A 57671-nucleotide genomic window follows, 5' to 3' on the forward strand; every position below is an offset into this window, starting at 1 on the left:
TCTGCCGCGGCCTTGACGAACGCCCGCAGGACGACCTTTCCTGAGACGAGGTCTCCCGCCTTGTCCACCACCTTCTCGCACATGTAAAAGATCCCCGCGGTCAGACTCGCGATTCCCGAAGCAAGTGTCCAGGTGACCGGCACGAGGGCGCCATACTCCATGCTTACTTCGATCAGCCGGCACCCTTTGGTTGTCAGCTCGAGCAGGACGTGCGCCTTTCCCCCGTAGAAAGGAGGAACGTAGATCGTCAAAGGCTTTTCTCGCGAGCACACGGAGAAGCCCACGCTGAGCACGTCACGGCCCTGGAGGGGAACCATCACAAACCAGCCGAGAGCAAGGTTGATCACCTGGGCCGGCCCGATGAAAAGAGGCTGGCCCTCCGTCGCCGGGAACCTGAGTGTCTGGGACACGCGCACACGCTGCGGCGAGAGGTCCAGTTTGATCCCCTGGTCCCCCCCGATCCCGCCGAGAACGTCCGATAGCTGGCTGATGAACGCGAGGGGCCCCACCAGATCTACGGTTTCAATCTCTGTCTGGAAGTCTTTGCCGCCATCGGGACGCATGACAAACGCAACTTGGCGGAACGTCACCTTGATCGCGTCGAACAATGTGATGCTGAAGCGCTCCAGGCGCGCCGAAGCGGCGACGACAGCCATTCCCGGCGAGAACTCCAACTTGCGGAGATCCTGGCTCACCCGCACCGATCCGAGGTCGACTCTGGAACGCGCGTCGATCAGCATCCGGGTTTCGCCCCGGAACGGCTCGAACTTGAGCGGGCCAATCGTCTCTGGTTTGAAGACATCGTTTGTCCACTGAAGCGATGCTTCCATGCCGATGGAATACGGCTCGGCATCCGGTGTCGTCTTCGCCTCCGCCATCATGGCCGCAAGCACCTGCGGAAGTGACTGCTGACCCGCCCCTTCCCCTACCATCTCCAGTATCGGCTCCAGGCCGATCAGCCTCACATCCCAGACCAGGGGTGGCGCTGAACGGCTGTCGCCATCGGAGGCGACCCGCATCTGGCCGGGCGGCGAGCCCCCGAAGAGAACGTTCCTGAACACGTCCGCGAAGGTCAACCCCGGCAATATCTGCGCGTCCAGCCCGAAGAGGTCACCGAAGTTCAGGTTTGGGCTCGGCAGCCCCGCAGCGCGTGTACCCGCCGCCGCGATATGAGGAGCCGGCGCCGTCGCGAATCCCATGACCGTTCGCGCCTCGCGCTCGAGCGCAGCGAGATCACTCGCCACCCGCACAGGATCGAAAGGTTGCACGTCGAGGTGCTTACGGCGCTCCCTTCGGAATGCCGCGAAATCTACCCGCCCGATTGACTCCAGGAAAGCCTTCTTCGCCGCATACCCACGCCAGCGGCGTTCGTTAAACGTGGCGTCGCCGACCGCACCACAATTCCTCGTCAGAATGCTCGCGTGGGTGTCGGGGACCGATAGCCCCCCGACGGATTCCGAGTTCGCGCTTTCCCCAAACTTGATCTCGTTCGTGATGCCGAAGAAGAGGGCGTCAGGTATGGTTCCGGAGGTGGCGTTGAAATAGTTCTCTCGGATCTGCAGGGCGCGTTGTGTGTCGGTGAGCGACAAGGGCGTCTGTGTCTCGCCGATAAGTGCGCGCGTCTCGAGCAGATAGAGGTATGGATCGGCGGACATGCTCTCTCCAGGCTGTACATTCAGCTTGTAAAGATCCGGCGGCGCAGTGGGGTCAGGGTCAAGAAGCGTGCAAGACACGGACCGCACATCGCGGTATGTGGCGATCACCGACGAATCCTGGCCCGACATCTGGCCGATGCCCTCAAGCCTGAGGCGCAGCGTTCGCGATCGAGCGCCGAATGGCCTTGCTACGGCGACTGTGGGACTCATGTCCGGAATGCCGGCCCGGACCCATTCGACCCAGTCGACTCGTTGCGAGGTATCGCCCTTGCTGATGGGTTTCGCGAGTGCAGCAAGCGACGCGCGGTACTTGGCGAACCGCCAGTCGGCACCATGCCAGATCTTGTCCACGACCTTCAGGCCGTCTCCTGATTTCGGGATGGTGTGGGTCGCGTCGGGGTCGCCCGAACCGTCCATTCCACACATGGCGTCACGTTGGCTGTGCTGGTAGGGATATCCGCTCTCCCATATCAGCCCGTTGGCCATCGTTGCCTTGTTGCTGATATAGATCAGCGGCATCGCGCTGCGGTGCTTGTCGCCTCCCCAATCGGTCCCCTCATGATCGAACGCGAAAGGCGCGCCGTTCACGGTCGGAACGAAGAAATCGTATTCCCGGTATTTGGACGCGTTCCCTCCTGGGGGCAAATCCAGCGGGGGCGTCTGGGCCGTCTTGATGGCGACGGAAACGAAGGGCGTCTCCGCGTGCGCGATAGGTACGAGATTGCTCTCGGCGATCTGCAGGAACACTTGCTTGATGACTGGTGCCACGTAGTGTCCCGCGACATCCAGGACGAACACTCGTTCGGACTGCACGAGCAATTGGCAAGGCGTGCCGAAGGGATACAGGAAGCCTGCATCCAGGACTTCCACGTGCTCGTCCCTGCCAAGACTGGTTCTTTGCACCCAGCCTGCTTGGGCGCAGCTGGGTGCGGGCACCCAGTGCGCATCGAATTTCAACCAGCCGCCTAACGCGCCGAGGCGGAATTGTTCGACCGGTATCGCGCGCCCATCTACATAGCAGGCGCTCGCGCACGTATTCGCATACTGGACAAGCGCGGTCTGTAGCGGCGGCGGGCCGACCCTTCCTGTATATGGGAATCGCCCCGACAAGCTGGTGGCAATCGTCAGCCGGTCATAGTTGGACAGCGGAGCCTGCGTCGGGCTTTGAGTTCCCGGCTTGTCGCGATAGCGCACCACTAGGTTTCCAGCACCCTCTGACCCTGTGGTCTGTCCGCGCTCAAAACCGCGAACGCTCAGCACCTCCATCTGTGGCAGCTTGCTTCCCGCCCCTACCAGCGCCGTGGTCCACATGGGAGTCCATGAGCCGGCCGCCTTGGGCTTGATTGCATGGCGCCAGGCGACACCTTCGCCCCGTTGGCTCCTGCTGGGCGTGAGCTCTATACCCCACGGCAGTTCGACTCGGGTCGAGAGCGGCGACTTTGCCGGATCCACTTCGAGGTCGTACCGAGGTTGCAACAACACATCTTCGTCCGCATTGTTGTGGTCCGGAAGAACCGTTTCGAGGCTGGACCAGTCCAGAAGGTCCTCCAGGGAGAGCTTGATGCGTTTCCGACGCAGATCCCTCAGCACGATGTGACTTGGCGCACTGGGCTGGAGTTCGACAGAGGAGAGAAGGCTCTCCGGCATCACGGGAGGTATTCCAGCAGTCCCTATCGCCGTCTCCGCGAAGTGTTGGGGTGGGAAAGAAAAGACAAGCCGCGCGCCCGGTTCGTCGTCGAGTGGGACAAGCCATCTCGCACTTAGGAAACGGCGCTCGGCGTATCCCACCGCAGTGAGACGAAGATAAAGACTGTCCGAAGGGCGGCGCAGGACATACTGCGGCCATTTCGAAGCATCTGTGCCCGGTACATCGAACGGGACACCAGCCGCTGAGAGATCGTCCGTGAAAGCGCCTGACGCACCTGCTGCGCCGAGCAGGGCGGTTCTTATGAATGACCTGCGGTCATCCGAAAATTGGCGGGCTGCCAGGTGCGCAGGCCGCGAGCCTTCCCCTCTCTTGTGAGGCATGCCGCTCCTCCTCCAAGTGGTCGACCTATGTCGGTGACTAGTTTTGCGCCAGCGTAACAGAGCATTGCTGAAATGTCATGCGTCTGCAATCTGCGGGAGACGAACGGTTGCCGGCTTGTCAAATCGAACTACCGAGTGTTGGCGCCGACTGAAAGTTGGCCCACCTATGGCCCAAAGTTCGGCCGGCACGGACACTCAAACTTCTGACCGAGCCCGCGCGCAGTTAACAACGAGAAGACTCGCTTCGATCTCAGCCGATTGAGCGGCACTTCCGATATCGTCAGTCCTTCTTCCCGGGATAAAACGACCTGCACTCCAGCCCAACTGGCCCATCCGCAAAGAGGTTCCCTGAACAGCAGTCAAGTCCATCGCGTCCAACAAATGTGCCTGCGCGGCAGGCGCCAGGTAGCAACTTGCGCCAAGACGTGCCCTTTGAGTTCGGTCCACCTGTCCCATGCAACTCGTACGCGCACCGGTTGGAGCGATGTTCCTCGTTCGCACGACCATTGTTATAGGTCGTCTCTCCCACTGCGATGCACTCCTTGTACCTAGGCATATCGTCGCTCTTCGCTTTTCGCGCTGTCGCGATGAGTTCCTTGCATGCTTCAGCATTGGGTTCGGCAATGCAGTTCAGGCGTCCTTCGAGCGCCTTGGCGGCCTTGCGCAGCTCTGCGCACTTGGCAGCGAGTCTTCCCTGGAGCGGCGTACCTTCGCACGCCGCCGCATAGAAGGCAGGCGTGAAGTCGAAGGTCATCGGTGCGGGCCCGCCGCCGCGGTAGACGGCCTCTAAACATTGTTTGCCTCCAGACTCGATGCAGAGGCGGCAGGTTCCGCCCTTGGTGCACTTGGAGAAGGGCTTGTGGGGCGTGGCAGGATTGTGTGCGAACTCAGTTCCATTGAGCGGACTCGAGAAAACGACATGCGCATCGCAGTTGTTCGGACACGAGAGGCCATCGTCATAGATCGTCAGCCTCACGAACTCGGCCCTTGCAGGCGCAGCAAGTAGCGACACAAGAAAGACAAGGAAGCAGGGCAACGATCGCACGTAGGGCCTCTCCTAGTGTCTTGGCCGGACTCCACCTCTGAGCGTCGGATTGTTGAAGCAACCTAGAACAACGTCAATGACTGCAACGCGGTCCAGGCCGCGCGTCGAACGCGAGGCCTCCATGGACTGCTACCGCGGCAGCGCTGCCCATTCCCACGATCGCTTTGGCTGGTCCACCAGGTCGGCGCCTCAAACTTGACGCTCGCGTAGAGGCATGGCTTGCTGTGATCATCTCCTCAGTATTGAGGAGTTTGTGGATTTCGGGACTTCGAGCACGCGTCGAAAGGCGTTGCCTATGGGCGTGTGATCCTAGGCACTTTTAGTCTTCTGGGGCCCCCATGTGTACTCGCTGGGGATCGACATCGAGTGCGATACGCTAGAGCGAGCCCTATTCGAAATCGTGAGCTGACTGCGTGGCAGGACGACAGGAATAGCCGCAGAGTCGCAGCTTGCAGTCTTCCGGGCCCGCTGAGCCGGAAGACCGCTTTCGCTGGCGGATTCGACTGGTCGATGCAACACACTAACCACTGCTGAGGCAGAAGGAGTGTTGCAGATGAAGTATCGGACGCGAACCTACTACACAGACGCCCAGAAGGCATTGACGTGGGCGCGCTGGAAGGAAGGCTGGACTCTTCATCAGATTGGCCATCTGTTTGATCGACCTCACACTTCGATCCACAACATCTTGTCGAAGACCGGTGGCATTCGGCCGTCGCAGCGCAGGCGCAGCGCCACTGCGTTGACCCTGGCAGAGCGAGAAGAGATCTCTCGTGCGCTGATCGTTGGTGAATCGATGCGCTCGGTGGCCGCCCGACTTGGCAGGGCGCCGTCGACCATCAGCCGCGAGATTGGGCGTAACGCCGGGCAAGACGGCTATCGGGCAAGCGTCGCCGACGAAGCGGCCTGGAACCGTGCCCTACGGCCGAAGCTATGCAAGCTGGTCAAGAATCGGGCGCTGGCCGGTGTCGTGGCGAACCTGCTTCGAATGCTGTGGTCGCCCGAGCAGATCGCGGGCTGGCTCACGCATACTTATCCGAACGACCCGAACCTTCATGTGTCACACGAGACCATCTACCGCAGCCTGTTCATTCAAGCGCGTGGCGCGTTGAAGAAGGAGCTGCTGGAGCACCTCAGGCGCACGCGCGGCATGCGACGCTCTCGTTCCTACACGCAGAAGACGGCGATTCATGGGCAGATCGCGGATGCCGTGTCGATCAGCGAGCGCCCCGCATCTGTCGAGGATCGGGCGGTGCCTGGTCATTGGGAAGGAGACTTGGTGTTCGGCAGCGGCAACAGCCAGATCGCCACATTGGTCGAGCGACAGACGCGATACGTCATGCTGGTCAAGCTCGAAGGCAAGGACTCGCAGTCGGTCGTCAACGCGCTGATCAAGAACGCGCGCAAGCTGCCGCAGGAGCTCTACAAGTCATTGACCTGGGATCGAGGCACGGAGATGCACGGTCACAAGCGATTCACGATGGCCACCGACATCCAGGTCTACTTCTGTGATCCCCAGAGCCCCTGGCAACGCGGAAGCAACGAGAACACCAATGGGCTGCTCAGGCAATACCTGCCGAAGGGCATTGACATCTCGGGCTACTCACAGCTCCAACTCAACGCGATCGCGCGACAATTAAACGAGAGGCCGCGCAAGACGCTCGGCTTCCATACACCCGCTGAGATGTTCAACGAATGTGTTGCGTCGACCAGTTGAATCCGCCGCCAAGAGCGGACCTTCGCGCAGAGGAATTGGCTCGACGGGCATGATGCCGGGTTTCGTGGACGATTTATAACTGTATAAAATCTACGAGAACCTATGCAAGTCTATGATTGCAAGTTATTTTTTGAAATTTCAGCGCCCAGAATATCCGGCGCCCCCAGCTTATCCCGCAGGTTCTGCGGGATGCATTACGTTGAGCCCTCAAACAGGAGCAAGCATTGCCGTCCATCCGAGAAGAACTAATCGCAGAACTTGAGTACGCTCTTGCTGCTCTACGTGAAGATCGGCTGAATCCAGAAGAAATGCGGCGCCAACACCTCTATCTGAAAGGAAGGTTCGAATTTCATCGGCACCTGAGTGAGGTGGAGGAACAAATTCGCAGCCTTCGCGACGAAGTCTTGCGGGGGCGCGACATGCCCGTACGCTGTGCGTATACGGAGGACAGGGGTCAAGTCATCCACATGCTCACCGGTGTGTCCGGTGAGGTCGAACGTGATCACAAGTACCTCAAGAAGAAGTCGCATTCGAATGAATGGTTGATTATTACCGACCCCTATTTCCTGCAATGGGACGGCCCAAACAAGGCATTTACGTCCGAGAAGCAATACACCGAGTACATCGTTGACTACATCCCGCGTGACCTCAAAAAGCTTGAGCTATTCATCCTCCCCGGCCCAAATAAGCGGATATTCAAGAAATTCAACGATCGAATTCGAGGTAGGGGTACGCAGGTCTCATACTGGGAAACAAATGAAATACATGATCGAACCATCATTCGAGACAATTTGTCCGGCACAATGATGGGAACCTCATTCGGAGGTCTGGGCAATAAGCTGGCCTTTGTGCTTGACATTCCTGGAGAGGACCTCAGGCTGTTTATGCAGCAACTCAATCGCATTCGCGGAGGGGCTTAACCACTCATTCCAGCGGACTGTCTATGGCAGCCGCTGAGTTCAACCGTTAGCTCCAAAACCGGCGCCGTCTGCGCCCCACATCATGACCCCAGAACAATATAAAGCCAAGTTCGCAGAGCCAGTAGCGACACCCTGGAATCTGGCGCCGCAGAGTGACCAATCTGTAGCCAAGCCAGCGAGCGACAAGGGGACCAAGGAAGCGGACACTCGCGCTGGCCGGGCGCTTGCCTACGCGCTCGACATTCGAAAATTTGAGATAGAGCTGTACTGGAAGCGCGCAACCTACTTTTGGGCATTCATAGCTGCAGCTTTTGCTGGGTACGCATTAACCTTCAAGACCGCCGCGGATCATGAACCGTGGCTGTCGCTGTTGTTCTCTGCGCTTGGGCTACTCTTTGCAGTAGCCTGGTATTTAGTAAATCGTGGCAGCAAGTTTTGGCAGAATAACTGGGAACGGCACGTTGATCTCTTAGAAGATATGACTCTCGGCCCCCTCTACAAAGTTATTGCGACGAATGACGAAAGCAACAAGTTTACCGCCGCAGGCCAATACTCCGTAACGAAGATCAACCAACTATTGAGCCTGTTCACGGTTTTGATCTGGGTAATTCTCTTTGCAAAGTCGGTCGGCCCAGTCTGGATTGATCGCGAAATAGACGGGCCGAAGCTTGCTGTGTTTTTGGTGACCATACTAGGAATAGTCGCCCTCATGCGATGGGGGAAATCCAATTTGGGACACACCACGACAAAACTCACCGAGAGAACAGTCGAAGTTGAAGCGTAACCCGTTGCTCAAGCGGAGCACCAACGGCAAACCAGCATGACCGGTCTGGCGGTACGCGATACATTTTCCCCAGCCCGGCACTGGCGTCCTGTCGTCGTTGCCCACTTCGTTCGAACGTTGGCATCAGAGCCAATCTTGGTACCGCTATGTCAGACACCGTCATCGTTGCACTAATCGCTGGCATGGTCGCACTTGCAGTCGCCTTCATGAACTCGTTCCTTTCGGAGAGCTACAAGCGCTTTCGAGATGGAATAGCTCAACCTGATTCTGGCGCACGGCTGAGCGTCCGCTGTTGGCCGAATTCTGACTGTGGCATCACTTCACGTGAATGTCGACGCACTTCAAACGTACGAACGTCTTTCGAAGGTCGTCGACGAAGCCCGCCATGTCCGCGAGACCACTCATCTCGAGGTCGCTTCTGTCCGTATGGAGAACGACCCGTACCAGCTCATCGCGATTCCAGTACAGGCTTGCCCTGGCAACCTCGGGTGCCGCCAGAAGCAAGGTGCGAGATGTAGGCGTCTCATTCCATATTCCACCAGCAGTGACATCGATGCATATGCGCTCGGCGACGGCTCTGGGCGGTCGCAACCATCGTCGAATGATGACCACCATTGCAGCCACGCCCGCTGCCGCAGCTAGGTAGGCGGCGAGTACCGCAAGGTGCGGTGCCTCGAGGGGCAGGAGCTTTGAGTATCCAATGGGTGCAACGACGCATGCCACCAGCGCAGAACCCCAGAATCGCCCGGTGTGGGCAAAGGGTCTGCCAAGGTACGTCATTCGGGCCTCTGACAGTCGGTGCTTCATCGTGATTTGACGGCGTTACCGCTTAGAAGGGCTCTTTTCTGGGTTGTCCCGATCCTTCCATCATGACACCGAGCGCCTTCTCGTGACTCACACGCGACTTGCTGTGGGACCCGGACCAACGACCCGCTGCCGAGTATCAAGGGTGAATCGCCCTCAGGGTCACCTGCTCTGAGCTCCTCACGCTGACGCCATTGCAACTGCCCCTTTGACAGTTTGGCAGTGCCCAGTGCAATCGCACCATTCCGTCTACTCGTGACCGCGAGCACTGCCGTGTTCCCAACGACGATTCCCCTCACCGGGCTTCCCTCGTTGAGACGGCCGCAGCTCACCGTGGCCATCGAATGGCTGCCGTTGATGACATCTCCAGTCTGCGTCAGAACGAAATCGGCAGTTCCGCATTCGGCGCCGCTCTGGCGCTCCGACGGCGTCCGAAGGTCAATGGCCCAAATCCCGGTGAAAGGCTCTCCGGCGACTGCGCAGCTAGCGTAGCCGAGGAGGCTGAGGGCAAGTGCGACGTGCAGGGTGCCGTGAATCATAGAGTGCCTCATCGAAACGCTCGGGACATTCCGTCTTCCATTTTGGAAACTCCTACTTCGTTGTCGCAAGAGGGGTCAATCGATAAAGGCAGCGTCGCTCATCGGGCGTCGCCGTGTGGAGTTCCTTCTCGACGCATGTAGCTGCCGCCCTGAGAGTTCTGAACCTACGGTTCGTCAAGTTGGCTTCACACTCCAAGGCATATGCGGATGGCCAACTGCCGCCAGCACCGGTCAGCGCGCCGACGAGTCCACATTCGGCGTTCAGGTACTTCAGCCACGCTGTGTGCTGCGCGTCCATTGCCCGCATAAGGGCCTCGTCTGGAAACTTCGCTCCGCCTCGTACCAGGGAGACCAACCTCGCATGCTGGGATTGGAGGCGTCGCTCAATGCGGTCACGAGCCTGCTTATGCAAATTTGCCGTGTGCATCGCACTACCGATGGGCCACTCATCCATTGCTTCGTGGTCTGCGGCACCTGCACATACGGATGTCAAGGACGCTAGCAGGATGACGATGGTTGCGAACAGCTTCATATGCGGCGGAGCGTTGTTGTCTACTCCGACATGCTTAAGTAGGTTTGAGCGCTGTCGATGAAGTCTGCATGAAGTCGAAGCCCGTTCGACGGCCTTGCACTGTCGGCGCGGTGATATTGCACGCAACCGAGGAGCGCCCTGAAGTGATTTCTGTCGCGCGACCGACCATCCGCCTCTAGCCGCCTTCTGCCAGACAGGTTGGCCGACCTAGGGCTCCAGTGGATACAAGCCTCAGTCCGCCATCGCGCACTGTTCCACGATTCCCGACCGAATCTTCTGCCCCTGCCGGCAACCTGTAGCTGGCCCCTTGAGGGCAGTACAAACTCCCATTGAGCGGGCTCCCGGTACCTCGCGCTTGATGGGGACACATCGCCCTTCACATTGACTCCCATCATCTGTGCATTGACGCCCCGCGTCCGCCGCGGGAGTGGAGCAAAAGATACTTCCTCGTGCGAAGGCCGCAATAAGCCTGCCCCCGCCGGCCAAGCATGCATCACGTACTTCAACGACCTTCGACGGCGCGTCCCTGCACGGTACTGCGCCCACTAGCGGAAGCTCCGGCGGAGATTCCCAGTGGAACAGGTAGCAGCCCCATCCTCCCCGCACGTGAACGTCCTGAAAGCCAGCCGTTTTGCTCTGAAGCGGCGTCACTTCAGCAGCACATGGCCTCGCCTTTTCGGTCTCGCAGAACTCTGACAAGGCGCGGTCGAGCGCGATTCGCCGGCCATCACCAAGCAGCAGCGAATGGGGCTGCTGCTCGCAGACCAAGATGGCGTCTAGGGTGCCTGAATCAGCCATCTGGCCGAGCCATACTCCGCCTTGGCAATGCCGACTGGCGACCTCTTCGCTCGCTCGGTCGACCAACATGCGTTCGCGGCGACCAATGGGGAGCTTCAGTTCGTTAACCACTGCAGCCTCGAGCGTCGCGCGGATTTTGGCGACGGCCGCGGCCCTATCGGCGTAGCCGTCCTTCTGGGCCGCGCTTTTTTCTAGGGAGCCGAGTGGAACCAGGACACCTGACATGGCCTGCGTGGAGAACAGAGCGACAAATGCCAAGAGCCAGAAGTGCATCGTCATATCCGGTGGTCATTCGACTCTTCGAATCGCGCTCAGCATCTAAACGCGAGCAAGGGGAGGTACGCCTTCGTCGATTGTCGCTCGGGGCTCAGTTAGTGCGCACACGCGTTGGGAACGCGAGCCAAACGCTGGTTCAGCGGAACTTTGGCGGCGACCTGGCGATGTCTGCTTTTGGCCGACTGCAGCCTGTCGGCTACCAGGCGCTTCGGGCCCAATGCTGTCGGCTGTCTTCAAGGGCGACGATTTCGATGGTCCAAAGCCGACACTTACGCCAATCAGGACGCTCGAGGCTGCCTCTGGTCATGCGCATGATTGAAGGAGACCGGCTGGTACTCGGCTACTTGTCACTCGACCTCTGGCAGTCCGGCTTGTGCAAGCAAGCGAGCCGCTTGCTGCATCTGTCGGCGATGCGCCGGTGAAGTTGCGACCGGCATGCGGCGAAGAAACGCCGGTACGCTCCGGAAAACAGAACGCTCTCGAAGCAAGTGGACCCAACGCGCGGCCAAGTCCTTCTCGCCAAGCGCCTGTGCCGCCGCTGCGCCGGCGGCGTAGTTGGTCGGCAGGCCCGGATTCGCTGCCATGCCGCGCTGCGCGGCATCCAGCGCTGCGGCGTACTGCTTCCTCGCCAGCGCGCTCCAGGCGAGAGCCAGGTACCACACCGCACGAAGCGGCTCCCTCGGGCTCAGCAGCAGCGCGCGGTCGCACAGTGCGGGCGCTTCATCCGGATGTCCGAGCCGGGTGCGCACCAGCGCCAACAGCCCGTAGGCGGGCGCGAAAGATGCCGACAGTCGAAGGCATTGTCTAAGCGCTTCCTCCGCACGCACTGTTTCGCCGCGGCCATACGCGATCAATGCGAGCACGTAGTGGGCATCGGGTTCGGTCGGCGCGAGAACGACCGCTCGTTCGGCGTGATCGTGGGCTCGTCCGCGAGCCTCCTCCTCGGTCAATCCGTCCCAACCGAACTGGCCGGCGCGCCAATCGCAGGTGGCCAGGCAGATCTCCGCCAGACCGCACTGCGGATCGCGCAGCGCCGCCTCGGCGGCCCATCTGCGGGCATGCATGTTCGTCTCGGCCGTTTCGGGCCGTGCGAACAACTCTACCCAGGCCTGGGTGGCCAGCGAGCGCGCCGGCAACGCCTCGGCGTCGCTCTCGGTGCCGCGCGACAACACGCCGGCTTGGGCTTCGAAGGTGAGCGCGCGTGTCAGCCGCCCGATCACCCAGGCCGCGCTTTGCAACCAATGGGCGGCCGGCACTTCGATCGTTTCTGCCCAGGTCTGCCGCCCGCTGGGTACGTCGATCAGCTCGGCTTGAATCGATAGCAGATCGGGGCCGATACGGCGAATGCGGCCGTCGATCACCGAGCGCACGCCAAGGTGCCGGCCCAGCGAAACGGGCGACTCGCGGCGATGCGCAAACTCGATCATCGTGCCCCGTGCGACCACGGCCAACTCGGGCTGGCGCGACAGCTCGCCGATCAGGCCATCAACCAGACTTTTCGAGATGAACTGCAGCGAATTTTCCAGGTCGACTGCCTCGAACGGCAGCACGGCAACGGATTGCTCACCAAGGCCGGGCGAACCTTCCATCTCGACCGGCCATCGCAGCCGGTAGCCCTTGCGGGGTACCGATTCGAGTGCGTCGTGGCCGTGTTCATCGCGTCCCAACAGTTTGCGCAGCCGCGAGATGCTCTCGTACAACGAACTGGGGGTAACGACCACACCGGCCCAGACCGTGGCAAGCAGCGAGCCCGTCGGCACCACCGCCCCGCCGGCGCGGGCCAACGTCAGCAGCAGGCGCATCAAGCGCGGCTCGAGCTTGTGCGATTCGCCATCACGTTCGACGCGATCGTGCATCGCGTGCACGGTCCACGGCCCGATCGTGAAGGGGGGTGGCGAGACGTCGGCTGGCTCGTTGGACAAGGCGGCTCCTTGGCACATCTTAAGTAAAACCTAAAGCCGCGCCAGTGTGCTTCCCTCCCACACTGACCGCACACCGCGCAAAGAGGACATGTCATGGAAACGCTTCAAGAAACCGCCAACCCGCACGCTTGCTCATCTCCACCCAGGCACAGCGTGGTCGACCAAGTCTCCACTCAGCCGCCGGCGATCGTGCAGAGCAGATACCTGGCGGCGCTGGGCGCCCTGTTCGCGCTGTTCAGTTCAGCGCGCGTGCTGGCTTATCTGCCGACGATCTGGGCCGTCTTGGCAAGCGGAGACTCCAGCCAGCACTCGCTGCTGACCTGGTTCACTTTTTTTGGAGGCAACGCGACCATGGCGGTCTGGCTGTGGGAGCAAAACGCCCGACGCTGCAACGCGGCGATCGCGGCCAGCGGGGGCAATGCCTTGATGTGCCTGGCCATCATCGCGGTCGTCACGTGGACGCGGCTGTGAGTGCAGGCTCCTGCGACCAGCGAGCCGACCCAAACTTAAGGAAAGCCCAAGACCGCGCCGCCGCGGCGCCTTGCACACTCGTGCCACACCATGCCAACACAAACCGGAGTTGCACCATGCACCGAATCAACCGCAGGAGTGTTCTCTTGACCGCGCTCGCCACCTTACCCGGCGTCGCCGTCGCGCAGCCAGGAGGGCAGGTCATGCGCATCGTCGTTCCCTTCGGGGCAGGCTCCGCCCCAGACATCGTCGCCCGGACACTCGCCGACCCCCTGGCCGCGGACCTGGGAGCGCCGGTGGCAGTTGAGAACATGCCCGGCGCCGGTGGAATGCTCGGCGTCACGCACGTGGTGAATGCCACCCCTGATGGCCGCACGGTCGTGATGTCCGGCGATGCGGCATTGGTGATGCCTGACCCGAATCGTGTGCGGCGCTACGACCCCCAGCGCGACCTGGCGCCGATTTCACGTCTCGTCGCCACGCCCAATGTGCTGGTGGTGAGCGGCGACACCGCCACCCGAAACCTTACAGACTGGCTGGTCTGGCTGCGTCAGCAGCCCACTGGCAGGATCAGCTACGCGTCGGCCGGAGTCGGAACCTCATCGCACCGCGCCGGCGAGTTGCTGGCGAAGATGACAGGTGTCGAGATGACCCATGTGCCATCCAACCAGAGTCCTTTGCCAGACGTGATCGCAGGCCGTGTCGACTTCTTTTTTGCCAACGTCGCAACCGCGATGCCTCTGGTTCGCGAAGGCCGTCTGCGCGCGCTTGCCGTGTCGTCGCTTCATCGCACGCCCATCGCGCCGGAACTGCCGACGCTGGCCGAGTCCGGGTTGACGGGGTTCGATGCGACGGCCTGGTTCGCAATGCTCGCGCCGGCGGCCACGCCGCCCGAGATGCTGGCACGCTGGCAGCGTGCGGGGCGGATGGCACTCGCAACGCCTCTGGTCAGCGCGAAGCTGCACTCTCTGGGCATCGAGGCGATCGGCGAGTCGCCCGAGGAGCTCAGTGAAACGATCAAGCGCGAGTCTGGCAAGTGGGCCGGCCTGATCCGGTAGTAGTCCACGCCTGGAGTCGCTCTGACGAAGCCCCTAGAAGCAGCCGGCCGCGGAAGGCCGCTCCTGGCCGGAAGCAGGGTTTAGGTAGCGACAAACCCATCATCGCTAGCGGCCCATCGGATGCCTAGCACCGCCTCGCTCTTCGCAGTCTCCAAGTCCGCGTAGAAGGAAGGGCTCGGCGCGTAGGAGGCCCATCCCTCAACGCCCGCAGCTTCGTTGTTGAAGTGGTATTGCTCGACGAATCCAAAACTACCCACCTCGCGAAGAAAAAGAACGATGCGGCGTTGGTGGTCTCGTGAATAAAGGAAGCAGATGTTCTCGTTCATTGAGGTATTCAACCGAGGGGTGAGCAAATTCTGCCTTGAGTTTGAAGGTCTGCTCTTGGCCGATAGACGCCGATCGCGCGCATCGTGTAAACGCCGGCAACCGCTGCAAAGCCGCCGTCCAGCCGTGTGTCGTGACAGACCGAAGCTGGCTTACAGCGGCATTACTTTGCGCCCAAAGCAGATCAATCATGCCTTCCGGGTACCGCTTTCATCAGTAGAAACGCTCACTTATTCGCCTTCTCGTCCATGTACAATTTGTAACTATTAAACAACTCATAGGCCGCGAGGGCTCAAGAGGAAACACGAGTGCTTGGTCATGACCGGCGCCTGACGTCGGAGTCTGATAGCGCGCTCGAAGAGCCGCCGAAGGGGTCCGCGTACTGGGCGGACGGGACGGCTGCGCCTTGGTGAGCGAACCGAACGTCGCCGGCGCCCGTCCGCTGAGCCAGTTCTTTCGAATGGCGATCCTGGCCGGGGTCGAAAGCGCTGTTCAAATTCACATTGATCGCGGCGACGACCTCGACGCGCGAGACACCAGCGGCATGACGCCGCTCATGCTCACCGCCGCGCAGAACAAGCCTGCGATTTGCAGGCTGCTGCTGAGCGCGGGGGCCGATCACCGCTTGCTTGATCCGTCGGGCAAAACCGCCTTCGAAATTGCTCTCGCGGCTGACTCCCATGCCACCGCCGCAGTCCTCAGTGCGGCCCGCGCGCCAGCGCCTACCGCGCCTTTGACGGATGACGCCGCGCGCCCATTTATCGATGACGCTGAGCCTGGAGCGCGCTCCCTCGTCCCGCTTGACGGCGCTATCCAACTCGCCACCATGGCGGATGGCTGGGAAGAGGAAGTGGCCGCCCCGGTTATTCCCGACGATCCCGCCATATGGGAAGCTGCCAAGGCCACGAAGGTGGCTATGGCCAACCATGTGCCCATCGACACTTGGTCGGACTGGGGCGATCTATCCGCCTACCTACCGGACCGCGCCTCATTTCTCCCGGCCACTGACGATCCAGAGGCCCGCGCGCGATTGAGGCGCCTTTTCTTGCGCGCCTTGCGCGAGGGCAGCGCGCCGGACGACGAAGTCGTCGAGGTGTCGCGCGATCCGGAAGACGCGCAGGACCTGGTGAAGGCAAGCGTCTATCGCATGGTCATGGAGGACATGGGTTGCGAGACCGATGAGCGATTGGAGCGGCGGGAAGCATTCGAAGACCACAACGTCTATGTCGATCCCGACGAAACTCCTGAGGAAGAAGATGCCCTGACCGACGCGCTGGCGCACATCGGAACGCTGACCTCCACGCAGTTCGATCCCTTCTATCTCTATCAACGCGAGGCTCAACGACACCGCCTGCTGAGGGCGGAAGACGAGGTCGAGATCGGCCAGGCGATGGAGGCCAGCCTCGAATCGGCATTGGACGCTCTCGCAGCATGGCCTGACGGAATCTCGCGCCTGCTGGACGCCGCCAAGGCAGTGCAGGCTGGCGATCTCCCCACGCGCTGGCTTTGCGCTGGCCCACGACAAGAAGCGCCCGTGATCGACGATGAGGGAATCGATGCCGATCCAGTCGCAGCCGCCCCTGAAACCGAGACTCCGACAAGCGCGGTAGACCATGACGCCGAAGGCGATCCAAGCTCGGGCTCCAAATCCGGCATCTCCAATGCCGAATTTTTCGTCGCTGCGCAGCGCTTGTCCGCAGTTGCCATCGACACGGACCGCAATTCGCCGCATTGGAGCGAGGCGCGAAGCCTGCTTGCATCCATGCACGTCGCCAGCAACTTCCTGCTCGATTTGGCCGATGAAGCACCACGGAACTCCTCCGAGGCAGCCTGCGCCTTCAAGCGCGACATGGAAATCCATCGCAGGCATCGCGACCGGATGGCCATCAGCAATTTGAAGCTGGTTATGTTCCAGGCGAAGAGATACATGCGCTTTGACCTCCCTCTCAGCGACCTGGTTCAGGAAGGCAATATTGGTCTACTGCGCGCAGTGGACAAATTCGACTGGCGGCGCGGATTCCGGTTCTCCACCTACGCCCTTTGGTGGGTGCGCCAAGGCATCACCCGCTTCATCGCCGACAACGGCCGAACGATCCGGCTGCCTGTCCATGTATTCGACGAGGTCCAGCGCCTCAGGCAGGAATCGCGATTGTTCGAGGAGCGGATGGGCCGAGCTCCGGAGTTGAGCGAAATCGCCCCCAGGCTCGGCATAGCCGAGCGCAACGCCGCTGCGCTAATGCGTGTGGCCTTGACACCGTCGTCCTTGGACGATGCAGATATCGACGCAAGCGTGGACCCGAGTCTGTCGCATGGGTTCATTGATCCTGATCCGATGGAAAAGGTGGCAAAGCTAGAACTCGACCGCGCCGTCAACCGGGCCTTGAAAATCCTCGAACCGAAGGCAGAGCGGATCATCCGCCAGCGTTTCGGGCTCGGCGGCCTCGCCGAGCACACTCTCGATGAGATTGGTGTGTCGATTGGCGTGACGCGAGAACGTGTCCGGCAAATCGAATCGAAGGCTCTCGACAAGCTTCGGCACCCGACGTGCGCCGGGCTATTGGACCCCAGCAGAGTCCACCCGCGCAGCGAAGGCCAGCAGCCCCCAGCCGACGCGGTCGACGGCGATAGCGCCAGACCAGCGCCAACCGATCCGATGACGGATGCCTTGGCCGTCGGGCCTTTGCGGATGGTGCCAGTCGCCGTCAACAAGGCGCTAGAGTTGGCCATGAGCTTGAGGGCTCCGGTTGAGGATGACAGGCTCGGAAGCACCGGCAGGATTTGGGTCCGCACCGACGATAACGAAAACAGCCATATGCAGATCTTGATCCCCAAACTCGTCGGGTTGGGCTTCGCGCACGAGGCGGGAAAGGGCTGCTGGCGATGATGCTGAATCCACCCAAGACGAGGGAAGCTCCGCCGCGAGCTACCCCGATGCTCGAATCCCTTCGCGGGATGGGCTACTCGCCGGCCACGGCGCTGGCCGACATCATCGACAACAGCATCTCGGCCGGCGCAACCGAAGTCCGAATCGACTTGGCGTGGGACGGCCTGAAAAGCCGAATCGCCGTCCTCGACAACGGCTCCGGCATGAGTGACCCGGAGTTGGAAAGCGCAATGACGCTCGGCGACAAGAGCCCGCTCGATAAACGCTCGGCAAACGACTTGGGGCGTTTCGGCATGGGCATGAAGACGGCGTCGCTCTCGCAGTGCCGGCGCCTGACGGTGGCGACTGTGAAGGATGGCGCCTCGTGCTGCCTGCGCTGGGATTTGAACGAGCTCATCGCCCTGCCCCAGACCAAATGGCTGATGTTCGAAGGTCCCGCGCCCGGATCGGAGGCCCACATCTCGTCGCTCGAAGGCAAGGCCAATGGCACGCTCGTCCTGTGGGAATTGATGGATCGCATCGTCACCGAGGGCTACACGGCCCAGGACTTCCTAAACATGGCCGATCATGTCGAGGCCCACTTGGCGATGGTGTTCCACCGACTCGTCCAGGGGCCAAGGCCGCGGCTTCGCGTCCTCATCAACGGCAGGCCCATCGCACCGTGGGACCCCTTCATGGTGGGTCGCTCCTGGTCGTCGCCGATTGGACGAAAGTACACTCCCGAAGGCTTGGTCGAGGTCGAGTGCTTCGTGCTGCCGCACAAGGACAAGCTTACCCAGGACGAATGGAAGGCCGGCGCCGGCCCAAACGGCTGGACAGCGCAACAGGGCTTTTACATCTACCGCAATGAGCGGCTGCTGCTGGCCGGCGGCTGGCTCGGCCTCGGCCCTGGCCGCTCCTGGAACCGGGAGGAGTCGCACCGCCTCGCGCGCATCCGCCTGGACATCCCCAACACCGCAGACGCCGCCTGGAAGATCGACATCAAGAAGTCCACGGCTCGCCCGCCGGTGGCGCTGAGGCCTTGGCTCACGTCCCTGGCCGAGCATGCCCGCGAGCGAGCGCGCAAGGTGTTCGCCTATCGCGGCAGCCCGACGCCGAGCCCGACAGGAACCCCGCTCGAGCAAGCCTGGCGGGTGGACCACACCGGCAGCGGCGTCCGCTACCGCATCGACGAGAAGCATCCTGCCATCGCCGCCGTCACCGAGGCGGCCGGGCCGCTGCTACCAATGGTCAAGGCGATGTTGCGCGTCATCCAGGAGACGGTGCCGGTGCAGCGCATCTGGCTGGACACGGCGGAAAACAAGGAGACTCCGCGCACGGCATTCGATGGCGAGCCTTCTGCCGAGATCGTGGCCGTCATGCGAACGATCTATCAAGACATGGTCGGCCGGCGCGGCATGACGCCTGAGCTCGCCAAGCGAGCCTTGCTGTCTACCGACCCTTTCCAGAATTTCCCGTCGCTGGTCGACAAACTCCAGGTCGAGGGCACGTCCTCCGACGCAAGCTCTTGAAAGAACCACGAATACGTTATGCCGCAACCCGACAAATCCTTGCTGCCCGTCATCAACATGGCCCAGCTCATGCTCGAGGCCGAGCGCGAGACCGTGGGCATCACGCCGGCCGCCATCGCCGCCAAGGTCAAGCTCGCGGCGAGCATTCTCAATTCCACGCCATGCGACGAGATTGACCAAGCCGCCGCCATCGGAGTCTTGATCCAGCGGTTCAGCCACTGGATCGGCAAGGACACCACGCTGCAGGACGACGAGGGCCATATGCCCTGGCTAGTCGCCGCCAAGAAGAAGGACTGGCGCTACTGGCCCCGCTACCAGCGGTTCTTGGAGCTCAAGATGTCAGTGGAGGTGGTTGGCGCGCTCGATAAATCCACCGACCACATCCTCGGGTTGCTGGAAGACCCCAAGCGGCCTGGCCCGTGGGACCGACGTGGCTTGGTCGTGGGGCACGTCCAATCGGGCAAGACCGGCAATTACTCGGGTCTGGTGTGCAAGGCGGCCGATGCCGGCTACAAGATCATCATCGTGCTGGCCGGCCTGCACAATAACCTGCGCTCGCAGACCCAAATCCGGCTCGAGGAGACCTTCCTGGGCTACGAGACATCGGAGAACCGCGACCCCGGCAAGCCGTTGGGCGTGGGCGCTATCGACAGCGATCCCGCGATCCACCCGCACTGCGCGACCACGCGGGCCGACCGCGGCGATTTCAATTCCGCAGTTGCCAAGCACTTCGCCATCTCACCGGAGGAGAAGCCTTGGCTGTTCGTGGTCAAGAAGAACAAGACGGTCCTCACGCAACTCTTCAAATGGATTCGGGGACATGTGGCCGACACAACGGACTTGAAGACGGGTAGGCGCATCGTCACGAAGCTGCCGCTGCTCATCATCGACGACGAGGCGGACAACGCGTCGGTGGACACCGGCGAGCAGGTCATCGATACCGATGGCAAGCCCGACGACGACCACGAGCCGAAGGCCATCAACGGTCTGATCCGAAGGATCCTGCACGCCTTCGACCGGAAGGCTTATGTCGGCTACACCGCCACGCCCTTCGCCAACATCTTCATCCACCGCAGGAACGAAACCACCGACGAAGGCCCCGACCTTTTCCCGCAGTCGTTCATCGTCAACCTAGCTGCGCCTTCGAACTACGTCGGCCCCGCGCGCGTGTTCGGCCTGCTTGGCTCCGAAGGCCGCGTCGGTGGCCTGCCTCTGATGCGAGACGTCGCCGACCACGTCAACGGCGACGAGCCCGGCGGCTGGATGCCGCCCAAGCACAACAAGGATCACGCCCCGACCTTCAAGGGCCAGGACATCCTTCCGCCCTCGCTCCGAGAGGCCATCCATTCGTTCGCGCTGGCCTGCGCTGCGCGGACCTTGCGTGGCCAGGGCAAGGAGCACGCTTCCATGCTCATCCACGTGACGCGTTTCACCAAGGTCCAGAAGGAAGTGTTCCGGCAAGTTGATGAATACGTCATGGCGATGACCCAGCGGCTGGTCCGGCGCATCGACCACGAGGCGCTCGAGGCGGACTTGAAGAAGCTGTGGGAGGAGGACTTCGTCCCTACCTGCGCCAAGGTCGCCACGCTCGTCGAAGAGCCTGGCGAGAATCTCGCCGTCCCCGATTGGTCCGCCATCCTGACCGCGCTGCCCGACGCAGTAGCCGACATCAAGGTCAAGACCATCAACGGGACCGCGAAGGACGCCCTGGACTACTCGGAACAGCAGGAGCACGGGTTGAAGGTGATCGCCATCGGCGGCGACAAGCTCGCGCGGGGTCTGACGCTCGAGGGCCTCAGCACCAGCTACTTCGTGCGCACGACCAAGATGTATGACACGCTGATGCAAATGGGGCGCTGGTTCGGCTACCGCCCTGGCTACGTGGACCTCTGCCGGCTCTACACCACCAAGGACTTGGTCGAATGGTTCGGGCACATCGCCGACGCCTCCGAGGAGCTGCGAACGGAATTCGATGCGATGGCGGAAAGCGGCGCGACGCCCAAGGAATACGGGCTGAAGGTCCAGTCGCATCCGGTGCTGCTGGTGACTTCTCCCTTGAAGATGCGCGCGGCCAAGAGCCTCTACCTGTCCTTCTCCGGCGAGCTGCTGGAGACCATCGCCTTCTTCAAGGACGATGCCCGGCTCGACCAGAACCTCGCGGCGGCCAACAAACTCATCGGCTCGCTGGGCAAGCCGGCGGAGTCGAGCCCCATCGCCAGGAAACGCGGGGGCGTGGACCAGGAATTCAGCGGCTTTTTGTGGAACAAGGTCCCCGGCGACAGCGTGGCCGACTTCTTCGAGGCGTTCGTGTCGCATCCGAAGGCCCACAAGGTCGTTAGCAAGCTGCTGGCGGAGTTCGTTCGCACCACGATGGCCAAGTCCAATGAGCTCACGAGCTGGACGGTCGCGGTGATAGCGGGCGGGCGCGGCGCACCTTTCACCTTTGAAGGTGGCTGGACCATCGACGGGACACTCCAGCGCTCGGCCAATCCCTCTTTCGACGACCGCTATTCGATCGGACGGCTGCTGTCGCCGCGCGACGAGGCGATCGACCTGGACGAGCCGGCCTGGGCGGCGGCGCTGGCGGCCACCAGGAAGGCGTGGAAGCCGGACCCCGCCAAGCAGGAAAAGGGCGGGCTCCAAAAGGAGCCGGAGTTGCCCAACGGGCCGGCCATCCGTCGCTTACGCGGCAAAGGTATGGACGGGATTCCCGCAGCTCCCGAACGCGGATTGCTGCTCATCTATGCCCTGGACCCCAAGCAAGCAGGCAAGGATGTCTTCAAGACCCGGACCGACCCGATCATCGGCTTTGGCGTGAGCTTCCCGGCAAGCGACTCGGGCGTCAAGGTCGAATACAAGGTCGACCACCTGATATGGAACCAATGGGAGCAGGACTATGGCGCGTCCGAATGAGGAGATCGTCATGGCCTGGGCCTCGCTGGCCGGGTCGTCCGCGTCGGCGGGATGGAGTTCGATCCCGATCGTGTCTCCGCCAGGCTGCTCGCTTTTGGCCGCGCGACGCAGCCCCGATGACGAGGAGGCCATCCTCGCCGGATTCGCTGGCCTATCGATCCCGGTTGCCGAGAAGCTGCCCGAGGGCCAGGGCTTCGCGGTCGAGCGCGTCGATCTAGGCGACGACAAGGCTTGGCTCGCGCTGACGCGCAAGCTCAGCGGCGGCGTGGAGCTGTTCTTGTTGATGGCCAGCGATGTCGTGGCGGCGGTTGAATCCGAGGGAACCTCGGACCCCGCGCGCCTCGCGCGGGCCTTCCTTGCCCGCGTGCGGGCTTGGCAGGAGTTCATGCGCAAGGGCGCCCAGGTCTTGTCCGCCGAGAAGGAGATCGGCCTGGTCGGCGAGCTCGCGGTGCTCTCCGCCATCATCGCCGCCGGGGTCGCCCCGGATGTGGCAATGCATGCGTGGGTGGGGCCACAAGACGCCAATCAGGACTTCGAGCTGGGCACCGGCGCAATCGAGGTCAAGTCCACCATCTCGCCCATCGGCTTCCCTGCTCACATCGGTTCGCTGGCCCAGCTCGACGACTCCACGCTGCAGCCGCTCTTCCTGGCCGGCGCGCGTCTGGCCCAAAGCGCTGCAGGCCTGAGCCTGCCGCAATGGATTGAATCGGTGCGCGCGCAGGTCGCCGGCAACTCCGACGCCACGCGCATGTTCTCCGACAAGATCATCGCTGCCGGCTACTTCGACGCGCACGCTGACAAATACCCACGCAAGTTCAGCAGCGCTGGGACGCGGTTGGCCGAAGTGGTAGCGGGCTTCCCAAGGCTCACGCCTGGGACGGTGCCGCTCGGGGTGACGGAGGCGAAATACAGTGTGGAGCTGGAGCAGACGCTCGGCGAGGGCATCGGCATCGAATTGGCATTGAAGAAACTTGGGGCCTTATGAGCGAAGCGATCCTGGAATTTCTGAACGAGCTGCAAGACGACATAAAGTCGCAAGTCAGCAACGAGATGCCCATCGAAGAGTATGTCTTCTCGGACATCGTCATGAACCACCTGGCCGATGCTGGCATGACTTACAACGACCCTGTGGTCTGCCACTACAAGGGGCGGGCTGGCAACGCGATCTTGCGCCTGAGCGGTTACTCCATCTCAGAAGACGAAGACCAACTCGACTTGTTCATCAGCCTGTATGAAGGCGTCAGAGAGATCGCATTCATTTCCGAGACCGACACCAAGACGGCCGCGGAACAGTGCCTGCGTTTTTTGACCCTGTGCGCCAACGGCACCATCGCCGCCAGACTTGAGGATTCGAGCGACGAGCGCGAGCTGGCGGTCAAGCTCCAGCAAATTTACGATGGCCTCGATCAGATTCGGGTGTTCGTCCTGACCGACAAGGTCACGAGGGCCAAGAGCTTCAAGCCGCGCGAAATCAATGGGAAGACCGTGCGCCTGGAAGTCATGGACATTGAGCGGCTCTACCGGCAAGTGGCCGAGGGCAAGCCGCGCGACGAGCTGATCGTCAACTTCAACGAGATTTGCGGCGCGCCGCTGCCTTGCGTGTTCGTCCCAGGCGGCGACGGCGAGGACTACGACTACGCCTTGGCAGCCATCCCTGCCATCGCCTTGCAGGCGCTGTATGCGAAGTTCGACTCGCGCCTGCTCGAGGCCAACGTCCGCTCCTTTTTGAGCGTGAAAGGCAAGGGCGTCAACGCGGGCATCCAAAGCACGCTGCGACACGATCCTGGGCGCTTCATGGCCTACAACAACGGCATCGTGGTGGTCGCCGACCAGATCGCGCTGGCCAGATCGGCCAGCGGCAGCGACTGCATTTCGCTCCTCCAAGGCCTTCAAATTGTCAACGGCGGCCAGACCACGGCATCCATCTTCTTCACCAAGCGAAAGTTCCCCGAAACTGACCTGAGCCGGGTGTTCGTCCCGGCCAAGATCATCGTGATGAGGACCCAGGACCCGGCGCAAGAGGAGACTCTGATCTCCGACATCTCCCGATACGCCAACAGCCAGAACGCAGTCAAGCAGTCGGACTTGTCGGCCAACAAGCCCTACCACGTCGCCATCGAGAAGCTCTCGCGCACTGTTTATTGCCCGGATGGCGTGAGCCAATGGTTCTACGAGCGCGCTGCCGGCAGCTACAACACGCTGCTATCGCTCTCCGGCAACACGCCCGCCAAGCTCAAAGCCCTGAAAGAGTCGATCCCGCCCGCGCGGCGCATCACCAAAACGGACTTGGCGCGGTACCTCAACACCTGGGATGTCAGGCCGGACGTGGTCAGCCTGGGCACGCAGAAGAACTTCGACAAGTTCATGGCGGAGCTGACGGCCACCTACGGACAGGACATCCCGGAGCCAAAGGTATCGGACTTCAAGGCGATGATGGCAAAGGCCAAGATCTACCGCGATGCCCACAAGTTGATGCGGCCCATGTTCAGCGCATTCCAGGTGAACGTGGCCACCTACACTGTCTCGCTGCTGGCCCAAGAGCTGGGCGACAGAATCGACCTCGAGCGGATCTGGAACAACCAGGCCTTGTCGCCCGAGCTACTGGGCCAGTTGGCGACATGGTCCAGGGAGGTCAACGACGCGCTGCGCGAAAGCGCCCACGGCAAGATGGTGTCCGAGTGGGCCAAGAAGCCCGAGTGCAAGGCGGCGGTGCTCGGCGCCACCTATTCCGCGCCCGCCACCAACATCCCCGAAGTGAAGGCGGCCTAAGGTCGCGCGCGCCATGGTCGACGTAGTGCCCGCCAACGTGCGCAGCCAGATGATGTCTGGCATCAAAGGCAAGGACACCAAGCCTGAGCTGATCGTGCGACGGCTGCTGTTCGCATCGGGCTACCGCTTCCGGTTGCACCGCAAGGACTTGCCGGGCTCGCCCGACATCGTCATGCCGGGCCGCAAGATCGTGATCTTCGTGCACGGCTGTTTCTGGCACGCGCATCAGGGATGCAAATACGCCAAGACGCCATCGACGCGAACGGAGTTCTGGACCGCCAAGCTACGGGCCAACGTCGATCGCGATCAGCGAGCGACCGACAAGTTGACGTCGATGGGTTGGCGGGTGCTCAACGTCTGGGAATGCTCGACACGGAATCCTGCGGCTCCAGTACAACTACCGAAGGCTCTGGAGCGCTGGATCGATGGCGATGAGCTGATCGGCGAGATCAGTGCCGCCGTGTGGCAGTCATGAAATCAAGAATGATTTTTCCGATCTGCTTGGCGAGCAGTGGCGGGACGGCGTTGCCGATCTGGCCGTATTGCTCCGTCCGATTCCCTTCGAAAAAGTAGTTATCGGGGAAGGTCTGCAAGCGAGCGGCCTCGCGTGCGGTCAAGCTTCGGCATTGACCTGGATCCGGGTGGATGTAGTAATGCCCATCCTTCTTGATATGGGCCACCACCGTCGACGAGGGATGCTTGCCCAGCTGCACACGGAAGCGGTCTTTGAACGGGATCGTCTCCTCGTCCACGTTCACATGGTCGGGAAGAAGCCGCGGCGGGAAGACGCGCAGATCCGGGGCGTACTTCTGCGTCGCGGCAAAGCAGGCGGCGAACATGTAGCGATGCAAGTCCGACCGCATGTGGCTGCGAGTCTCATGGTGCAAGACGCCGCCAAGCTTCGGGTCCAGATACCACTCCCGCAGATCTTCGGGCATGTAGTTGCCCGGTTGGACGTCGGTCTCGATGAATGGGGCACCGAACGTCTTTTGCTTCTCGGCCTTTTTGATGAACTTCTCCATCGTCGTTTCGATCACCGCGCGCAGCGGCACCTTCCAGCCCACCAGGGCGCTCGGAGACTCCTTGACGACCTTGATCCAGGCCTCCTGAGAGTCAGGCTCCTTGGACAAGCGACTGCGCAGCTCTGGAAGGCCAGCCAAGGCGGCGCTCACACCGACCTTCTTGGGTTGCTTGCGAAGCAGGAAGTCTTCCGGGCGCTCCCTGAGCGCCGGGGTCGCCGCCGCCACGTCCGACCGGATCCCGAAAAGGATCACCCGATGGCGGCTCTGCGGAATGCCATGGTCGTCGGCCTCGATCACATAGTCGTTGGGGTCGAGTTCGCCTTTCGCCTTGTGGACCACCAGCGAGCGAACTTCGTAGCTCAGGCCCGCCTTGGGCGCTTTCAAATCGGCGAGGATCTGCTCGAAGATGCGCTTGCCGGAGTTCGTGGAGTTGAGCATCCCCTTCACGTTCTCCATCACGAAGACTGCCGGCGCGAACTGCTGAATGATCCGCAGGTATTCGATGTAGAGGAAATGCTTGGCGTCGGCCTCGAACTTCTTCACATCCTTGCCGCGCAAGCGTGATCGGCCAGCCAGCGAGTAGGCCTGACACGGCGGCCCACCGATGAGCACCCAATCAGTCTGGCCCCCCAGGGCCTCGCGAATCCATCCATCCACTTCCTTGGGGGAAGTCACGCCAAGCTCAGCGCATCTGGCTTCCTTGGCCGCATGCTCTGCCGCGTCCTTGATGTCAGGATGAGCCAGAAACTGCTCGCGGCTGATCTTGCCGCGGACGTAGTCGTAGTAGCAGCTTGGAGCTTTGCCCTTGCCGAACTTGCGGAAGATCGAACGCAGCAGCAGGGTTCGATGGGCGATCGGATCCTTCTCGATCGAGACCTTGACGTCGAAGCGACGCACGCCATTCCCATCGACGACGGACGAAAACCCTTCGCACAGCCCTCCCGGCCCGGCGAACAGATCGATCACCGGTATCGCTTCTCTTTTTGATTGCATCTGTCTATGTGAGTACGGGTCTAGGCGGGGCACGCGCTCAGACGGCCAGCGCCCATTCTGCCAGGTCGGGCGCCTGCGCCCTCAATGTGACTTGAGCTTCTCGTAGGCCGTGGCTTCAAGCGCAGTGCTCGGGCCTCAGCAAGGTTGTGAGAGGGCCACTTGGGGGCCGTGATTGCTAGACCCGAATATTGCGTATGACGCAATTTCTCCCAGTTTAGTCAACCGGCCTCTCGGATGCCCCGCGCCACAATGGCAAGGGCTACACCGGCCCTTCCTTGTGCTCGTAGCCGGCCTTTTCCAAGCCGCCAACAATCGCCGTCGTGCAGTTGAATCGTTGAAGGCGAAGATGACCCCGCCGATTGCTTTTGGGTCGTCGTAGCCGCCGGCCGAAGGGCTGCCATAGCTCGGCGCGACCTGACAGTAGGAATGACACTCAGCGACCTACTGGAAAATTAGTTCCTTGATGAGCCAGCCGCAAGATCCTCTAAATCCTTACCCGCTTCCAAAGCCTCTCGCAACCACCGTGGCTTGGGACCAAATCCGCTCCACGAATTTCCGGCTTCGTCGCGGTAAGTCATCTTCGCGCTGCGCTTTCTCGCAACTGATTTCGGCGTCTTCGCTTTTGCTGCCGTGCCAGACGCGGCCGTTGCCTTGGTTGCAAATTCTTCGAGCGTCCTTCCGGCAGCGATAGCGTCGCGCAACCAGCGAGGACGGGGGCCGCGGCCGCCCCAGACGTTCCCATTGCCATCACTGTAAGCCGCAGAGTTCGCGCTCCTGGATGCGCTGCCGCCCTTCTTGCTCATCTCCTTCTTTGGCTTCGCCGAGATCGGCTTGCCGCCACCGTAGCCAAGTTGCTCTGCGGTCAGACTGTAGTGCTCGATAGCGACTTTGATGCGTTCAACAACTCCGCTAATCTCGCTTGCCTTCAGCTTCTCTGCTTGCTTCTGTAGGGCTTCAATCTGCCGTTGGATTTGCGTGTACGTCTGTGCCATCTGGAAAGTCCTTTGATATCAATGCTGAAGCGACTTTAACCCGGGCAGGTGAACGCTACCTGCATTGCTGCAGTTCACAAGGATGTCCCTGCCATTGAGGACAAGCAACTTCACGAGTCGTTGCTATCTGCCATAGCTGGTACGTCAATGACCAGTTCAGGGTCGAACACCTGGTTCTCGATTCTGCCGCTCCAGTTCACGTAGCCGCGCGGGTTGCACACGATCCGACAGGAGCGCACTCGATAGTCGAACTGCTGATGCGTGTGGCCATGCACCCAGAGCACGGGCACGTCAAAGAAGGCCTCCGAAAGTTCAGTGACGAAGGCCCCTGAGGCCCAATCATCGGCATAACGTGCTGACAGCGAACCTCGATGAGGTGCATGGTGCGTCACCACCACCGTCGGTCCGGTGAACGGTTCCGAGAGCTTCTCGCGCAGCCAAGCTCGCTGCGTTTGATGAATCCGCAGCGTGTCGGCCGCTTGGAGCTTCCTCCCCTGCCTGAACCGCCAAGTACCGGGTTCAGCCGACTCGTCGACCGTGCGGATCAGCGCGTAGTCGTTCAGCAGGTTGGTCGCCACCCTCATGGCTCGTCCAACATCGCCAACCGGACCTTCTGGCGTCTCGATGGCGAGCTCGAAGTCGGTCCAGAGCGTCGCGCCGAGAAAGCGCACGCCATCGATCACCAACTCGTCGCCATCGAGCACATGGACGTTGCTGCCGTCGGCCGCGCGACGTGCCTCCGCCAACGTCGTGTCCAGCCGTCCGTCGTAGTACTCGTGGTTGCCCAGCAGATAAACGACGGACTTGCCGCGAAAAGTGTCCGTCGCCCATTGGACAGCGCGTTTGGCCGGCGAATGGATGTCGCCAGCAAGGATGACGACATCGAATTCGAGATCAGGTGCGGGCTCGAAGGGCGCGAACTCGAGGTGAAGGTCGGAGAGGATCAGCGCCTTCATCGGAGTACTCCTTCAAAGCGCCCGCGAAGATCGGCGCTTGTCTTTTCATCGAAGCCGGTGAACGAATCGCACACCACCAGGTGGTCCTTGCAGTATTCGAACTGCCAGTAGGCGTCGTCGAGTGCGACCCACGGCTCGTCGAGCGCGTCGTGGATGTGGAGCCAGGCGAGGATTTCTCCTTCGCGCTGCCTGTATGGCGGAGGAAGACCAAAACCCGAATGCGGCGTGGCCCCAAGAATCCGAGCCCGGATGTCGCTGGAGAACGGCTTCAGCAGCGTCTCATAGATAAGCTGCTCGCGCCAGGATGAACTGATCACGATCTTCACGTGCAGGAACTCGCGCAACAGTGCCTCGAGCCGTGGCAGGAAGCAAAAGTCTGTGCCGCCGTTGAGGATGTGACCTTCACCCTCGGGGTGTAGGACGCCGTCGAAGTCCAGGAACAGGATCATCCTCGCCCCCTCAATTCGTTCTCATCGGTTCTCATACGACACCGCCGTTCTGAATAGCGTTGAGCATCGATCGGACCTTGTCCGAGCCGCCCTCGAGGGCGAACGCTGCTGGCGATTGGCCACCGAGCAGTTGGTGCGGCTTGTCCAGCCAGATCTGAGCATCTCGGCCGAGCACCTGGACCGCGAGATCGAGCAAGTGTTGTGGAAGACCTCCCAACCCAGTCTTCCCCTGCTGATACCACGGCCACGCCAGGTGCGAGCCCATGTCGACACCGAAGGCACGAAATGGTGCTCCAGCGCTCAGCAGGCCCTCGCCAACGTAGTCGATGTCCCGATGGTGGTGGCCATGGACCACCACCTGGACGCCGAGCGCCTCGGCAAGCTCGTCGATCGCCTGCCAGCCGTACAGGTGTGCCGCCGGCGCCTCGTGCGTCACCAGGATGTCCGCGGGCGGGCTCCGCAGCAGGTGCAGGTAGTCCGCGGGGAAGATACTGGAACGGTGCCGGCGGGCAATGCCGCCTCTCCACCGCACCTCGGGACGCAAGGACCGGCATAAGGCGTCGGCCGAGGCGAAAGCGGCCTCTTCGATCGGCCGCCCTGCATTCCAGATCTTTCCGCGGAAGACGCCGCCCAGGCCCGCGACCTGGTACCCGGCGATCTCGACGACGCGTCCGTGGAGGTTGCGATCCGCGAGTTCCGAGCCCCACAGGTTGTCGTAGTCGGCGTCCGAGTCCGTGTCGTGGTTCCCGTGGATGAACCAGACCTCGGTCTTGTCCAAGATTGGGGCCAGCTCGACGTGCAGAGGCTGGAGCGCCTGGATATCGCCCAGCAGCACGATCGCCTCGGGCCGGAAGCGCTCGACGGCCGCGATCACGGGGACGAAATCGCCGTGCGGGTCGCCGAAGAACATGAGCGCTGGGTTGGTCATCCGATGCATCAGCGCCTCCCATCTCCAACCGGAAAAGGATCTTCACCGTCGTTTCCGCTGGCACCGTCTCCGCCGCTCGATGGTCCGGACTTCTTCTCACGCGACTTCTGAGCCTTCACGACGTCGAAATCGCTGTCCAGGAAATGGTCACGCCCGGCGTAGACCAGCGCGCCCAGCGCGCGCTCGCTGGCCATGCGGATCTGCCGCGGCGTCATCCACGCCAGGCGGCAGATCTGGAGGTCCGTCGGACGCGTCAATTTCGCCCTGAGATACTCCTCCGGAACCATGCGCTCGAGCGTCGCCTGGAAGATGCTGTGGGCCAGGACCAGGCGGCCGTCGATGTCCGGCTCCTCGATGAAGAACTCCAGAAAGCGCGAACGCACGGGCGCGCTGATCCGATCGGCATCGTTGGCCGTCGCGACATAGAGCACCCGGCTGGCGTCGAACTCGAAGTCGATGCTCAGGTCCTTCACTTTGGTGGCGGTGACCGGCTCCAGCAGCGACAGCAGCGCGTCGACTGGGCGATAGTTGTTGCCGCCCCGCTCGCCTTTGTCGAGCTCGTCGAGCAGCACGACAGGATTCGCATGCTCGCCAAGCACGATGAGCTCCCACAGTGCCCCGGCAGCCGTGTTGCCCCAGTGGCGGTCGGAGCCTCTCAGGCCGGAGTTGGTCTGCACATTGTCGAACGCCTGCCGGTGGATCGGTGTCTGGAGGACCTCCGCCAGGCGCTGCGTGAAATGCGTCTTCCCGACACCGGGCTCGCCGAGCAGCAGGATCGGCTGAAGCATCAGCGGCTGACCCGTGAAATCTGCCAGGGCCATGGCTCGCTGTACGGCCTCGACGACCGCCGCGAAGTTGGGCATTTCGGCCGCGAGCGACACAAGTGCGGCCCGCCATCCCTCCGGACGAGCGACCGAGCGCCATGGCCCATGAGCCATCGCCTTGGCGAAGTGCCGCAGATCCCTGGCCAGGAGGTCCTTGTCAGCGGTCATCGGAGAATTCTTGAGCGCATGGAAGCGCTTCTGGGCCGCGTCCCAATCGAAGACGGCGACCGTGTCCGAGGACGGCTGGGGAACATAGCCCGGGACCGTCAGCGCCCGTGCTGCTTCCAGCGGCGACAAGGGCTTCGTCGGCGGCGGCGGGGGAATCTGACTCCCGCCGGCGCGCGCTTGGTCCGACATCCGCGCGATGCGCTGTTCTTCGGCGAGGGCGATCGACCGCTTCACCTCCTCCCGCCGAACTCTATCTGCCTCGAGGCACTCGATTCCAAGCTGTTCGAGGAGGTCGCGCGGCAGGAGAATGGCGGCACGCTCGTCGCCGTTCAAGGGAGAGTGAAGACCGTATCCGGGAGGTTCGTCGTCTGAAGTTTGAAGGCTGATCATGTTCGGCTCCTGAAAGGAGCCGGTGCATCAGCTCCTCAAGATGGGGAAACGGCAGAGAACGTAGCGGGCGTGGCCGCTATGGTCTGGTTCGAGTCGATGGCCGAGCAGTTCGAGCATGTCACCAGGCACGCCATGCCCCGCAGACCCGAATCGGTCCGACGTTGTGCAGAAATGGCGGTGGGTTTCAGCATGGCAATTGGAAGGTGGAGCGCTAAGCAGTTCGCGCTCAGTAATCTTAGTCCCGCGAGGTCGGGCTTGCAATTCTCCGAAGAAGCTGCGCGGTCACAACCGCAGCGAGCACGCAACATATCGGGTGACGCACTCGCTTCGATTGGTGCCAGTACTCATGCAGGCCTAGCGGCGTCGCGCCGACTTCACGAGGCCTTGCCTCAACGCAGTCTTGAGGGTCGGCAGCGAATCCAGGCAATCCTTTACAGACGCATCTTCCAGCCCTCTGTGCAGGGCTGTCATCTCGATCGCGAGCTTGGAAGAGATCAGGCTCGCGAACAACTCGTCGCCGGCAGCGCTATCTTGGGCGCTCTTCTTGATCAGCTTCAGTCCTGCGATCGTCAGCGCGTAGAACTTGCGACCATCGCTGCGAGACGGTTGAGGCACTGTGGAGGGGAAGTCTACGAGTTCGATCAGCCCATTGCGCTTCATCGCCGCAATCTGCGTGATGACGCGTGTCTGAGGACACATCATGCGGGCTGCGAGGCCCTTAGGACTCATAGCGACGCGCTTTCCTTCGGGCGCGTTTGCCTCAAGGTGAAAAGCAATAAGCCATTGCGTCACATTGACACCGGCCGCGTCAGCTGCCTCCGAAATGAAGCGGGTCGCGAGTTCTCCCATGGCTGCCAGCCGGGGCAGGAGCAACGTCTGAGAGGAAGTTCGCACTTTGGAAACTGGCGAGTGGAAGGGCTGACCAGGAGCGACATGGCGGTACCGGATCGGATTTGGCGTTTCTGCAACAGTTCGCGAGAAAAATTTCTTTGCCTAGAACTTTACTAAACGGGCCTTCGTCGTGCCGCGAAGGCTAACTCAAAAATGAGCTGGGAAATCTGAGTGATGCAATGACGGTCCTTATTTGCTCCGCGCTGGACTACCTGACGGATCAAATCAAGACGAAGCGGTACATCTATCTGGGCTTTGCGCGCACCGCTCGAGCCTCTTTGAGCGGTGCCATGCCTGCCTCATGATGGTGAGATGACCTCGAACCAGATGGATGTTTTGGCCCCCCCCGAGCCGGCGCAGTGCGTGTGCTCACAGGCGCATGCGCACGCCGATATGCACCTGCAGACGCAGCAGCGCATCGAGTCGTATCTGATGTCGCGCTACGGGCCGGTCCTAGACACACCGGCGCTCGCCGAGGTGCTCCGCTTCAAGACGGTGACTGCGTTGGAGAAGAGCATGGAGCGGGGTCACTTGCCCATTCGCTGCATGGACACGCCGCACCGGCGAGGAACGTATGTCCTAGTCGCCGACGTCGCGGCCTACTTGGTGTCATCGACACCGGAGGTCACCATCGAACCACAGCCGAGCCCGTCTGCATGAGCGCAGAAGGTCCGGTAGGAAAGGAGCACGAGAAGAACCCGAAGCTTTGACTGGCCACTGATGGCAGAAGGCCCGCACACAGCTACCAACTGTGCACGGGCCCCATGAGGTCTGCGCTCTAAGCAGCCTTGACTTTACTGCCACCCGCGCGAGGTTTCAAGACCTTTCGCGCTGGGGAGACGTTCGTCTTCGATTTGGTCGCGATCTGTCCGTTCCGATCGGCGAAGAACGTATCAGCGACGCTACAGCGTCGCCCGGCGTGCTCGCTCGTCTGGATTGGACAGCTGCCTTGGGTCTTCCCGTGCAAATGTGCCCGCAAGGGCTTTTGCAGAGAGGAAGTCAATGAACCGTTCCGTTTTCTACTACTCGCGGCCCGCGCATCGCGGGAGTTCGAGTCGCAACCAGCGACCACAGCAGCCCCACGCCATCGCAGGAATGAACTCGGCCCTTAAAACGATCCGCCTCGCGCGCGCAAGTGAGATGCATGGCTAAACGTCGCTATGCAATGGATGAGGAAAAGATCGCCCGATTCCACAAGGAAAAACGGGGCGAAGGTGAAGGCGCTGAGTACAAACCCTTCCTGACCATTCACGACGTTCCGTCGCACGGCCTGTCATCGCGCGTCCTTGGTCGCAAGACTGGACGGCTGCATCACGTGCTCTCCAAGCTGGAGCGCGCCGCCCTGCTGATCTACGACTGGGAGGACAGTGTCGATGATCTGCGCGAGCAGTTCCCGCTGGATCGCGAAGAAACGCGGAGGATTGCCGAGAAGATGGGCGTCAAGCATCCCAGGGATACCCAGACCGGGGTCGACATCGTGATGACGACCGACCTGGTCGTAACGATCTCTCAGGATGGTCAGCGATCGTTGCTGGCTCGTGCGGTCAAACCCGCCAATGACCTCGGAAATACACGGGTGCTGGAGAAGCTCGAAATCGAGCGCCGGTACTGGACCGCACGACAAGTTGCATGGGCCGTGATCACGGAGCATGACATCTCCGCGACGCGAGTGGGCAATCTCGAGTGGCTCCTGGAGATGCGAAGCCTGGATCGAATGGTTGCTCCGCACCCCCACTACTGGCACGACAGATGCCATCAGTTCCTCCATGCGCTGACGCACGCACAAGGCGGCAGCATGCAGTGGCTGTGCTCGTACCTCGAACAGCAGCATGGATTTCGAACGGGAGAGGCGCTGACCGTGCTGCGTCACCTGGCGTCGACCAAGCGCCTGCTCTATGACCTGGAACGCCCGTTCGACATCAAGGCGCCTGCGGATGTCTTCCAGTTGGCCACAGGTCCGGGCGTGGATGTCGGTGCTGGGCGGAGGGCCGCGTGATGCTTTTCGTCAACCGTGTGCTCGTCTATCCCGCGACGCCGCAGCCGCAGGCCCAGCCTCAGCGCCTGCGCCTGCTGTACCTGCATCCTTCCGGCCAGACTTGGTTTGTCATCGACATCGACGACCGGTGTGCCTTTCCGGTGAGCCGTCAAGCGGCCGAACTCATCGAGGATGTTGCCACTGGACGGGCGCTTCTGCTCACTCCGGCCGAAGATCCTCATGCCTCCATCGCTATGAATTCGAATCCGAGCGCGTCCCAGACGCGCGTGCGTGACGATGCATGGAATTCGATCGCCACTATGGTGAAGCAAGTGCAGGAAATCTTTCATCCGAGGAGACGCTCACAGATGATCGCGCGGCACATCGAGCTCCACCGCGGGAGCAAGCAGGCCATCTACAACCATCTGCGTCGCTATTGGCAGCGCGGTCAGGTCGCCAACGCGTTGTTGCCTGACTTTTTCAAGTGCGGTGGCAAGGGGAAGGAGCGACAGTACGTGGAGGGGAGAAAGCGAGGCCGTCCCCGCAAGTACGGCACGGAGGTCGGAGAGAACGTGACCAAGGCCACCCGAAAAATATTCGCGATCGCGGTGAACCTCTACGCCAGCAAGGACGGCTTCACGCTGACCGGGGTCTACGGCGACATGATTAAGCGATTCTTCTCTCGCCAGGTCATGGATGAGGAGACGCATCGCACTGGCACTGTGGCGCGCGACATCGATCCGAAGTCGGATGAATGGCGGCGTCCGACGTTCGAACAGTTCAAGTACTGGTACTACAAAGAGTTAGATCGCTTCGACATCAAGCGTCGGCGCGTGGGTGCCAAGATCTACGACAAGGACATGCGGGGCTACGTTGGGACGGCCACAGATGGCGTATGGGGGCCTGGCGCGCGTTATGCGATCGACGCCACCATTGCCGACATCTATGTCGTCTCGCGCCTGAACCGCAGGAAGATCATCGGTCGCCCCATCCTGTACGTGGTGATCGACGTTTTCAGCCGGATGATCGTCGGGGTGTACATCGGTCTCGAGGGGCCGTCCTGGGCCGGCGCAATGATGGCCCTGGCAAACACGGCGGGAGACAAAGTCGCCTACTGCAAGCGATATGGTCTGGAAATCGATCCCGAGGATTGGCCGTGCCAGCATCTGTGCACCTTCCTTCTCGCGGATCGCGGTGAACTGGAAAGCGCCAAGGCGGACATGCTTCAGAACATGTTCGGTGTCGTCGTCGAGAACGCTGCCCCCTACCGGGCCGATTGGAAGGGTGTCGTCGAAACGCGCTTTCGCCTCTTGCCAGCAAAGTTCAAGCCGTATGTTCCTGGGTACGTCAAGAAGGACTTCCGTGCACGCGGTGGCGACGACTATCGCCTGGACGCGAAGCTCGATCTGGACCAGTTCACCAAGATCGTCCTCGCCTGCGTTCTCTACTTCAACAACCATCACGAGCTGAAGGACTATGACGCCGACCGCGCCGTGCTTGAAGATGAAGTCCTCCCGGTTCCGCGGGATCTTTGGAACTGGGGTATTGCAAACCGCAGCGGTGCATTGCGGCAGTACGACGAGACGCTTGTCAAATTCGCACTGATGCCGGTCGATTCTGCGAGCGTCACAAAGCAGGGGATCCACTTTCGTGGGCAGTACTACACGTGTGATCGAGCGATGACCGAACGCTGGTTTGACAAGGCCCGGCAGGAACGTAAATGGTCGGTGAAGGTCTCGTATGACTCCCGCTCCATGGATCGCATCTATCTGCACCGAGGCGATGAGCAGCCGTTCGACGTGTGCACGCTCACGACGCGCAGTCGGGCGTTTCGTGAGCTCTCCGAATGGGAGATTGCGGAGCAAGCCGAGTCGGGGAAACACGCATCGGCGAACCATCGACCGGACCAACAGATGGCGAACTCGGCACTTTTGAACGTGATCGACGCCACCGTGGCCGAAGCTGAGGCGCAGACAGATCCGGCATCCGAGGAGAGCAATCGCAGCCGCGTGAAGCAAATCCGAGCCAATCGCGCCGAGGAGAAGGCCGCGCGCCGGTCTGATGAAGCGTTCATTCCGACTGAGATCCAAGAGGGCACCACCGAATTGGCGCACACGCAAGCAGCGGCAAAGCGTGGCGAAGTGATTCAGTTTCCTACGGCCGATACCGACCTAGACGCCGAACCGGACATCACCGAAATCAACAGGACCGGAAGTACCGAATGACACAGCTTGACCACAGGATCACCAACCTTCCCGAGTATGAAGCTCATCCCTTCATCAAGGTACTACCGCCGATCTGCTCCATGAAGGAGTGGGGTGAACGTCTGAGGGGCACCGTTTTCTTCGAGGTCGGTGAACGGCGATGCGCCGCGTGGCTGAGGAAGCATTGTGTGATGCGGCTGCTGGACTACTTCGAGCCGATGGAGCGTCAGATTCGTTTAGCGGAGCGCCTAGACATGATGATCCGCCGGGGGTACATGGGCCGAAACCCTTCGGCGCCCGGCTACGCGGCGCGCCTTGCAGGGGGCATTCGCCAAGCGATGCAAGGTCCTGGTACGAACAACGTTGTTCCATTCTTCCATCCAAGCGCATTGAGTTTTGCATTGACGGGATGCTCGGGCATCGGCAAAACACGCGCGGAAGAACAGATCCTCTCGCAGTACCCGCAGATCATTGCGCATCCAGAGCTTCAGATGATCCAGATCGCATGGATCAAGCTGGAGAGCCCGCAGAAAGGCGGCCCCAAGCAACTGTGCATCGACTTCTTCACCACCGTGGACGGGTTGCTGGGCACAAACTACTTCAAGCTCTACGGCAAGGGCGGCGAGGACGAGATGGTCGTGCACATGGCGGAAGTCGCCACGCTCCATGCCATCGGCCTCCTGATCGTCGACGAAATCCAGCATCTGAAACATGCGCGCTCCGGCGCGGGTGAAGAAGTGCTCAGCTTCCTCGTGAAGTTGGTCAACACCATCGGTGTGCCAGTCGAGTTGATCGGTACGCCGAGCGCGGTCGACGTGCTTCAGGGCAACTTCCGCCAAGGACGTCGCTCCAGTGGATTGGGTGCCCTGCGATGGGATCCCATGCCGAAGGACAAGGTGTGGGACTACTTCCTGGAGAAGATGTGGAGATATCAGTGGACGCGCGAGGTCACGCCTCTGACGCCGGAACTCAGCGCTGCTCTTTACGACGAGACGCAAGGTGTGACGGACCTGGTCGTCAAGATCTTCATGCTCGCGCAGATGCGGTTGATATCGATCGGTGAGGTACGTCCTGACGCGAAGGAGATCATCACCCCAGCACTTATTCGACGTGTCTCAAAGGAAGACTTCTGGCTCGTCGCGCCGATGATTCAGGCACTGCGCCTGAAGGACAGCAAGGCGCTGGCGAAATTTGATGACCTCCAGTCCCTGCAAAAGCACGTCGGGGGCATCTTGCAGTCGGCCATTCCATCTCCGCTCGTGACGGGACCGTTTGCATCTCCGGCGCCAGCAGCGCCCAAGGCGAATATCGGGACGCCTGAGTCGGCGGCTCAGAGGTTGATACAGGCACTTCAGGCAATGGGGGTGTCGCAGGACATCGCCCAACTCGTCGTAGGAGGGCTGGGATCGGAGTTGGAGCATGCGAATCCGCTAGATCTCCTGAAGCGAGTCGCCCAGCAGATGGAAGCGCCTCCGTTGGGTCAAGGTACTGCAGATGTGTCCGGCAATCTGGGATCGGTGGCCTCCAAGGCGAAGCCTGCGAAGACAAGGCGTGCGAAGGTGCAAGCGGGCAAACAGCCACCGACGGAGACCAGTGCGGGCGCAGAGGATGGGATTCATCCGCCCGCAGAAGACCTACCCCCCGATGACCTGCGTCGGATCGCTGCCCAGGGGACTGCACAAGCGTATACGCCGTATGAGGCGCTTCGCAGGTCGAACGTCGTCGGCATCACTCGACGACATGTCGCGCAGGATCAGGTGGGTTGACATGCTTGCCTACTTTCCGAGGCCCTACCCCGGGGAGATTCTCTACAGCGTCCTCGCTCGTCTATGGATGCACCTTGGGCAACCCAAGCCCCGTGCTTTCATGGAGTTGATTCTCGGGAGCAGGAACGGCCGCGCTGCGCTGATCTTTCCGGGACATCTGGAAGAAGTCGTACAGCGCGCACCGTTCAATGCCCTGCAGGCAGATCGAGTCATCGACGAGTTGACGCTGTTCCCGTATTACACAGCCTTCGAGACGCCCGAGGTGCGGGCCGCCTTGAGAAAGGGTATGAAGGCCGGGCGCCTCAATACGGTCCGAGCTCAGGCGGGCTTGGAGGCCTACGCGGTGGGTCAGACGGAGGAACTTCGCTACTGCTCGGCCTGTAGCGCACAGATGTACGCGCAGTATGGGGAAATGTACTGGCGCCGCGAACACCAGATTTCTGGTGTGCTTGTGTGCCCGGTTCACCGCCAAAGCCTTTTCACGTGCGCCATCGCGCGCAGCCCTGACTGCTATTTGCCGGCCTCACCAGACACCTGCCCGGAGGAAGGGTCTGCGATCGTGCCGCCAGGCTATTGGGACGTGATGCCACATTTGGTGCGGTTGGCCATGCTGAGTCAGCGTGTGCTCGAGATGCCGCCAACAGGACGCACGCTCAAAGCCTGGCAGATGCACTATGTTCAACAGCTGCGCTCGACGGACCTCTCACGGTCCGTGTGGATGATCGATCAGCAACTGTTCAACGCACAGCTGCGCCACTTCTATGGTCGTGCGTTGGAGTTGTTGCCCAACGTCATGGAGGGAGAGTCACTGCGCGGAAACTGGCTCACGAACATGGTCCGCAGCGATCGTCGGGCGGTTCATCCGCTGTACCACTTGCTCCTGCAGGATTTTCTCGATCAGCGCGATCAACATCATTCGCCATTCGGGGCGGGTCCTTGGCGGTGTGAAAACAAGGCCTGCACCGTCGGCGAGCGCTTTCCGGTCAAGAGCTTCACTTGGCACCAACTGCGCAACGGCATGCGCATCGCCGTTTTTTCCTGTGCCTGTGGCTACAGTTTCGGTAGGGCGCTGGACCAAAGGACAGGAGAAGTCGGTCCGCCGGTCTTCCTGGTGTTCCACGCCCCCATCTCAAAGGAGCTGGATCCGCCTTTGTGCTCATAGCCATTGGAAATGCGCAGGGTTAACTCTGTCTAAACTTTTTCGGGCTGCCATAGCGCGTCATCCACGACCTTGGCAAGTTTGTCCAAGGAAGTATCGGCAGTAGGTGCGTAAGGAGTGCCTCACTCTAAGTGCGGCCATCGATCGCTATGGCATAGATATTTCCTGTTCTCCGAAAGCTGAGAGTGAGACGGCAATGCCTTCAGGTGTCGAGCCGCGAAACCAAAGCAGGAAGCCCGATGCCCGCCTGGATCGCCCAATCCATGGAGCCGCTACGCAACACATTGGATGCATCAGGATTGATGACTGAGACCGAACAACCTTGTCGCCGTGCGGCTTCCGGTAGGTCCGCGGCAGGGTAGACCAAGCCAGATGTTCCGACCACTAACAACAGGTCCGCGCGCTCGATTGAGCGACAAGCCTCGAACCAGATAGCCTCCGGCAAGCCTTCGCCGAACCAGACCACACCGGGGCGAATCAAGCCATTACAAGTGGCGCATCGTGGCGGGGCCAAGCGCATTACAAGTCGCACTGGCTCCCGACACGTCATATCCGGGAGACCGAAGTACGCTCGCCCACAATCGAAGCACCGCGGTGCAAACAGGCTTCCATGTAAATGAAAGACCGCCTTGGCACCAGCGCGTTCATGGAGATCATCAACGTTCTGCGTCACGATGGTCAGTGTCTCTATCGCTGGCCGGGCGGCAAGTGCGCTTAGCGCGAAATGGCCAGCATGCGGAACCGCTTGGGATGCAGTGCGGCGTCGCCACTCGTACCATGCCCACACCATTTCAGGATCGCGCCGAAAGGCCTCTGGAGTTGCAAGCTCCTGGGGATCGTAATGCGACCAAAGGCCTTTTTCTTGGTCGCGGAAAGTGGGAATTCCGCTCTCTGCAGACATGCCGGAACCAGTCAGGACCGCGATGCGTCGTGCGGTGCGCATGGCCGAAACAAGCGATGCTGGCGGAACGATGTTTAAGGTCATAGTCGCGATCTCCTAAGAAAAGCGACAGGAAGGCTCGGCCACGCAAGTCTGAACCTCACGTTGATCTCAAGCCATATTTTCCATGCACCAAGCCGCGCGCACACGAAGGCATCTCAAGAATCGCCCTTCAATTCCGAGTTTCCGCGCATAGGACGAGCGCGGCCAAGATCTTGGCAACGTCAGCATGATTCTCATAGGGAATTGGCTGAACCTGAGGAAACTTGCTAGCGATCGCAGCGCAGCTTTCTGATGGCAGCAGTGCGAACTTCTCACTCTCCCCGGCCCCTGCAAGTCGAGCCTGACGCAGCATGTTGTCTAGGTCTCGGGGATCATTGAGCCCAAAGCCGACGAATAGCATCGTGTGATGCTCGAATACGGATGTCAGCAGCGACAGATACTCCCGCTGTCCAGCGAGTCGCTCGTACTCAACGCGGGTTAGCACCACCGTATTCGAACGAGATGCACAGCCATGAAGCTTTATGACCGGACGGTGGCTCGCGCCGCTGGTTAGATAGCTTCTTGCGTGAACAGCCTCTTGCCAAGTGTAGGTGGGCGTTCCAGGCGGTGCAGCGTACTGAAGTACAAAGTCGTAGTTCGTCGTGAGAACACATTTGACTGGGAGACGAAACACCAGGCGATTTGCAAGGCCTGCGTTCAAGATCGCTGGTGCAAACATGTCAACGAGGGCGCGCGGGTAGTAAACCGTATCTCCGAGCGATTCTCGAAAGAAATCTAGATCAGCGAGGAACTCATCCAACGTTTCAGTAGTGCGAGGCACCTGATCCCGGCCTCGATATCGCTTCAAACTCTCAGCCAGCCTGAGAGGAACCTCACTCCAAGATGGCAGACGCTTCCAGCCGAGCGCGGCATCGTAGGTGACCTTGACGTCGGCCTGCATCGAAAGACCAGATCCCACAAGGACAGAAATGGAGCCATTCCGACAGGCGTTTAGCAGGCCAGGAGGTGGCCTGCAATCGCGGGCGAGGTCTTTAAGGATCGACTTGTCGTCGGGAAGGGGGAGCACCACGGACTGTGGAGTTCTGCCAAGAACTAGATGGCGCACCCTGTCGAGGATGGAATTGATGGCATCAGTCTCGACTGAAGAGATGCCCGCCTTAGCCAACTGACTGGTACAGCGTCTGCACACATAGGCAGACCGCATCTTGAAAGCGCGCAGCGGCTTCTGGGCACACAGATCGAAAAGACACCCACGTAGCTCGTCATGAAGGATTTCTATGTCTGAAAGCTGCGCCAAAACGAGAAGTACGGTCAACGCAAGAGAAGTAAGGATGTTTGCGTCTGGGGCAGCCTCCAGGGCACCTTCTAAATCAGACAAAAATGCGATCTGCCAGTCCACAAGCGTTACGAGCCCGTAGCCATCATTCGCGTGACTGAACCAGTTATCGTCTAGTGCGCGTCCGGTGACGACGATGACAGGTCTCGGCATGTCCTGTCTGCCCATTGCTCGACGAACATCTACTTGGTCACCTGCGAGCGGCAAGTTGCACTCCCCCCTGTGCAGTACGCTGACCGTCTTCTGCGCATGATGAAAGTGCCCGAGTGCACGAGTCAGTTGGTTGGACTGCTCGAAATCCAATTCGTGCGTATACAGTGAAATTTCTTGCGGCACAGCGGTCCCCTCAAACAGGTTCTCGAAAATCCGTTGATGCGTAAGGTGCACCGTTTTCAGAATCTATATGGCGCAACACTGGAGTTTGCGGGCGCTTCGCCGAATACGCAAATCACGGGTCCAATGAGTGAGGAGGGAAAGCGCGAGGAGTTGGCAGATCTGCGCCAGCATGAAATATGGAAAGACCACTGGACAGACAGTTGCTAGGCCGTGTCAAGTACATCCCGATACAGGCAGCAACCAGGCTCGAAAAATCGTCGCGTCTGATTTTGACCAACTGCGTACTTCATATTAAGGATGACGCAGCAAGAGGGCAGCCAGAACAATTGCGCTCACCAGTGACCAAAACTGTCGGAGGGCAAGTATGCGTCTGCCCATGAGCGGGGGGGTGCTATGGCTGGTCGCCATCACCTGCGCCTTGATGGGTTGCTCCATGGCGCCTCCCTTGCAAACGCCCCTCAGCGCCGCGGTGCCTGTGGGCCTACCAGCGCCTGTTGATCGACGCGCCGAGTTCTACCGGTATCTGGAGCGCGAGCTCCAAGCAAGCCAGTCTTCCAGGTCCTTGACAGATGCAGTCGTGCCCTCGCAGGCTACTCGCACGAGCAACACGCCCAGCGCTGCAACACACCTAGCGCCGGTTCCGCTCGTTGATGCGATCCCTCACAGTCCGCCAGCCGGCGGCACGAGCATTCTCATCGCGCCCGGCATCTTCGGAGACTGCGTCGCAAAGCAGTCCTTGCCGTTCAGTGACGGCGTGATGCGCGACGGCGCGATTAACTACACCGAGGGCTACGCGTACCTCTCTTCCCTCGGCTTCAAACGCATCAGGGCGGTCCCCCTTCTTGGCCGTGCATCCTCGGAAGTCAATGCCGCCCGACTGGCAGGGGCCATCGAACAGGAAGCTTCGGATACCACAGTCGATCGAATCATCCTCATGGGCTACTCGAAGGGGGTCGCTGACGCGCTGCATGCACTTGCAGGCATGCAGCGTGACGGGCAGGTGCCTCCCAAGCTCAAGGCAATGGTCTCGCTCGCAGGCGTCGTGAACGGAACCGTCCTGGCAGACCGAAACGTTCATCTCTATGAATCCTGGACACGCGTGCTGTCCCCGCTGGACTGCTCGCCGTCCTACGGCGGGGAGATGCAGAGCTTGCGCAAGGAGTTTCGGATGTCCTGGCTCGCTGCCAACCCGCTGCCCGAGTCCCTCCGGTACTACTCGATCGTAGCGAGCACCACTGCAGAGGACGTCGCCCCCGGCTTGGCTGCGAGCTACAAACAACTGGTCGCGCTCGGCGAACGCAACGACGGCCAGTTGCTGGTGGCCGACGCGATCATTCCTGGCTCGGGCGTCCTGGCAGAACTGAACGCCGACCACTGGAGCTTTCTGCTGCCGCTGGACAAGCACCCCTCCTTTGCGTTGCGCAGCATGGCGGCGCGCAAGTCTTTCCCTCGCATGCAGCTGTTCCGGGCACTGGCCCTCTTCGTTCAGAACGACATCGCGGCGGATGCAGCACGACCAAGGTGAGGACACCTATGCCGAGAGCCGAGCCGACGCCTCGTCCCGACAGGACCCGCATGCATCGAATCGCGGCGACAGTTGCAGGACTTCTGCTACTGGCTGGGTGCACGGACACAGAGATGCGGCAAGGCCCCCCCTGGCCAGCCGCGTCCCACACGACGCTCTACCTTCTGGGTGACAACCAGGAGCGGGAGTTGTTCGGCGACCCAACCTGGTACTCCGGGCCCACGGCCCACTCGTTCAGCAAAGTGGCCATCCGGTCGGTCGAGCAGGACCTGTTCACAAAGTACGTGGTGCAACAGGTGATCGACACGATCGAATCCTCCATCCGGCCAGGCGACCCGCAACCGACCTTACTGCATCTGGGCGACCTGCTCGACTACGGCTGCATCTCCGAATGGGAGAAGCTTATGCAACTGCGCTGGATGCATAGCAAAAGCCTGTTCATTGCGCCAGGCAACCACGACGTCGTGTTTCAGGGCAATGGCTCGTACCTGGGCTGGTTCGGCAAACTCTTTCTGCAGATGAAGGGAGTGGAAGACTCGAGCCTCGACAGCCATCACAACGCTGTGTGCAATCGGGGGAGGCATCACGTTCCGGTCCTCTCCGCGCAGTCCGAGGATCTAATCAGTCCACTGCGTTCGCTTCCTCGCTATGCGAACAACCAGCGCCAGCGAGGCGTCGCCACAAGCATTCGTCAGCTGCCAAACAAGTTTCGCTGTTCATATCTTCGGCTCAAGCTCGAAGGCGTGCCGTGGCCGAACTCGGAGCTCCAGCGCTACTGCGAGGACACGGTCTACTTCTCACGCTACGAAGCGAGTGGCACCGAGGGGGGAGTCGCTCATCAACCGGACCCTGACCTTGATCGGACAAACCTGTCCTGGACCATCGGCATGCGTGCCGGCGGGCAATTCAACAATTGGGACTCCGGCTATCTTGTGCAGGCAGTTCCATCCCTCGTCATCGACTCCTCCTCAGGCGCCGAGATCGGCCAGATCGCCACGATTCTGTTGGACACCACCGACTGGCCAAAGATTCCAAGTTTTACCGTCTTCGGGCCGGCCGACGCCGGCCACAGCGGGCTTCACGCGGCGCAGCGAGTGCAGGTAGAAAAGTGGCTTCAGGCCCTCGGCGATAACCCTCGCATCAAGGCGATCTTCCTCGCAGGCCACTACCCGCTGAAGGATTTTTCCCGGGAGAGCCGGGCATGGCTCGAGGGACTGACGCACTACAAATCCGTCGTTCCTCTCTACCTCAGCGCCCACACGCACACGGGCTACGTCGACGAGGCGACGTGGTTCGGCACGGAGGTACGCATGGGCGAGATCAACGTGGGCTCGCTCACGGACCATCCAGTGCACTACCGGCGCATGGATCTCGAATGGTCTGCGGAGGGAGACCGCCTGCGCGTCAACACAGTGCGCATCGATCCTGCGGACCAATGCATGGTCGCAGGACCACTCAAGGACGCGTTCGACCAAGGGTTCAAGAGCGCCTCAGAGTTCAACGGCGCCATGCAGCCGGGATGGAACAAGGACGAACAGTGGGCAGAGCGCGCGAGATACGCGGCCTCGGCGTTGGCTCCGTTCGGCGGTGACCGTGGCTCGGTCACTCGTCAAGGAAAAACCTTCAGCGCCGATGCAGTGATAGCGGCGGAAGACAGGATGATGGACGCGCTCGCCAAACCAAATGCGACGGCTTTGCGTGCACAGGCAGCGTGTCAAGCCCTTGGCGGTGCGAAAGCATTCGACTTCACCGAAGCCAACCCGCCAAACGAGAAATCGCTTCAGTTCAAGCGCGACGGCGGTCTGTGGCGCCCTGTGTGAAGGCACCGTTCGGCCTACCCGATGGCCTTCAGCGGATCACGGGTCTTCACGGAGCGCTTGTACTCAGGCCGAGAGCCAACCACAGTTCGGGCGGGACCTTGCGTTGAAACTGTCTCTGCATGCTTTTGCCTCAGCTTGATTCAACGAGGGTGAGCACGCTTTGACCATTTGACCGTTCGCGGGTCGTTCTTGGACATCCAAATAATTCGCGCCCTTCTCGGCCAGCAGGACAGCGAACAGAAGTCCACGACTTTGTTTCCGCTGATATTTTTGCTTGAGGAACTCCATCGCAGCGCCAGTCCATTACTCTGATTTTTCAGATGCGACCCCTGGACCGGTAAATCAACAAGTTGCGTGAATGTCAGTCCACAACTTAATTGCCCGGTGCCACCAGATCTTCGTCAACCTGCCGGTGAAGGACCTGAACCGGTCCGTCGCCTTCTTCACGGCGCTCGGCTACACCTTCAACCCGCAGTTCACCGACGAGAACGCGACCTGCATGATCGTGAGCAAGGACCACATCTACGTGATGCTGCTGGTGGAGAAATTCTTCTCGACCTTCACGACGAAGACCATCGTCGACGCCAAGACCAGCACCGAAGTGCTGCTTTGCCTTTCATGCGAAAGCCGCGCGCATGTCGACGAACTCGTCGCCAAGGCGGTGGCCGCGGGCGGCTCGACGCCGACGGCGCCGAAGGACCACGGCTTCATGTACCAGCATGCCTATCAGGACCTCGACGGCCACGTGTGGGAGCTGATGTACATGGAACCCGGCGCGGTGCCGGGCTGACGCGCCGCGGCGGCGATCAGTCGATCGCGACCTTGCCGTCCTTCACCAGCTTCGCGAACTTGGTGGTCTCGTCGGCGATCTGCTTGGCCATCTGGTCGGGCGTGCCGCCCAGCGGCTCGGCACCGATGGCCTGCATGCGCTGCGCGAAATCCGGCGAGCGGATGATCTTGACCATCTCGGTGTTCAGGCGCGCGACCACGTCCTTCGGCGTCGCCGCCGGGGCGAGCACGCCGAACCAGGTGCCGATGTCGAAGCCCTTGAGCCCGGCCTCTTCCAGGGTCGGCACGTCGGGCAGCACCGACGAGCGCTTCGCGGTCGTCACGGCCAGCGCGCGCAGCTTGCCCGCCTGGATGTGCTGCAGCACCGGCGTGATGGTGTCGAAGGACATCGCCACCTGGCCGCCGAGCAGGTCGGTCGTCAGCGGGCCGCTGCCCTTGTAGGCACGTGCAGCAGCTCGACGCCGGTGCTGGCCTGGAACTGCGTGCCGATCAGGTGCTGCGCGGTGCCGTTGCCGTTCGACCCGTAGGCCAACTTCGTCGGCGCTGCCTTGGCGAAGGCCACGAGCTCGGTCACGTTGCGCGCGGGCGTGAGCGCGGCGTTGACCACCAGCACGTTGGGCACCATTGCCACGGTGCTCACCGGCGCGAGGTCCTTCTGGAAGTCGTAGGGCAGCTTCTTGTACACGCTGGTGGCGATGGTGTGGTGCACCGCGCCCATCAGCAGCGTGTAGCCGTCGGGCTTGGCCTTGGCGACGTAGTCGGCGCCAAGCGTCGCGCCGGCGCCTGGCCGGCTCTCGACCACCACCGGCTGGCCGAGGCTCTGCGACAGCTTGTCGGCCAGCGCGCGCGCCAGCACGTCGGTGGTGCCGCCGGCGGGGAACGGCACGATCAGGCTGATCGAGCGTGTGGGCCAGGCCTGCGCCAGGGCGAGCGTGGACGACAGGCCGAGGGCGAGCGCGGCGGCGTGCACGAGGTACCGACGATGCGGCCAAAAGGAAATGCGCATGGTGTTGTCTCCGTCTTTGTTGTGAATCTCTTCGCTGGCGCCGCGTTGGCGCCGCCGCTCAGGCGGCGCGGCGTTCGTTGCTTCGCGCGCTGCCGATGTGCTCGCACACCGCGCGCGTGACCGCGTCGGTGGTGGCCGTGCCGCCGAGGTCGCGCGTGTGCAGCGCGGTGTTGGCCGTCACGTGTTCCACGGCCTGCATCACACGGGCCGCAGCGGCGGGCTCGCCCAGATGCTCGAGCAGCATCACGACCGACCAGAAGGTGCCGACCGGGTTGGCCAGGCCCTGGCCCATGATGTCGAAGGCCGAGCCGTGGATCGGCTCGAACATCGACGGGTAGCGGCGCTCCGGGTCGATGTTGCCGGTGGGCGCGATGCCCAGGCTGCCCGCCAGCGCGGCGGCCAGGTCGCTCAGGATGTCGGCATGCAGGTTGGTGGCGACGAGGGTGTCGAGCGTGGCCGGCCGGTTGACCATGCGCGCGGTGGCGGCGTCGACCAGTTCCTTGTCCCAGGTGACGTCTGGAAATTCCTTCGAGATCTGCACCGCGATCTCGTCCCACATCACCATCGCGTGGCGCTGCGCGTTGCTCTTGGTGACGACGGTGAGCAGCTTGCGCGGGCGCGATTGCGCCAGCTTGAAGGCGAAGCGCATGATCCGCTCGACGCCGGCGCGGGTCATCATGCTCACGTCGGTCGCGGCCTCGATCGGGTGGCCCTGGTGCACGCGGCCGCCGACGCCGGCGTATTCGCCCTCGGAGTTCTCGCGCACGATGACCCAGTCGAGGTCCTTCGGGCCGCAGCGCTTGAGCGGGCCGTCGATGCCCGGCAGGATGCGCGTGGGCCGAACGTTGGCGTACTGGTCGAAGCCCTGGCAGATCTTCAGGCGCAGGCCCCACAGCGTGATGTGATCGGGGATGTGCGGGTCGCCGGCCGAGCCGAAGAGGATGGCGTCCTTGTCGCGCAGCGCGTCCAGGCCGTTGGCCGGCATCATCTCGCCGTGCGCGCGGAACCAGTCGCCGCCCCAGCCGAAGTCCTCGAACTCGAAGCGCAGCGTGCCGTCGGCTGCGGCCAGCGCGTCCATCACCTGCCGGCCGGCGGGAATCACTTCCTTGCCGATGCCGTCTCCGGGGATGGTGGCGATGCGATAGGTCTTCATGGTGTCGTCCTTCAATACGGCGGTGGTCTGGAGGACGCACTGTAGGATCGCCCCGCGCGATTTACTCGCGCCGAAGTTGAATCCATCGTTAACCTGAGTTCAACAATGGAAAGTCCATGAGTGCCTCCATCCAGCCCGCGGAACTGGGCTTCTTCTCGACGCTGGCCGCAGCCGGCAGCCTGAGCGCGGCGGCGCGCGAGATGGGCGTGACCACGCCGGCGGTGAGCAAGCGGCTCGCGCTCATGGAGGCCCGGCTGGGCGTGACGCTGGTCAACCGCACCACGCGGCGCATGGGCCTCACGCCGGAGGGCGAGCTGTACGTCGCGCATGCGCGACGCATCCTCGGCGAGATCGAGGACATGGCCCAGCTGCTGGGGCAGGCCAAGGGCGAGCCGCAGGGCCTGCTGCGGGTGAACGCGACGCTGGGCTTCGGCCGCAGCCACGTCGCGCCGGTGATCTCGCGCTTCGCGCGCCGCTACCCCGAGGTCGACGTGCAGCTGCAGCTGTCGGTCAACCCGCCGCCGCTGACCGACGACGCCTTCGACGTCTGCATCCGCTTCGGCGTGCCGCCCGATACGCGCGTGATCGCACGGCGCATCGCGTCGAACCGGCGGCTGCTGTGCGCGTCGCCCGCGTACCTGGCGCGCGCCGGCACGCCCAAGGTGCCGAACGACCTCGCACGCCACGCCTGCATCGGCATCCGGCAGGGCGACGAAGCCTACGGCACCTGGCGCCTGACCAGCGGCCGGGGCGCCACGCAACGAACCCAGGCCGTGAAGACGCGCGGCCCGCTCACCACCAACGACGGCGAGATCGCAGTGAGTTGGGCGCTCGACGGCCACGGCATCGTGATGCGGGCTGAATGGGACATCGCGCGCTATCTGCGCAGCGGCCGGCTGGTGCAGGTGCTGCCCGGCTACCGCATGCCCGAGGCCGACATTCACGCGGTGTACCCGCAGCGCCACCAGTTGTCGACGCGGGTGCGCGCCTTCGTCGACTTCATGGCCGCGGCGCTGGCGAAGGGCGGGGCGGGGGGCACTGGCAAATAGGCGTCAGGCTGGCGGACGATCGCGCGTTAGATTCACCGCCTCACCAGGAGACCTCTTTCCATGATCCACGTCCTCGCCTTCATCACTGCCAAGCCCGGCCTGCGCGCCCAGGTCCTCGAAGCCTTTCAGGCCAACGTGCCGGCCGTGCTCGCCGAAGATGGCTGCATCGCGTACGAAGCGATGGTCGACGCCGCGGGCATGCCGCCGTCGCGCGGCAGCGTCGGCGACGACACCTTCGTCGTGATCGAGCGCTGGGAAAGCGTCGCCGCGCTGCAGGCGCATGCCGCGTCGCCGCACATGGCGGCATACGGCGCGAAGGTGAAGGACTGGACGGCCAGCCGCACGATCCACGTGCTCGAAGCCGTCTGACCCGCGGCGCTTAGCCTTTCGTTGGCGGTGGCAGCTGCCGCAGGTAAAGGTGCAGCGCGCGCATGTCGGTCTCGCTGATCTCGCGCAGCGATTCGAAGGGCATCACCTGCACCGGCGTGCCGTCGGGGCGCTGGCCGGTCTTGAACAACCGCATCATCGATTCGGCATCCGGGTAACGCGTCATCACCGTGCCCTCGCCCGGTGCCAGCCGCGAGGCGGCCGGCCAGTCGGGCGGGCCGCCCGGGATCTTGCCACCCACCAGCTGCGCGCCATGGCAGCCCAGGCACATGTTGGCCACGTAGGCGCCGTGCTGCACGCTCACGCCCTCGGGCACCGGTGCGGCCGGCGGGCGCGTGTGGTCGATCTTCGCGGCGGCGTCCTGGATCAGGCCGAAGCCGTAGAGCGCACGCACCGGCAGCGGCAGGTCGATCACTGCGGCCGCGCCGGGCGTCGGTGGCAGGCTGCGGATGTAGGCGACGAGCGATGCCAGGTCGTCGTCGGTGAAGCGGTTGTAGTCCTCGCTCGGCATGATCATCAGCGGCCGGCCGAGCGGATGCACGCCGTGGCGGATCACGCGCACCCAGTCCTCGGGCCGGTAGGCGGCGGTCACGCTGCCGGGGCCAGGGCTGATGTGCGGGCCGGCCACGCGCAGGCCGTTCGGGTCGTCGATGAAGGTGCGGCCACCGCCACTGGCGCCGTGGCAGTCGACGCAGCCGCGCGAGGCGTAGAGGTAGCGGCCGCGCTCGAGGGCGGCGCTGTCGGTGAGCGGGCGCAGCGCGACCGGCTGCACGGCGACATCGATCTTGCGCTGCATCTTGCGGTCGGCCAGTTGCAGGCCGGCCCACACCGCGCAGGCGCCGAGCAGCACCAGCACGGCGAGGGCCAGGCCGACGAGGCGCAGCCCGTTCTTCAATCTCTTCGTCATGGGATGGCGTCCGAAAAAGAGCGCGATGCTAGAGGCCAGCGCACGGGCTCGCAATCGCCGAGATCGCCTATGCCGGCCGGCCTAGCCGCCCTCGCTCACCCATGAAAAACGCGCCCGAAGGCGCGTTCCTGATCGACCGGTGGGCCGTGCTTACTTCGCCACGACCTTGACCATCTCGAGGCACTTGTTCGAGTAGCCCCATTCGTTGTCATACCAGCTCACCAGCTTGACGAAAGTGCTGTCGAGCGCCAGGCCCGCGTCGGCGTCAAAGATAGAGGTGCGCGGGTCGCCGCGGAAGTCGGTGGCGACGACCTTGTCTTCGGTGTAGCCCAGGATGCCCTTGAGCGCGCCTTCGCTCTGCGCCTTCATTTCGGCGCAGATTTCCTTGTAGCTGGCTTCCTTTTCCAGCTCGACCGTCAGGTCGACCACCGACACGTCGGAGGTCGGCACGCGGAAGCTCATGCCGGTGAGCTTCTTGTTGAGCTCGGGGATCACCACGCCCACGGCCTTGGCAGCGCCGGTCGACGACGGAATGATGTTTTCCAGGATGCCGCGGCCGCCGCGCCAGTCCTTGTTGCTTGGGCCGTCGACCGTCTTCTGCGTGGCGGTGGTGGCGTGCACCGTGGTCATCAGGCCGCGCTTGATGCCCCACTTGTCGTTGAGCACCTTGGCCAGCGGTGCCAGCGCGTTGGTGGTGCAGCTGGCGTTGCTGATGATGGCTTCGCCGGCGTACTTCTTGTCGTTCACGCCGTAGACGAACATCGGGGTGTCGTCCTTGCAGGGCGCCGACATGATGACCTTCTTGGCGCCCGCGTCGATGTGCTTCTGGCAGGTTTCCTTGGTGAGGAACAGGCCGGTGGATTCGAGCACGATGTCGGCGCCGGCTTCGTTCCACTTCAGGGCCGACGGGTCGCGCTCCTGCGTGAGGCGGATCTTCTTGCCGTTGACGATCAGCGTGTTGCCGTCGACCGAGACTTCACCCTGGAAGCGGCCGTGCACCGAGTCGTACTGCAGCATGTACGCGAGGTACTCGGGCTCGAGCAGGTCGTTGATGGCGACGATCTCGATGTCGTTCCTGAAGTTCTGCACCGCTGCGCGCAGCACGTTGCGACCGATGCGGCCGAAGCCGTTGATACCGAGTTTGATAGCCATGTGACTTGCTCCTAAGGTTGAAAAATCAATTCCGGAAAACTCAGCGCGCGAGCGCCGCCTCGACCGTGGCCGCGACGTTCTCCGGCGTGAAGCCGAAATGCTTGAACAGCACGCCCGCGGGCGCCGATTCGCCGTACGTGTCGATGCCGACCACGGCCGACACGCCGTATTTCCACCAGCCGTCGGTCACGCCCATCTCGACGGCGATGCGCGGCACACCCTTGGGCAGCACGCTCTTCTTGTAGGCCACGTCCTGGCGGTCGAAGGTGGTGGTCGAGGGCATCGACACCACGCGCACGCCGATCTTCTTGGCGGCGAGCAGTTCCTGCGCCTTGAGCGCCAGCTGCACTTCGGAACCGGTGGCGATGATGACCGCCTTGACCTTCTTGTTCTTCAGGCCGACGCGCTCGGGCTCGGCCAGCACGTAGGCGCCCTTGCTGATGTCGCTCAGGTCGCCCTTGGGCGAGTACGGCAGGTTCTGGCGCGACAGCAGCAGCGCGGTCGGGCGCGTGGCGTTCTGCAGCGCGACCGCCCAGGCCACCGTGGTTTCGGCCGTGTCGCCCGGACGCCAGACGTCGAGATTCGGGATGAGGCGCAGCGATGCGGCGTGCTCGATCGACTGGTGCGTCGGGCCGTCTTCGCCCAGGCCGATGGAGTCGTGCGTGAAGACATGCACCACGCGCTGCTTCATCAGCGCGGCCATGCGGATCGCATTGCGGCTGTAGTCGCTGAAGGTGAGGAAGGTGCCGCCGTAGGGAATGAAGCCGCCATGCAGCGCCACGCCGTTCATGATGGCCGCCATGCCGAATTCGCGCACGCCGTAGTTGATGTGGCGGCCCAGGAGGCCGTCGGGGAACTGCTCGCCGCCAACGCTCCGCACCACGTCGCCCTTGTCGTCGAAGCGCAGGTTGGGTGTGCTCTTGGTGTTGGTGAGGTTCGAGCCGGTCAGGTCGGCGCTGCCGCCGATCATTTCGGGCAGCGCGGCGGTGAAGGCTTCGAGCGCGAGCTGCGAAGCCTTGCGGCTGGCGACCGTCTCGCCCTTCGAATGGGCGGCCACCACGGCGTCGAACGCGGTCTGGTGGAAGCTCTTGGGCAGCTCGCCCTTCATGCGGCGGGTGAACTCCGCGGCCAGGTCGGGGAAGGCCTTGGTGTAAGCGGAGAAGCGCTCGTTCCAGGCGGCTTCGGTCTTGGCGCCGGCGGCCTTGGCGTCCCATTCGGCGTAGACGGCCTCGGGCAGCTCGAAGGGGGCGTGCGGCCACTGCAGCGCGCTGCGGGTCAGGCCGATCTCGTCGGCGCCCAGCGGCTCGCCGTGGGCCTTGGCGGTGTTGGCGCGGTTCGGGCTGCCCTTGCCGATCTGCGTCTTGCAGATGATGAGCGTGGGCTTGTCGCCGGACTTCTTCGCGTCGGCGATCGCCTTCGACACCGCCTTGGTGTCGTGGCCGTCGACCGGTCCGATCACGTTCCAGTCGTAGGCCTTGAAGCGCTCGGCCGTGTTGTCGACGAACCAGGGCTTGACGGGGCCGTCGATGCTGATGCCGTTGTCGTCGTACAGCGCAATCAGCTTGCCCAGCTTCCAGGCGCCGGCGAGTGCCGCCGCTTCGTGGCTGATGCCTTCCATCAGGCAACCGTCGCCCAGGAAGGCGTAGGTGTGGTGGTCGACGATGGCGTGCGCCGGGCGGTTGAATTCCGCGGCCAGCAGCTTCTCGGCAAGCGCGAAGCCCACGGCGTTGGTGATGCCCTGGCCCAGCGGACCGGTGGTGGTCTCGATGCCGGGCGTCACACCCACTTCGGGGTGGCCGGCGGTCTTGCTGTGCAGCTGGCGGAATTTCTTGAGGTCGTCGACCGAGAGGTCGTAGCCGGCCAGATGCAGCACGGCATAGATCAGCATCGACGCATGGCCGTTGGACAGCACGAAGCGGTCGCGGTCGGCCCAGTGCGGGTTCACCGGGTTGTGGCGCAGATGGTCGCCCCACAGCGCCACGGCCATGTCGGCCATGCCCATGGGGGCGCCGGGGTGGCCGGAGTTGGCGAGTTGAACGGCATCCATCGCCAGCGCGCGGATCGCGTTGGCCATCAAGGCTTGGTTGGCCATCGGGGAAGGCTTTCGGGGGTGAGATTGGGGGGGAGCCCGCAATTTTAGCGGGCCGGGTCTGGGGGGCTCCCTGACCCAGGACAAGTCCCGACCCGACGAGGGGCGCGCTGCTAGAGTCGCGAGCCATGCAAGGGCTGCACCTCACCGCCGATCTCCACGACTGCCAGTGCGCGCCACCGTGGCTCACCGACGCGCAACTGCTGGGCGAGCGCTGCGCCCGCGCCGTCGAAGCCGCCGGGCTGCAGGCCGTCGGCCAGCTGTTCCATACCTTTCCGGCGACGCCCGACGGCCCCGGCGGCGTCACGGCCACGGTGCTGCTGGCCGAATCGCACCTGTGCGTCCACACCTGGCCCGAATTGCGCGGCGCCACACTGGACGTCTATGTGTGCAACTTCGGCGCCGACCATTCGGCCCAGGCGCGCGCGCTGCTGGACACGCTGCTCGCGCTGTTCGAGCCGGGGCGCGTCGAGCGCCACGAGATCGCGCGCGGCGGCGCACGGGTGGTGCGCGCATGACCGGCGCACGGGCCATGGTGCTGGCCGCGGGCCGCGGCGAGCGCATGCGGCCGCTGACCGACGCCACGCCCAAACCCCTGCTCGACGTGCGCGGCAAGCCGCTGATGCAGTGGCCATTGGAGGCGCTGGCGGCCGGCGGTTTCTCGTCGGCGGTGGTCAACACCGCCTGGCTGGGCGAGCAGATCGAGGCGCGCTTCGGCGCGGGCGGCAGCGCGCTGCCGTCGATCGCTTACTCCCACGAGGGCCGCGACTTCGGCGGCGCGCTGGAAACGGCCGGCGGGATCGTGCGCGCCTTGCCGATGCTCGGGGACGTGTTCTGGGGGGTGGCCGGCGACGTGTATGCGCCGGATTTCGTCTTTTCCGAGGCGGCTGTGACACGTTTTGTCACCAGTGGCCGCCTGGCCCACCTGTGGCTGGTGCCAAATCCGTCACACAACCCCAAGGGCGATTTCGGCCTATCGGCCGCCGGTCTGGCGCTGAACGAGGCGCCCGAGCGCCTGACCTTCTCGACGATCGCCCTCTACCGGGCCGACTTCTTCGCGCCGCCCCACTGCAACATCCCGTCTGGCAACCCCCAGGGCACGAAAGCGGCCCTGGCACCCCTGTTGCGGCGCGCCATCGAAAACGCCCAGGTGAGCGCGGAACGCTACCTGGGCGCGTGGACGGATGTGGGCACACCCGAACGGCTGACCGCGCTGAACGCCGGTCGCTGAGACCGGCGCCGCGCGGTGGCCGTCAAGGGATGTTCGAGCCGGAGACCTGGAACGGGCCGCCCGGCAGCGCGAAGCTGCCACCGAACTCGTAGGTGCCATTGGTCGCGCAGCCATTGGGCGGCTGGCACGCCTTGCCGCTGCCCTGGTCGGTCCAGAAGACCACGGGGCCATAGCGGTAGTTGGACACCTGCTTTCCGCCGTAGTCCGCCACAGACAGGACATAGGACTCGGTGCCATGGTTCTCGGCATCTTCGGCGGCGATGGGGTCCACCAGCCGCGTGTCGGTCAACGGACTGCCACGTACGGCACCGCTGTTGAAGTCCGCCGCGAACTGCACCCACTCGATCCGGCGATCGCCGCGCGATGTGACGATGACCTCGCGCCCGAAGCCTTGCGTGTAGACCTTGTTGGTGTCGTGCGGCTTCGCGTAGGCGATGTGGGTCGGGTTGCGGCCGACGGTCACGCCGCCCTTGCGCACGATTTCCGCGGCGGCCCCGCCGCCCGAGGCATTCAAGTAGTTGCCGAGGTCATAGATGTGCAGCTGGCCTTCCTGCGTCGCGATGAAGGCGCGCCGGGGACCATCGTTCGGCCGCACGTTGACAGCCGTCGGACGGTTGTCCAGGTCGATGGTCTTGATGACCGCCGGCTTCTGCGACGCCACCGCGTCGAAGGTGTAGGGCCACTGGCTGGCGCCGGCGCCGCGATTGGCGATCAAGGCGTTGAAGTCGGACTGAGAACCGCCGAAGTACTTCTCGCGGTAATAGCTGAACAGCGGACGCAGGTCGATGAAGGCGGCTCGCTTCTCCGACTTGGAGATCACCACGGCCACGCCGGCCCGCGCATAGGCGCCGCCGTTGACGCCCGAGTAGAAGCTCGTGCGGTTGGTCTGGTCCGTGAGCGGCAGTGCGTAGTAGTTCTGGAGGTTGTTGGTGCCCGGCGCGAAGGTGCGGTTGTAGTCCTCGAACCCGATGCCCGTGGACGACGAGATCTCGGTGGGTGCGCGCAGGTTGTCGGGAAGATCCACGTAGCCGAGCACCTTCATGTAGGCCGTGTTGCCGAGGTTGGGCAGCCCGGGGTAGACGTTGCCCCAATCGCCCCAGTGGTTGTACCAGGCCCTCGAGCCCGACGAACCCGACGGATCGTCGGGGTTGCAGCCGTCGCACAGGCTGGCCAGCGCAATGACCGCGATCTGGCCCTTCAGGTTGACCGTGTCCCACACCGTGACCAGTGCGAACTCGTTGCTGCCGGTGACGGCGATGGCGGTGGGCACCTTGCCCGCCGCCAACTGGACCGTGGCGCGATTGGACGACGTGTTGCTGCCGGTCGTACCGATCAGGCCGTTCTGAAACACCATCAGGCTGTTCGTGCACCAGCCGGAGCGGCCGTAGCAACGGCCCACGGCCACAGGCTCGCGCGCACTGAGTCCCCGGCCGACATAGCTGACGGCTGCGCTGTCGTCGACGCCGTTGCTGTAGTCGGCCGTCCAGCTCGGCTCGGGCTTCTGGGCGAAGGTGTTGTGGGCCATGTTGATGGCCTGCAGGTTCGAGATGCCCACGTGGGACGCCGGCGCGTCGGCGATGTACGCCGTATGCACGATCGCCGACGAATAGTCGCCGGGATCGGTCAGCAAGGGGCCGCCGACCTGCCAGGTGCCGCAATAGCCGCCCTGACTGGCGGGCACACAGCCCCGGCTGCCGCCGGCATTGCGAATGGAGATCGGGTCGTAGGACTGGTCGCCGCGCGTGCCCCAGGTCGGCAGCCCGCTGTTGCCGGCCTTGCCGTAGGTGGCCGCCGAAGGCCCGTACCGGTATTCGATCCCGGCCGCCTTGCTGAACTGCAAGGCCGTCTCGCGGTAGGCAGCGGGCACCACGTTCACGGCGCTGTCCACGACATCGTTCTGAAGCGGGACGGTGCCCGTGGCGCCGCTCCCGATGTCGGCCTGTGTCGTGCTGCTGACACTGCTGCTGCCCGACGCCGTCGTACCGGTCCCGCCGCCACCACCGCCGCCACCGCAACCGACCAATGCCGCCGCCAAAACAAGCGACATTGCGAATTTATTTTCAGTAACTGTGAACAATGTAGGAATCCTCTGATTGACAGTGGCGCATTTGTACCGTTTTGGCCTGTCGGCGGGAACTCTTCTTTCAATTCTTTGCTCGCGTCGGCAGAGATGCCACACTTGTGTCGTTACAAACCCGCGGTATGGTTACAGCAATGGATACTTCCTTCTACATAGCCCGACGCAATCGTCTTGCAGCAACTATCGGGCCCGGTGGCATCGCCA

Annotated in this window: 43 protein-coding genes and 1 pseudogene (2 of these 44 running past the window's edge); 24 read left to right on the forward strand and 20 right to left on the reverse strand. The window is 62.5% G+C overall.

From position 1 onward, the window contains the following. Both ACSFA2_RS17515 and ACSFA2_RS17520 read right to left on the reverse strand, forming a co-directional pair. A protein-coding gene (locus ACSFA2_RS17515; protein WP_435456592.1) for a hypothetical protein crosses the window boundary here: on the reverse strand, positions 1–3302 show its 5' portion. Its footprint begins 337 nt before the window's first position; 3302 of the gene's 3639 nt are visible here — the first part of the coding sequence; the start codon lies at positions 3300–3302; its stop codon lies beyond the left edge, outside the window. Between the two features lie 661 nt (positions 3303–3963). Continuing rightward, a complete protein-coding gene (locus ACSFA2_RS17520; protein WP_435456593.1) occupies positions 3964–4659 on the reverse strand; it encodes a hypothetical protein in 696 nt (231 codons plus the stop codon). Positions 4660–5281: 622 nt separating this feature from the next. Here ACSFA2_RS17520 and ACSFA2_RS17525 point away from each other — a divergent pair. The 3 genes from ACSFA2_RS17525 to ACSFA2_RS17535 all read left to right on the forward strand — a co-directional run bounded on the left by ACSFA2_RS17525 (position 5282) and on the right by ACSFA2_RS17535 (position 8146). After that, the gene (locus tag ACSFA2_RS17525; RefSeq protein WP_435456594.1) at positions 5282–6442 is read left to right on the forward strand and encodes an IS30 family transposase; all 1161 of its coding nucleotides are present in this window, start codon (positions 5282–5284) and stop codon (positions 6440–6442) included. Positions 6443–6666: 224 nt separating this feature from the next. Next, complete coding sequence (locus tag ACSFA2_RS17530; RefSeq protein WP_435456595.1) at positions 6667–7362, forward strand: hypothetical protein; 696 nt, start codon at positions 6667–6669, stop codon at positions 7360–7362. Positions 7363–7444: 82 nt separating this feature from the next. Then, positions 7445–8146 carry a RipA family octameric membrane protein gene (locus ACSFA2_RS17535; protein WP_435456596.1) on the forward strand — a complete coding sequence of 234 codons (702 nt, stop codon included), beginning with the start codon at positions 7445–7447 and terminating at the stop codon, positions 8144–8146. Between the two features lie 1395 nt (positions 8147–9541). Here the strand turns inward: ACSFA2_RS17535 and ACSFA2_RS17540 are convergent. Next, positions 9542–10021, reverse strand: a complete 480-nt coding sequence (locus tag ACSFA2_RS17540; RefSeq protein ID WP_435456597.1) for a lysozyme inhibitor LprI family protein — start codon at positions 10019–10021, stop codon at positions 9542–9544. 1421 nt (positions 10022–11442) lie between these two features. After that, complete coding sequence (locus tag ACSFA2_RS17545) at positions 11443–13017, reverse strand: winged helix-turn-helix domain-containing protein (protein WP_435456598.1); 1575 nt, start codon at positions 13015–13017, stop codon at positions 11443–11445. 93 nt (positions 13018–13110) lie between these two features. On the opposite strand from ACSFA2_RS17545, the gene ACSFA2_RS17550 reads away from it, so the two are divergent. Further along, positions 13111–13488: a hypothetical protein gene (locus ACSFA2_RS17550; RefSeq protein WP_435456599.1), complete on the forward strand. Its 378-nt coding sequence runs from the start codon at positions 13111–13113 to the stop codon at positions 13486–13488. A 146-nt stretch (positions 13489–13634) separates the two neighbouring features. Beyond that, a complete protein-coding gene (locus tag ACSFA2_RS17555; RefSeq protein WP_435456600.1) occupies positions 13635–14546 on the forward strand; it encodes a Bug family tripartite tricarboxylate transporter substrate binding protein in 912 nt (303 codons plus the stop codon). An 80-nt stretch (positions 14547–14626) separates the two neighbouring features. Here the strand turns inward: ACSFA2_RS17555 and ACSFA2_RS17560 are convergent, their stop codons facing one another. Continuing rightward, on the reverse strand, positions 14627–14872 hold the full coding sequence (locus tag ACSFA2_RS17560) for a hypothetical protein (RefSeq protein ID WP_435456601.1): 246 nt from the start codon (positions 14870–14872) through the stop codon (positions 14627–14629). Between the two features lie 407 nt (positions 14873–15279). On the opposite strand from ACSFA2_RS17560, the gene ACSFA2_RS17565 reads away from it, so the two are divergent. From ACSFA2_RS17565 to ACSFA2_RS17590, 6 genes are read left to right on the forward strand one after another with little or no spacing between them, the layout of a single operon-like run. Next, positions 15280–17754, forward strand: a complete 2475-nt coding sequence (locus ACSFA2_RS17565) for a sigma-70 family RNA polymerase sigma factor (protein WP_435456602.1) — start codon at positions 15280–15282, stop codon at positions 17752–17754. Between the two features lie 47 nt (positions 17755–17801). Next, entirely contained in the window at positions 17802–19265 is a 1464-nt protein-coding gene (locus ACSFA2_RS17570) for an ATP-binding protein (RefSeq protein WP_435456603.1), read from the forward strand. Positions 19266–19283: 18 nt separating this feature from the next. Then, entirely contained in the window at positions 19284–22178 is a 2895-nt protein-coding gene (locus ACSFA2_RS17575; protein WP_435456604.1) for a Z1 domain-containing protein, read from the forward strand. A 10-nt stretch (positions 22179–22188) separates the two neighbouring features. Next, a complete protein-coding gene (locus tag ACSFA2_RS17580; protein ID WP_435456605.1) occupies positions 22189–23163 on the forward strand; it encodes a PD-(D/E)XK motif protein in 975 nt (324 codons plus the stop codon). After that, complete coding sequence (locus ACSFA2_RS17585) at positions 23160–24947, forward strand: AIPR family protein (protein WP_435456606.1); 1788 nt, start codon at positions 23160–23162, stop codon at positions 24945–24947. Before ACSFA2_RS17580 ends, ACSFA2_RS17585 begins: the two co-directional genes overlap by 4 nt. 13 nt (positions 24948–24960) lie before the next feature. Further along, positions 24961–25422, forward strand: a complete 462-nt coding sequence (locus ACSFA2_RS17590; protein WP_435456607.1) for a very short patch repair endonuclease — start codon at positions 24961–24963, stop codon at positions 25420–25422. Here the strand turns inward: ACSFA2_RS17590 and ACSFA2_RS17595 are convergent. The 7 genes from ACSFA2_RS17595 to ACSFA2_RS17625 form a co-directional block, all read right to left on the reverse strand. Beyond that, positions 25397–26935, reverse strand: coding sequence for a DNA cytosine methyltransferase (locus ACSFA2_RS17595; RefSeq protein ID WP_435456608.1), 1539 nt, complete (start codon positions 26933–26935; stop codon positions 25397–25399). The two genes, ACSFA2_RS17590 and ACSFA2_RS17595, sit on opposite strands and share 26 nt — an antisense overlap. Before the next feature lie 479 nt (positions 26936–27414). After that, a complete protein-coding gene (locus ACSFA2_RS17600; RefSeq protein ID WP_435456609.1) occupies positions 27415–27954 on the reverse strand; it encodes an H-NS family nucleoid-associated regulatory protein in 540 nt (179 codons plus the stop codon). A 110-nt stretch (positions 27955–28064) separates the two neighbouring features. Beyond that, positions 28065–28910 (reverse strand): metallophosphoesterase, encoded by an 846-nt coding sequence (locus tag ACSFA2_RS17605; RefSeq protein ID WP_435456610.1) that lies wholly within the window; start codon positions 28908–28910, stop codon positions 28065–28067. Continuing rightward, entirely contained in the window at positions 28907–29359 is a 453-nt protein-coding gene (locus tag ACSFA2_RS17610) for an HAD domain-containing protein (RefSeq protein ID WP_435456611.1), read from the reverse strand. Before ACSFA2_RS17610 ends, ACSFA2_RS17605 begins: the two co-directional genes overlap by 4 nt. A gap of 31 nt (positions 29360–29390) precedes the next feature. Then, on the reverse strand, positions 29391–30287 hold the full coding sequence (locus ACSFA2_RS17615; RefSeq protein WP_435456612.1) for a metallophosphoesterase: 897 nt from the start codon (positions 30285–30287) through the stop codon (positions 29391–29393). A gap of 8 nt (positions 30288–30295) precedes the next feature. After that, entirely contained in the window at positions 30296–31669 is a 1374-nt protein-coding gene (locus ACSFA2_RS17620; RefSeq protein WP_435456613.1) for an AAA family ATPase, read from the reverse strand. 354 nt (positions 31670–32023) lie between these two features. Further along, a complete protein-coding gene (locus tag ACSFA2_RS17625; protein ID WP_435456614.1) occupies positions 32024–32518 on the reverse strand; it encodes a hypothetical protein in 495 nt (164 codons plus the stop codon). A 354-nt stretch (positions 32519–32872) separates the two neighbouring features. On the opposite strand from ACSFA2_RS17625, the gene ACSFA2_RS17630 reads away from it, so the two are divergent. From ACSFA2_RS17630 to ACSFA2_RS17650, 5 genes are all read left to right on the forward strand, one after another. Beyond that, a complete protein-coding gene (locus tag ACSFA2_RS17630) occupies positions 32873–33220 on the forward strand; it encodes a hypothetical protein (RefSeq protein WP_435456615.1) in 348 nt (115 codons plus the stop codon). A gap of 484 nt (positions 33221–33704) precedes the next feature. Then, entirely contained in the window at positions 33705–34556 is an 852-nt protein-coding gene (locus ACSFA2_RS17635; protein WP_435456616.1) for a TnsA endonuclease N-terminal domain-containing protein, read from the forward strand. Then, positions 34556–36760 (forward strand): Mu transposase C-terminal domain-containing protein, encoded by a 2205-nt coding sequence (locus ACSFA2_RS17640; RefSeq protein ID WP_435456617.1) that lies wholly within the window; start codon positions 34556–34558, stop codon positions 36758–36760. The genes ACSFA2_RS17635 and ACSFA2_RS17640 overlap by 1 nt, the downstream gene beginning before the upstream one ends. After that, entirely contained in the window at positions 36757–38505 is a 1749-nt protein-coding gene (locus ACSFA2_RS17645; protein WP_435456618.1) for an ATP-binding protein, read from the forward strand. The genes ACSFA2_RS17640 and ACSFA2_RS17645 overlap by 4 nt, the downstream gene beginning before the upstream one ends. A 1-nt stretch (position 38506) precedes the next feature. Further along, the gene (locus tag ACSFA2_RS17650) at positions 38507–39667 is read left to right on the forward strand and encodes a TnsD family Tn7-like transposition protein (protein ID WP_435456619.1); all 1161 of its coding nucleotides are present in this window, start codon (positions 38507–38509) and stop codon (positions 39665–39667) included. A 199-nt stretch (positions 39668–39866) separates the two neighbouring features. Here ACSFA2_RS17650 and ACSFA2_RS17655 read toward each other — a convergent pair whose 3' ends face one another. Beyond that, positions 39867–40649: an SIR2 family NAD-dependent protein deacylase gene (locus tag ACSFA2_RS17655; RefSeq protein WP_435456620.1), complete on the reverse strand. Its 783-nt coding sequence runs from the start codon at positions 40647–40649 to the stop codon at positions 39867–39869. Between the two features lie 127 nt (positions 40650–40776). After that, a complete protein-coding gene (locus ACSFA2_RS17660) occupies positions 40777–42330 on the reverse strand; it encodes an SIR2 family NAD-dependent protein deacylase (RefSeq protein ID WP_435456621.1) in 1554 nt (517 codons plus the stop codon). 313 nt (positions 42331–42643) lie between these two features. Here ACSFA2_RS17660 and ACSFA2_RS17665 point away from each other — a divergent pair, with 313 nt between their 5' ends. The 3 genes from ACSFA2_RS17665 (at position 42644) to ACSFA2_RS17675 (ending at position 46414) form a co-directional block, all read left to right on the forward strand. Further along, positions 42644–43804, forward strand: coding sequence for a hypothetical protein (locus tag ACSFA2_RS17665; protein WP_435456622.1), 1161 nt, complete (start codon positions 42644–42646; stop codon positions 43802–43804). A 188-nt stretch (positions 43805–43992) separates the two neighbouring features. Next, positions 43993–45624, forward strand: a complete 1632-nt coding sequence (locus ACSFA2_RS17670) for a metallophosphoesterase (RefSeq protein WP_435456623.1) — start codon at positions 43993–43995, stop codon at positions 45622–45624. Between the two features lie 358 nt (positions 45625–45982). Beyond that, positions 45983–46414 carry a VOC family protein gene (locus tag ACSFA2_RS17675; protein WP_435456624.1) on the forward strand — a complete coding sequence of 144 codons (432 nt, stop codon included), beginning with the start codon at positions 45983–45985 and terminating at the stop codon, positions 46412–46414. Between the two features lie 16 nt (positions 46415–46430). Here the strand turns inward: ACSFA2_RS17675 and ACSFA2_RS17680 are convergent. Together ACSFA2_RS17680 and ACSFA2_RS17685 are read right to left on the reverse strand one after the other, a co-directional pair. Beyond that, positions 46431–47419 (reverse strand): annotated as a pseudogene (locus tag ACSFA2_RS17680) (Bug family tripartite tricarboxylate transporter substrate binding protein). Positions 47420–47477: 58 nt separating this feature from the next. Next, positions 47478–48572, reverse strand: coding sequence for a tartrate dehydrogenase (locus ACSFA2_RS17685; protein WP_435456625.1), 1095 nt, complete (start codon positions 48570–48572; stop codon positions 47478–47480). A 116-nt stretch (positions 48573–48688) separates the two neighbouring features. On the opposite strand from ACSFA2_RS17685, the gene ACSFA2_RS17690 reads away from it, so the two are divergent. Together ACSFA2_RS17690 and ACSFA2_RS17695 are read left to right on the forward strand one after the other, a co-directional pair. After that, positions 48689–49621 (forward strand): LysR substrate-binding domain-containing protein, encoded by a 933-nt coding sequence (locus ACSFA2_RS17690; protein WP_435456626.1) that lies wholly within the window; start codon positions 48689–48691, stop codon positions 49619–49621. A gap of 60 nt (positions 49622–49681) precedes the next feature. Then, positions 49682–49990, forward strand: a complete 309-nt coding sequence (locus ACSFA2_RS17695) for a putative quinol monooxygenase (RefSeq protein ID WP_435456627.1) — start codon at positions 49682–49684, stop codon at positions 49988–49990. Between the two features lie 10 nt (positions 49991–50000). Here the strand turns inward: ACSFA2_RS17695 and ACSFA2_RS17700 are convergent, their stop codons facing one another. From ACSFA2_RS17700 to tkt, 3 genes are all read right to left on the reverse strand, one after another. Next, positions 50001–50915, reverse strand: a complete 915-nt coding sequence (locus ACSFA2_RS17700; RefSeq protein WP_435456628.1) for a c-type cytochrome — start codon at positions 50913–50915, stop codon at positions 50001–50003. A 150-nt stretch (positions 50916–51065) separates the two neighbouring features. Beyond that, positions 51066–52067: a type I glyceraldehyde-3-phosphate dehydrogenase gene (gene gap / locus ACSFA2_RS17705; protein WP_435456629.1), complete on the reverse strand. Its 1002-nt coding sequence runs from the start codon at positions 52065–52067 to the stop codon at positions 51066–51068. A 40-nt stretch (positions 52068–52107) separates the two neighbouring features. Further along, positions 52108–54159, reverse strand: a complete 2052-nt coding sequence (tkt, locus tag ACSFA2_RS17710; RefSeq protein WP_435456630.1) for a transketolase — start codon at positions 54157–54159, stop codon at positions 52108–52110. Between the two features lie 125 nt (positions 54160–54284). Between tkt and speD the strand changes: the two genes are divergently transcribed. Together speD and ACSFA2_RS17720 are read left to right on the forward strand one after the other, a co-directional pair. After that, positions 54285–54674, forward strand: coding sequence for an adenosylmethionine decarboxylase (gene speD, locus ACSFA2_RS17715; protein WP_435456631.1), 390 nt, complete (start codon positions 54285–54287; stop codon positions 54672–54674). A gap of 14 nt (positions 54675–54688) precedes the next feature. Further along, positions 54689–55387, forward strand: a complete 699-nt coding sequence (locus ACSFA2_RS17720) for a nucleotidyltransferase family protein (protein ID WP_435456632.1) — start codon at positions 54689–54691, stop codon at positions 55385–55387. Positions 55388–55409: 22 nt separating this feature from the next. Here ACSFA2_RS17720 and ACSFA2_RS17725 read toward each other — a convergent pair whose 3' ends face one another. Beyond that, entirely contained in the window at positions 55410–57434 is a 2025-nt protein-coding gene (locus ACSFA2_RS17725) for a hypothetical protein (RefSeq protein ID WP_435456633.1), read from the reverse strand. A 167-nt stretch (positions 57435–57601) separates the two neighbouring features. On the opposite strand from ACSFA2_RS17725, the gene ACSFA2_RS17730 reads away from it, so the two are divergent. Continuing rightward, positions 57602–57671: the 5' portion of an aminopeptidase P N-terminal domain-containing protein gene (locus tag ACSFA2_RS17730; RefSeq protein ID WP_435456634.1), read on the forward strand. It continues 1316 nt past the right edge of the window; the window shows 70 of its 1386 coding nt (coding positions 1–70); its start codon is at positions 57602–57604; its stop codon lies off the right edge, out of view.

This window comes from Variovorax cryoconiti, assembly GCF_051216395.1.
Classification (GTDB): Bacteria; Pseudomonadota; Gammaproteobacteria; order Burkholderiales; family Burkholderiaceae_C; genus Variovorax.

Bases quoted from the DNA above. Each gene is read 5' to 3' on its own strand.
- ACSFA2_RS17525 (WP_435456594.1), top strand. From the start codon at position 5,282: ATGAAGTATCGGACGCGAACCTACTACACAGACGCCCAGAAGGCATTG.
- ACSFA2_RS17535 (WP_435456596.1), top strand. From the start codon at position 7,445: ATGACCCCAGAACAATATAAAGCCAAGTTCGCAGAGCCAGTAGCGACA.
- ACSFA2_RS17540 (WP_435456597.1), bottom strand. From the start codon at position 10,021: ATGAAGCTGTTCGCAACCATCGTCATCCTGCTAGCGTCCTTGACATCC.
- ACSFA2_RS17550 (WP_435456599.1), top strand. From the start codon at position 13,111: ATGGAAACGCTTCAAGAAACCGCCAACCCGCACGCTTGCTCATCTCCA.
- ACSFA2_RS17560 (WP_435456601.1), bottom strand. From the start codon at position 14,872: ATGAACGAGAACATCTGCTTCCTTTATTCACGAGACCACCAACGCCGC.
- ACSFA2_RS17570 (WP_435456603.1), top strand. From the start codon at position 17,802: ATGCTCGAATCCCTTCGCGGGATGGGCTACTCGCCGGCCACGGCGCTG.
- ACSFA2_RS17575 (WP_435456604.1), top strand. From the start codon at position 19,284: ATGCCGCAACCCGACAAATCCTTGCTGCCCGTCATCAACATGGCCCAG.
- ACSFA2_RS17580 (WP_435456605.1), top strand. From the start codon at position 22,189: ATGGCCTGGGCCTCGCTGGCCGGGTCGTCCGCGTCGGCGGGATGGAGT.
- ACSFA2_RS17585 (WP_435456606.1), top strand. From the start codon at position 23,160: ATGAGCGAAGCGATCCTGGAATTTCTGAACGAGCTGCAAGACGACATA.
- ACSFA2_RS17590 (WP_435456607.1), top strand. From the start codon at position 24,961: ATGGTCGACGTAGTGCCCGCCAACGTGCGCAGCCAGATGATGTCTGGC.
- ACSFA2_RS17600 (WP_435456609.1), bottom strand. From the start codon at position 27,954: ATGGCACAGACGTACACGCAAATCCAACGGCAGATTGAAGCCCTACAG.
- ACSFA2_RS17605 (WP_435456610.1), bottom strand. From the start codon at position 28,910: ATGAAGGCGCTGATCCTCTCCGACCTTCACCTCGAGTTCGCGCCCTTC.
- ACSFA2_RS17610 (WP_435456611.1), bottom strand. From the start codon at position 29,359: ATGATCCTGTTCCTGGACTTCGACGGCGTCCTACACCCCGAGGGTGAA.
- ACSFA2_RS17615 (WP_435456612.1), bottom strand. From the start codon at position 30,287: ATGACCAACCCAGCGCTCATGTTCTTCGGCGACCCGCACGGCGATTTC.
- ACSFA2_RS17620 (WP_435456613.1), bottom strand. From the start codon at position 31,669: ATGATCAGCCTTCAAACTTCAGACGACGAACCTCCCGGATACGGTCTT.
- ACSFA2_RS17625 (WP_435456614.1), bottom strand. From the start codon at position 32,518: ATGGGAGAACTCGCGACCCGCTTCATTTCGGAGGCAGCTGACGCGGCC.
- ACSFA2_RS17630 (WP_435456615.1), top strand. From the start codon at position 32,873: ATGACCTCGAACCAGATGGATGTTTTGGCCCCCCCCGAGCCGGCGCAG.
- ACSFA2_RS17635 (WP_435456616.1), top strand. From the start codon at position 33,705: ATGGCTAAACGTCGCTATGCAATGGATGAGGAAAAGATCGCCCGATTC.
- ACSFA2_RS17640 (WP_435456617.1), top strand. From the start codon at position 34,556: ATGCTTTTCGTCAACCGTGTGCTCGTCTATCCCGCGACGCCGCAGCCG.
- ACSFA2_RS17645 (WP_435456618.1), top strand. From the start codon at position 36,757: ATGACACAGCTTGACCACAGGATCACCAACCTTCCCGAGTATGAAGCT.
- ACSFA2_RS17650 (WP_435456619.1), top strand. From the start codon at position 38,507: ATGCTTGCCTACTTTCCGAGGCCCTACCCCGGGGAGATTCTCTACAGC.
- ACSFA2_RS17655 (WP_435456620.1), bottom strand. From the start codon at position 40,649: ATGACCTTAAACATCGTTCCGCCAGCATCGCTTGTTTCGGCCATGCGC.
- ACSFA2_RS17665 (WP_435456622.1), top strand. From the start codon at position 42,644: ATGCGTCTGCCCATGAGCGGGGGGGTGCTATGGCTGGTCGCCATCACC.
- ACSFA2_RS17675 (WP_435456624.1), top strand. From the start codon at position 45,983: ATGTCAGTCCACAACTTAATTGCCCGGTGCCACCAGATCTTCGTCAAC.
- ACSFA2_RS17685 (WP_435456625.1), bottom strand. From the start codon at position 48,572: ATGAAGACCTATCGCATCGCCACCATCCCCGGAGACGGCATCGGCAAG.
- ACSFA2_RS17690 (WP_435456626.1), top strand. From the start codon at position 48,689: ATGAGTGCCTCCATCCAGCCCGCGGAACTGGGCTTCTTCTCGACGCTG.
- ACSFA2_RS17695 (WP_435456627.1), top strand. From the start codon at position 49,682: ATGATCCACGTCCTCGCCTTCATCACTGCCAAGCCCGGCCTGCGCGCC.
- ACSFA2_RS17700 (WP_435456628.1), bottom strand. From the start codon at position 50,915: ATGACGAAGAGATTGAAGAACGGGCTGCGCCTCGTCGGCCTGGCCCTC.
- gap (WP_435456629.1), bottom strand. From the start codon at position 52,067: ATGGCTATCAAACTCGGTATCAACGGCTTCGGCCGCATCGGTCGCAAC.
- tkt (WP_435456630.1), bottom strand. From the start codon at position 54,159: ATGGCCAACCAAGCCTTGATGGCCAACGCGATCCGCGCGCTGGCGATG.
- speD (WP_435456631.1), top strand. From the start codon at position 54,285: ATGCAAGGGCTGCACCTCACCGCCGATCTCCACGACTGCCAGTGCGCG.
- ACSFA2_RS17720 (WP_435456632.1), top strand. From the start codon at position 54,689: ATGGTGCTGGCCGCGGGCCGCGGCGAGCGCATGCGGCCGCTGACCGAC.
- ACSFA2_RS17725 (WP_435456633.1), bottom strand. From the start codon at position 57,434: ATGTCGCTTGTTTTGGCGGCGGCATTGGTCGGTTGCGGTGGCGGCGGT.